Annotated in this window: 54 protein-coding genes and 3 pseudogenes (1 of these 57 cut by a window edge); 28 read left to right on the top strand and 29 right to left on the bottom strand. The window is 68.7% G+C overall.

The annotated features are described in order from the left end of the window. Positions 1-1,163, bottom strand: the 5' portion of a protein-coding gene (locus AB0I21_RS26645) for a beta-galactosidase (protein WP_360565105.1). Its footprint begins 793 nt before the window's first position; the window shows 1,163 of its 1,956 coding nt (coding positions 1-1,163); its start codon is at positions 1,161-1,163; its stop codon lies beyond the left edge, outside the window. 256 nt (positions 1,164-1,419) lie between these two features. Between AB0I21_RS26645 and AB0I21_RS26640 the strand changes: the two genes are divergently transcribed. Genes AB0I21_RS26640 through AB0I21_RS26625 form a run of 4 tightly spaced genes read left to right on the top strand, consistent with a single transcriptional unit; the run spans position 1,420 to position 5,572 of the window. Beyond that, complete coding sequence (locus AB0I21_RS26640) at positions 1,420-2,727, top strand: extracellular solute-binding protein (protein ID WP_360565103.1); 1,308 nt, start codon at positions 1,420-1,422, stop codon at positions 2,725-2,727. Next, positions 2,724-3,641 carry a sugar ABC transporter permease gene (locus AB0I21_RS26635; protein ID WP_360565101.1) on the top strand — a complete coding sequence of 306 codons (918 nt, stop codon included), beginning with the start codon at positions 2,724-2,726 and terminating at the stop codon, positions 3,639-3,641. The genes AB0I21_RS26640 and AB0I21_RS26635 overlap by 4 nt, the downstream gene beginning before the upstream one ends. After that, complete coding sequence (locus AB0I21_RS26630; RefSeq protein ID WP_360565099.1) at positions 3,638-4,534, top strand: carbohydrate ABC transporter permease; 897 nt, start codon at positions 3,638-3,640, stop codon at positions 4,532-4,534. The genes AB0I21_RS26635 and AB0I21_RS26630 overlap by 4 nt, the downstream gene beginning before the upstream one ends. A 9-nt stretch (positions 4,535-4,543) precedes the next feature. Continuing rightward, positions 4,544-5,572 (top strand): LacI family DNA-binding transcriptional regulator, encoded by a 1,029-nt coding sequence (locus AB0I21_RS26625; RefSeq protein ID WP_360565097.1) that lies wholly within the window; start codon positions 4,544-4,546, stop codon positions 5,570-5,572. Between the two features lie 360 nt (positions 5,573-5,932). Here the strand turns inward: AB0I21_RS26625 and AB0I21_RS26620 are convergent, their stop codons facing one another. The 4 genes from AB0I21_RS26620 to AB0I21_RS26605 form a co-directional block, all read right to left on the bottom strand. After that, a complete protein-coding gene (locus AB0I21_RS26620) occupies positions 5,933-7,939 on the bottom strand; it encodes a glycosyl hydrolase 53 family protein (protein ID WP_360565095.1) in 2,007 nt (668 codons plus the stop codon). A gap of 462 nt (positions 7,940-8,401) precedes the next feature. After that, entirely contained in the window at positions 8,402-9,517 is a 1,116-nt protein-coding gene (locus AB0I21_RS26615) for a glycosyl hydrolase 53 family protein (RefSeq protein WP_360565093.1), read from the bottom strand. Positions 9,518-9,903: 386 nt separating this feature from the next. Next, a complete protein-coding gene (locus AB0I21_RS26610; RefSeq protein WP_360565172.1) occupies positions 9,904-10,317 on the bottom strand; it encodes a zinc-binding dehydrogenase in 414 nt (137 codons plus the stop codon). A 315-nt stretch (positions 10,318-10,632) separates the two neighbouring features. Then, the gene (locus AB0I21_RS26605) at positions 10,633-11,328 is read right to left on the bottom strand and encodes a hypothetical protein (protein ID WP_360565091.1); all 696 of its coding nucleotides are present in this window, start codon (positions 11,326-11,328) and stop codon (positions 10,633-10,635) included. 295 nt (positions 11,329-11,623) lie between these two features. On the opposite strand from AB0I21_RS26605, the gene AB0I21_RS26600 reads away from it, so the two are divergent. The 3 genes from AB0I21_RS26600 (at position 11,624) to AB0I21_RS26590 (ending at position 14,565) form a co-directional block, all read left to right on the top strand. Next, positions 11,624-12,853, top strand: a complete 1,230-nt coding sequence (locus AB0I21_RS26600; RefSeq protein ID WP_360565089.1) for a histidine kinase — start codon at positions 11,624-11,626, stop codon at positions 12,851-12,853. Positions 12,854-12,905: 52 nt separating this feature from the next. Continuing rightward, on the top strand, positions 12,906-13,568 hold the full coding sequence (locus AB0I21_RS26595) for a response regulator transcription factor (protein WP_360565088.1): 663 nt from the start codon (positions 12,906-12,908) through the stop codon (positions 13,566-13,568). 358 nt (positions 13,569-13,926) lie between these two features. Next, on the top strand, positions 13,927-14,565 hold the full coding sequence (locus AB0I21_RS26590; RefSeq protein WP_360565086.1) for a hypothetical protein: 639 nt from the start codon (positions 13,927-13,929) through the stop codon (positions 14,563-14,565). A 347-nt stretch (positions 14,566-14,912) separates the two neighbouring features. Here AB0I21_RS26590 and AB0I21_RS26585 read toward each other — a convergent pair whose 3' ends face one another. The 4 genes and pseudogenes from AB0I21_RS26585 to AB0I21_RS26570 all read right to left on the bottom strand — a co-directional run. Beyond that, complete coding sequence (locus AB0I21_RS26585; RefSeq protein WP_360565084.1) at positions 14,913-15,566, bottom strand: tyrosine-type recombinase/integrase; 654 nt, start codon at positions 15,564-15,566, stop codon at positions 14,913-14,915. A 338-nt stretch (positions 15,567-15,904) separates the two neighbouring features. After that, a pseudogene (locus AB0I21_RS26580) lies at positions 15,905-16,378 on the bottom strand (cold shock domain-containing protein); the annotation flags it as partial. A 60-nt stretch (positions 16,379-16,438) separates the two neighbouring features. Further along, positions 16,439-16,630 (bottom strand): annotated as a pseudogene (locus AB0I21_RS26575) (cold shock domain-containing protein); the annotation flags it as partial. Positions 16,631-16,666: 36 nt separating this feature from the next. Further along, positions 16,667-16,864, bottom strand: a pseudogene (locus tag AB0I21_RS26570) (cold shock domain-containing protein); the annotation flags it as partial. 453 nt (positions 16,865-17,317) lie between these two features. Here AB0I21_RS26570 and AB0I21_RS26565 point away from each other — a divergent pair. Further along, on the top strand, positions 17,318-19,270 hold the full coding sequence (locus AB0I21_RS26565; RefSeq protein WP_360565082.1) for a WD40 repeat domain-containing protein: 1,953 nt from the start codon (positions 17,318-17,320) through the stop codon (positions 19,268-19,270). Between the two features lie 162 nt (positions 19,271-19,432). On the opposite strand, the gene AB0I21_RS26560 is transcribed toward AB0I21_RS26565, so the two are convergent. From AB0I21_RS26560 to AB0I21_RS26550, 3 genes are all read right to left on the bottom strand, one after another. Beyond that, a complete protein-coding gene (locus AB0I21_RS26560) occupies positions 19,433-19,699 on the bottom strand; it encodes a hypothetical protein (protein ID WP_360565080.1) in 267 nt (88 codons plus the stop codon). A gap of 233 nt (positions 19,700-19,932) precedes the next feature. Then, entirely contained in the window at positions 19,933-20,529 is a 597-nt protein-coding gene (locus AB0I21_RS26555) for a class I SAM-dependent methyltransferase (RefSeq protein ID WP_360565078.1), read from the bottom strand. 438 nt (positions 20,530-20,967) lie between these two features. Continuing rightward, complete coding sequence (locus AB0I21_RS26550) at positions 20,968-22,062, bottom strand: DUF6461 domain-containing protein (protein ID WP_360565076.1); 1,095 nt, start codon at positions 22,060-22,062, stop codon at positions 20,968-20,970. Positions 22,063-22,347: 285 nt separating this feature from the next. On the opposite strand from AB0I21_RS26550, the gene AB0I21_RS26545 reads away from it, so the two are divergent. From AB0I21_RS26545 to AB0I21_RS26535, 3 genes are all read left to right on the top strand, one after another. Further along, positions 22,348-22,698 (top strand): hypothetical protein, encoded by a 351-nt coding sequence (locus tag AB0I21_RS26545; protein WP_360565074.1) that lies wholly within the window; start codon positions 22,348-22,350, stop codon positions 22,696-22,698. 296 nt (positions 22,699-22,994) lie between these two features. Further along, entirely contained in the window at positions 22,995-23,531 is a 537-nt protein-coding gene (locus tag AB0I21_RS26540; RefSeq protein ID WP_360565073.1) for a hypothetical protein, read from the top strand. A gap of 321 nt (positions 23,532-23,852) precedes the next feature. Continuing rightward, complete coding sequence (locus AB0I21_RS26535) at positions 23,853-24,623, top strand: hypothetical protein (protein WP_360565071.1); 771 nt, start codon at positions 23,853-23,855, stop codon at positions 24,621-24,623. A 216-nt stretch (positions 24,624-24,839) separates the two neighbouring features. On the opposite strand, the gene AB0I21_RS26530 is transcribed toward AB0I21_RS26535, so the two are convergent. Beyond that, positions 24,840-26,159, bottom strand: coding sequence for an MFS transporter (locus tag AB0I21_RS26530; protein WP_360565069.1), 1,320 nt, complete (start codon positions 26,157-26,159; stop codon positions 24,840-24,842). Positions 26,160-26,196: 37 nt separating this feature from the next. On the opposite strand from AB0I21_RS26530, the gene AB0I21_RS26525 reads away from it, so the two are divergent. Beyond that, a complete protein-coding gene (locus AB0I21_RS26525; protein WP_360565067.1) occupies positions 26,197-26,763 on the top strand; it encodes a winged helix-turn-helix domain-containing protein in 567 nt (188 codons plus the stop codon). A gap of 257 nt (positions 26,764-27,020) precedes the next feature. Here the strand turns inward: AB0I21_RS26525 and AB0I21_RS26520 are convergent, their stop codons facing one another. Together AB0I21_RS26520 and AB0I21_RS26515 are read right to left on the bottom strand one after the other, a co-directional pair. Next, entirely contained in the window at positions 27,021-28,820 is a 1,800-nt protein-coding gene (locus tag AB0I21_RS26520) for a hypothetical protein (protein ID WP_360565066.1), read from the bottom strand. Positions 28,821-29,131: 311 nt separating this feature from the next. Next, a complete protein-coding gene (locus tag AB0I21_RS26515; protein ID WP_360565064.1) occupies positions 29,132-30,358 on the bottom strand; it encodes a serine hydrolase domain-containing protein in 1,227 nt (408 codons plus the stop codon). 142 nt (positions 30,359-30,500) lie between these two features. On the opposite strand from AB0I21_RS26515, the gene AB0I21_RS26510 reads away from it, so the two are divergent. From AB0I21_RS26510 to AB0I21_RS26500, 3 genes are all read left to right on the top strand, one after another. Next, positions 30,501-31,799, top strand: coding sequence for a histidine kinase (locus tag AB0I21_RS26510; protein WP_360565062.1), 1,299 nt, complete (start codon positions 30,501-30,503; stop codon positions 31,797-31,799). Then, the gene (locus tag AB0I21_RS26505; protein ID WP_360565060.1) at positions 31,796-32,461 is read left to right on the top strand and encodes a response regulator transcription factor; all 666 of its coding nucleotides are present in this window, start codon (positions 31,796-31,798) and stop codon (positions 32,459-32,461) included. The genes AB0I21_RS26510 and AB0I21_RS26505 overlap by 4 nt, the downstream gene beginning before the upstream one ends. A 400-nt stretch (positions 32,462-32,861) precedes the next feature. After that, complete coding sequence (locus AB0I21_RS26500; RefSeq protein ID WP_360565058.1) at positions 32,862-33,401, top strand: hypothetical protein; 540 nt, start codon at positions 32,862-32,864, stop codon at positions 33,399-33,401. A gap of 148 nt (positions 33,402-33,549) precedes the next feature. Here AB0I21_RS26500 and AB0I21_RS26495 read toward each other — a convergent pair whose 3' ends face one another. The 3 genes from AB0I21_RS26495 to AB0I21_RS26485 form a co-directional block, all read right to left on the bottom strand. Beyond that, a complete protein-coding gene (locus tag AB0I21_RS26495; RefSeq protein WP_360565057.1) occupies positions 33,550-34,356 on the bottom strand; it encodes a hypothetical protein in 807 nt (268 codons plus the stop codon). Further along, positions 34,357-34,797: a hypothetical protein gene (locus tag AB0I21_RS26490; RefSeq protein ID WP_360565055.1), complete on the bottom strand. Its 441-nt coding sequence runs from the start codon at positions 34,795-34,797 to the stop codon at positions 34,357-34,359. It abuts the gene before it with no gap. A 180-nt stretch (positions 34,798-34,977) separates the two neighbouring features. After that, positions 34,978-35,517 carry a hypothetical protein gene (locus AB0I21_RS26485; protein WP_360565053.1) on the bottom strand — a complete coding sequence of 180 codons (540 nt, stop codon included), beginning with the start codon at positions 35,515-35,517 and terminating at the stop codon, positions 34,978-34,980. Positions 35,518-35,892: 375 nt separating this feature from the next. Here AB0I21_RS26485 and AB0I21_RS26480 point away from each other — a divergent pair, with 375 nt between their 5' ends. After that, positions 35,893-36,363 carry a hypothetical protein gene (locus tag AB0I21_RS26480; RefSeq protein WP_360565052.1) on the top strand — a complete coding sequence of 157 codons (471 nt, stop codon included), beginning with the start codon at positions 35,893-35,895 and terminating at the stop codon, positions 36,361-36,363. Between the two features lie 231 nt (positions 36,364-36,594). Here the strand turns inward: AB0I21_RS26480 and AB0I21_RS26475 are convergent, their stop codons facing one another. After that, positions 36,595-37,398, bottom strand: a complete 804-nt coding sequence (locus tag AB0I21_RS26475; protein WP_360565050.1) for a hypothetical protein — start codon at positions 37,396-37,398, stop codon at positions 36,595-36,597. A 72-nt stretch (positions 37,399-37,470) separates the two neighbouring features. Further along, positions 37,471-38,355 carry a tyrosine-type recombinase/integrase gene (locus AB0I21_RS26470; RefSeq protein ID WP_360565048.1) on the bottom strand — a complete coding sequence of 295 codons (885 nt, stop codon included), beginning with the start codon at positions 38,353-38,355 and terminating at the stop codon, positions 37,471-37,473. 28 nt (positions 38,356-38,383) lie between these two features. On the opposite strand from AB0I21_RS26470, the gene AB0I21_RS26465 reads away from it, so the two are divergent. From AB0I21_RS26465 to AB0I21_RS26450, 4 genes are all read left to right on the top strand, one after another. After that, positions 38,384-38,875: a winged helix-turn-helix domain-containing protein gene (locus AB0I21_RS26465; protein ID WP_360565046.1), complete on the top strand. Its 492-nt coding sequence runs from the start codon at positions 38,384-38,386 to the stop codon at positions 38,873-38,875. Next, positions 38,854-39,468, top strand: a complete 615-nt coding sequence (locus AB0I21_RS26460; protein ID WP_360565045.1) for a transposase — start codon at positions 38,854-38,856, stop codon at positions 39,466-39,468. The genes AB0I21_RS26465 and AB0I21_RS26460 overlap by 22 nt, the downstream gene beginning before the upstream one ends. Before the next feature lie 43 nt (positions 39,469-39,511). Continuing rightward, positions 39,512-39,979: a hypothetical protein gene (locus AB0I21_RS26455; protein ID WP_360565043.1), complete on the top strand. Its 468-nt coding sequence runs from the start codon at positions 39,512-39,514 to the stop codon at positions 39,977-39,979. 524 nt (positions 39,980-40,503) lie between these two features. Then, positions 40,504-40,938, top strand: a complete 435-nt coding sequence (locus AB0I21_RS26450) for a DUF4259 domain-containing protein (protein ID WP_360565041.1) — start codon at positions 40,504-40,506, stop codon at positions 40,936-40,938. Between the two features lie 246 nt (positions 40,939-41,184). Here the strand turns inward: AB0I21_RS26450 and AB0I21_RS26445 are convergent, their stop codons facing one another. Beyond that, complete coding sequence (locus tag AB0I21_RS26445; RefSeq protein ID WP_360565039.1) at positions 41,185-41,889, bottom strand: transglutaminase domain-containing protein; 705 nt, start codon at positions 41,887-41,889, stop codon at positions 41,185-41,187. Between the two features lie 398 nt (positions 41,890-42,287). On the opposite strand from AB0I21_RS26445, the gene AB0I21_RS26440 reads away from it, so the two are divergent. Genes AB0I21_RS26440 through AB0I21_RS26430 form a run of 3 tightly spaced genes read left to right on the top strand, consistent with a single transcriptional unit; the run spans position 42,288 to position 44,081 of the window. Then, positions 42,288-42,533 carry a hypothetical protein gene (locus AB0I21_RS26440; RefSeq protein ID WP_360565037.1) on the top strand — a complete coding sequence of 82 codons (246 nt, stop codon included), beginning with the start codon at positions 42,288-42,290 and terminating at the stop codon, positions 42,531-42,533. A gap of 2 nt (positions 42,534-42,535) precedes the next feature. After that, positions 42,536-43,456 carry a hypothetical protein gene (locus tag AB0I21_RS26435; protein ID WP_360565035.1) on the top strand — a complete coding sequence of 307 codons (921 nt, stop codon included), beginning with the start codon at positions 42,536-42,538 and terminating at the stop codon, positions 43,454-43,456. 4 nt (positions 43,457-43,460) lie between these two features. After that, complete coding sequence (locus tag AB0I21_RS26430; RefSeq protein ID WP_360565033.1) at positions 43,461-44,081, top strand: hypothetical protein; 621 nt, start codon at positions 43,461-43,463, stop codon at positions 44,079-44,081. Positions 44,082-44,503: 422 nt separating this feature from the next. On the opposite strand, the gene AB0I21_RS26425 is transcribed toward AB0I21_RS26430, so the two are convergent. Then, positions 44,504-45,961, bottom strand: a complete 1,458-nt coding sequence (locus tag AB0I21_RS26425; RefSeq protein ID WP_360565031.1) for a VWA domain-containing protein — start codon at positions 45,959-45,961, stop codon at positions 44,504-44,506. Positions 45,962-46,473: 512 nt separating this feature from the next. Between AB0I21_RS26425 and AB0I21_RS26420 the strand changes: the two genes are divergently transcribed. Continuing rightward, positions 46,474-47,085, top strand: a complete 612-nt coding sequence (locus tag AB0I21_RS26420; RefSeq protein WP_360565029.1) for a hypothetical protein — start codon at positions 46,474-46,476, stop codon at positions 47,083-47,085. Positions 47,086-47,301: 216 nt separating this feature from the next. On the opposite strand, the gene AB0I21_RS26415 is transcribed toward AB0I21_RS26420, so the two are convergent. From AB0I21_RS26415 to AB0I21_RS26395, 5 genes are all read right to left on the bottom strand, one after another. Then, on the bottom strand, positions 47,302-47,610 hold the full coding sequence (locus AB0I21_RS26415; protein WP_360565028.1) for a hypothetical protein: 309 nt from the start codon (positions 47,608-47,610) through the stop codon (positions 47,302-47,304). Positions 47,611-47,843: 233 nt separating this feature from the next. Continuing rightward, complete coding sequence (locus tag AB0I21_RS26410; RefSeq protein ID WP_360565026.1) at positions 47,844-48,152, bottom strand: hypothetical protein; 309 nt, start codon at positions 48,150-48,152, stop codon at positions 47,844-47,846. A 203-nt stretch (positions 48,153-48,355) separates the two neighbouring features. Beyond that, positions 48,356-49,408: a hypothetical protein gene (locus AB0I21_RS26405; RefSeq protein WP_360565024.1), complete on the bottom strand. Its 1,053-nt coding sequence runs from the start codon at positions 49,406-49,408 to the stop codon at positions 48,356-48,358. Between the two features lie 361 nt (positions 49,409-49,769). Then, positions 49,770-49,970, bottom strand: coding sequence for a ClpX C4-type zinc finger protein (locus AB0I21_RS26400; protein ID WP_360565023.1), 201 nt, complete (start codon positions 49,968-49,970; stop codon positions 49,770-49,772). 425 nt (positions 49,971-50,395) lie between these two features. After that, on the bottom strand, positions 50,396-50,524 hold the full coding sequence (locus AB0I21_RS26395) for a hypothetical protein (RefSeq protein ID WP_360565021.1): 129 nt from the start codon (positions 50,522-50,524) through the stop codon (positions 50,396-50,398). 7 nt (positions 50,525-50,531) lie between these two features. Here AB0I21_RS26395 and AB0I21_RS26390 point away from each other — a divergent pair, with 7 nt between their 5' ends. Continuing rightward, positions 50,532-51,161 (top strand): hypothetical protein, encoded by a 630-nt coding sequence (locus AB0I21_RS26390; RefSeq protein WP_360565019.1) that lies wholly within the window; start codon positions 50,532-50,534, stop codon positions 51,159-51,161. A 230-nt stretch (positions 51,162-51,391) separates the two neighbouring features. On the opposite strand, the gene AB0I21_RS26385 is transcribed toward AB0I21_RS26390, so the two are convergent. Continuing rightward, positions 51,392-51,565 carry a hypothetical protein gene (locus tag AB0I21_RS26385; RefSeq protein WP_360565017.1) on the bottom strand — a complete coding sequence of 58 codons (174 nt, stop codon included), beginning with the start codon at positions 51,563-51,565 and terminating at the stop codon, positions 51,392-51,394. 93 nt (positions 51,566-51,658) lie between these two features. After that, positions 51,659-52,921, bottom strand: a complete 1,263-nt coding sequence (locus AB0I21_RS26380) for a hypothetical protein (RefSeq protein ID WP_360565015.1) — start codon at positions 52,919-52,921, stop codon at positions 51,659-51,661. Between the two features lie 205 nt (positions 52,922-53,126). Here AB0I21_RS26380 and AB0I21_RS26375 point away from each other — a divergent pair, with 205 nt between their 5' ends. From AB0I21_RS26375 to AB0I21_RS26365, 3 genes are all read left to right on the top strand, one after another. Beyond that, positions 53,127-53,747 carry a DUF6518 family protein gene (locus AB0I21_RS26375; RefSeq protein WP_360565013.1) on the top strand — a complete coding sequence of 207 codons (621 nt, stop codon included), beginning with the start codon at positions 53,127-53,129 and terminating at the stop codon, positions 53,745-53,747. A gap of 307 nt (positions 53,748-54,054) precedes the next feature. Further along, entirely contained in the window at positions 54,055-55,347 is a 1,293-nt protein-coding gene (locus tag AB0I21_RS26370) for an IS110 family transposase (protein WP_360565011.1), read from the top strand. Between the two features lie 377 nt (positions 55,348-55,724). Continuing rightward, positions 55,725-55,910 (top strand): hypothetical protein, encoded by a 186-nt coding sequence (locus AB0I21_RS26365; protein ID WP_360565009.1) that lies wholly within the window; start codon positions 55,725-55,727, stop codon positions 55,908-55,910. Positions 55,911-56,176 lie beyond the last annotated feature (266 nt).

Raw genomic sequence — 56,176 nt, 5'->3', positions numbered from 1 at the left:
CCGCCGAGCTCGGTGACCTCGCGCCAGATCCGGGTGCTGGTTCCGCCGTGCGGCAGCATCGCCGAGTGGAACTTCTCCGCCCCGAACCGCGAGGCCCGCCACTGGAAGAACAGCACCGCGTCGGCGCCGCGGGCCAGGTGGGCCAGGCTGTTGCGGGTCAGCTCGCCGCGCCGCTTGGCGATGTTGCGGGGCTGCCAGTTCACGGCGCTCGTGGAATGCTCCATCAGCATCCACGGCGCTCCGCCGGCGAGGCTGCGCGTCAGGTCCGCGCACATGGCCAGTTCGATGTGCGGATCGTCGCGTTCGGCCTGCAGGTAGTGGTCATTGGCGACCACGTCGACCTCGCCGGCCCACTTCCAGTAGTCGACCCACTTGCAGTTGGCGATCATGAAGTTGGTGGTGACCGGTACCTCGGGCGACAGGCCGCGCAGGATGTCGCGCTCCCGCCGGAAGTTCTCCAGATGGACGTCGGAGCAGAACCGGAAGAAGTCCAGCTGCTGCGCCGGGTTCACCGGTGTCGGCGCTGCGTGTGGCGGCTCGATCTCGGCCCAGTCGCTGTAGCGCTGGCTCCAGAACGTCGTGCCCCATGCGGCGTTGAGCGTCGGCAGGTCGCCGTGGCGGTCCTGCAGCCAGCCGCGGAACGCCTCGGCGCAGCCTGGGCAGTAGCAGTGCGGGTTCACGCCGGCGTACTCGTTGTGGACGTGCCACAGCGCGACCGCCGGATGCTCGCCGTAGCGGCGGCCCAGCTGCTCGGTGATCGTGGCGGCGGCCCGCGCGTACTCAGCCGAGCTGGGACAGAAGCTCTGCCGGCCGCCCTGTCCGAGGACGTGGCCTTCGCGGTCGATGAGCCGCGCGTCGGGATAGCGGTAGGTCAGCCACGGCGGTGGAGCCGCGGTCGGCGTGGCGAGGTCCGCGCGGATCCCGTTGGCATGTAGGAGCTCCAGAACCCTGTCGAGCCACTCGAAGGTGTACTGCCCCTCGGCGGGCTCGAGCATCGCCCAGCTGAAGATGCCGACGCTGACCAGGTTGACACCGGCTTGCCGCATCAGCCGGACGTCCTCGGCCCAGACCTCCTCAGGCCACTGCTCCGGGGCGTAGTCGCCGCCGTAGGCGATGGCATCGAGACCGCGGGGAAACCGCGGCGACGGTTGAAGCTGGTCCATCTTGCAACTCCTGGCTGTGAACGCTCCCGGTTCTATAGCGGCAGCATAGCGCAGGCATCACGCGCGAATTAACCTCCGCGCAATGTATTGACAGCACGTCTAGGACGGCCAAAACTGTGAGCGCTCCCGGTCGTTCACCCCGATCGCCGCAGCGATGGACGTCTGTCGGAGGGTGCCGGAGCGCCGTAGTCACGGCCGTTTCGTTTCTCCCGCTCGCCCTCGTCGCCGCGGTGACCTACGCACGTTGGAGACCAAGATGACCCCGAAACTCCGTACGCTGTTCGCGGTCGCAACCGCGAGTGCGCTGCTGCTGACCAGCGCCTGCGGATCCAGCGACGACGGCACACCCCAGAACACGGCCACCGGCAAGGTCGAGCTGACCTTCTGGTCGTGGGTGCCCGGCATCGACAAGGTCGTGGCCCAGTGGAACGCCGCCAATCCCGACATCCACGTCACCGTCAGCAAGCAGGCGCAAGGTGACGAGGAGGTCACGAAGGTCCTCACGGCCAACAAGGCCGGCAACCCGCCGGATCTCTTCCAGGCCGAGTACCAGGCGCTTCCCACGCTGGTCAGCAACGGCGCCGCGGCTGACCTCAGCAAGTACACCGCCGACGCGAAGGGCAAGTTCGCCCCCGGCGTGTGGAGCACGATCACGCTCGGCACCGACGCGGTCTACGCGATCCCGCAGGACTCGGGTCCGATGATGCTGTACTACCGCGCGGACGTCTTCGAGCAGCTCGGCCTCAAGGTGCCGACCACCTGGGACGAGTTCGGTGAGGTCGCCAAGCAGGTCCGGCAGAAGGACCCGAAGCGCTACCTGACCACCTTCTCCGCCGGCGACCCGGGCTGGTTCGCCGGACTCGCCCAGCAGGCCGGCGCCAAGTGGTTCGGCGTCAGCGGCGAGACCTGGTCCGTGCAGGTCAACGACACCGCGACCAAGAAACTCGCCGAGTACTGGGGCGGCCTGGTCGCCTCCGGCGCGATCGACAACAAGCCGATGTACACCCCCGAGTGGAACAAGGCCCTCAACGACGGCACCCTGATCGCCTGGCCCAGCGCCGTCTGGGGCCCCGGCGTGCTGTCCGGCAACGCCCCCGACACCGCCGGCAAGTGGAAGATCGCGGAGATGCCGCAGTGGACCGCCGGCGAGCACAAGACCGGCAGCTGGGGCGGCTCCTCGACGGCCGTCGCGGCGAAGTCCAAGAACATTGCGCAGGCCAGCAAGTTCGCCATCTGGCTCAACACCGACCCGACCGCGGTCGCCGGCCTGATCAAGGAGGGCGGCATCTACCCGGCCGCGACCGCCGCACAGTCCGGCGGGGAGCTGTCGAAGGCGCCGGCGTTCTTCAGCAACCAGCCCGATTTCTACAAGCTCGCCCAGCAGGTCGCCAACTCGGCGGCGGGCGTCACCTGGGGCCCGAACGTGAACGTCACCTACGCCACCTACAAGGACACCTTCGCCAAGGCCATCACGGCGAAGACCCCCTTCCCCGCGGCGGTCGACCAGATGCAGAAGGCCACCGTCGACGACCTGAAGAAGAACGGATTCAAGGTCTCCGAATGACACGCCGCTCCGCGCGTACAGCGCCCAGCCGGGTGCCGTACGCCTTCCTCACCCCGGCGATCGGCCTGTTCGCCCTGTTCATGGTCGCGCCGATCGGCTACACCGTTTACCTGTCGCTGCGCCGGGTGCAGGTCTCCGGGCTCGGGCTCGGTGCCCGGGCCCGGGCGGAGTCCTTCGCCGGATTTGCCAACTATCAGGCCGTCATCAACGACGGCGAGTTCTGGCAGAGCTGCGTGCGGGTCCTGCTCTACGGCCTGGTGCTCGTGCCCACCATGCTCGGGCTCGCGCTGCTCTTCGCGCTGCTGCTCGACCTCCCGCGGGCCCGGGCCCGCGCCTTCTCCCGGATCTCGATCTTCATGCCGTACGCGGTGCCGGCGGTGATCGCGAGCCTCATGTGGGGGTTCATGTACCTGCCGTCGGTCGGGCCGGGACAGTGGCTGCTGAAGGAACTGGGCCAGCAGCCGCTGGACCTGTTGAACCCGACGAGCATCTACTTCTCCGTTGCCAACATCGCCGTCTGGGGCGGCACCGGGTTCAACATGATCGTGCTGTACACGGCGCTGCGGACGGTGCCGAGCGAGCTCTACGAGTCGGCTCGGATCGATGGTGCCACCGAGTGGCAGATCGCGTGGCGGATCAAGATCCCGTTGCTGACGCCCGCGCTCATCATGACCTTCGTCTTCTCGCTGATCGCCACATTGCAGGTGTTCAGCGAGCCGACCACGCTGCGGCCGCTGACCAATGCCCTCTCGTCGAACTGGACCCCGCTGATGAAGATCTACCAGGACGCCTTCGCGAAGGACGACATCCATACGGCGGCCGCGGCCTCCATCGTCATCGCCGTGGTGACGCTCGTCTTCTCGTTCGGCTTCCTGCAGCTGGTCCAGCGTCGGGCCTTCGGGCAGGAACGATGAGCACGTCGACGATCTACGGGTCGCGCCTCGCGCACCAGGTGCCGGCGAATCGACCGCCGGCGCCACGACGCGCGGCGAAACTGCCGACGGTCGTGCTCCTGCTGGGCGCCGCCTACTGCCTCCTGCCGATCCTCTGGGTCATCACCGCCGCGTCGAAGACCAACGGGCAGTTGTTCTCCAGCTTCACGCTCGCCCCGGGCACCGCGCTCGTCGACAACGTCGTCGACCTGTCCGAGTACCAGGGCGGTGTGTACTGGCAGTGGATCCTCAACACCGCGCTGTACGCCGGCGTCGGTGCGGTGCTGTCGACGGTGGTCTCCGGCCTCACCGGCTACACCCTGGCCAAGTACCGCTTCCCGGGGCGTTCGGCGGTTTTCAACGTGCTGCTGGCGGGCGTGCTCGTGCCGACGGTCGTGCTGGCCATCCCGCAGTACCTGCTGCTGGCGAAGTTCCAGCTCACCGACACGTACTGGTCGGTGCTGCTGCCGAGCATCCTCAGCCCGTACGGCATCTACCTCGCCCGTATCTACGCCGCCGCCGCGATCCCGGACTCCCTCATCGAGGCGGCCCGCACGGACGGCGCCGGCGAGGTGCGCATCGTCACCAGTATCGCCACCCCGGCGATGGTTCCCGGCCTCGTCACCGTGTTCTTGTTCCAGTTCGTGGCGATTTGGAACAACTTCCTGCTGCCCTTCATCATGCTCACCTCCGACCGCAAGTTCCCGGTGACGGTCGGCCTGTACACTCTGCTCAACCAGGGCAACACGACCCCGGTGCTCTACACGCTCGTTATCACTGGGGCGCTGTTGTCGATTCTGCCGCTTGTCGTGCTGTTCCTGACCTTGCAGCGGTACTGGCGCGTCGACCTGCTGTCCGGCGCGGTCAAGGGATGATCTGCAGGCATGACAAAAGCACGTGAACCTCGGCGTCACCCCGCCCGCCGCCCCACGATCAACGATGTGGCGGCGGCGGCCGGGGTGTCCCGCGGCACCGTGTCCCGCGTGCTCAACGGCGGCCGCGACGTCAGCCCGGCCTCCCACGAAGCCGTCGAACGGGCCATGCGCAAGACGGGGTACGTGGTCAATCAGCACGCTCGCAGCCTGGTCACGCAACGCTCCGGGTCGGTGGCGTTCATCCTCTCCGAGCCGCAGGACCGCCTGTTCGAGGATCCGAACTTCAACGTCCTGCTGCACGGCTGCACGCAGGCCCTCGCCCAGCACGACATCACGCTGCTGTTGACGCTGGCCAGCAGCGTCGAGGACCGCAAACGCCTCGGCCGATATCTTGCGGGCGGTCATGTCGACGGGGCGCTGCTCGTGTCGACCCACAGTGGCAGCCCGCTGATCCCGGAGCTGCTCGGCCGTGGGCTGCCCGTCGTCGCCTGCGGCAAACCCCTCGGCTACGAGCGGCAGGCCGCGTACGTGGCCGCTGACGATCGCGACGGCGCCCACCAGATGGTCGGCTACCTGCGTTCGATCGGCCGCCGCAGGATCGCCACCATCAGCGGTCCGCTCGACACCCCCGGCGGCATCGAACGTCTCGCCGGCTACCGCGAGGCTGTCGGCGCCGACGGCGATCCGGCCCTCATCACCCACGGCGATTACACCCGCGCAGGCGGCGAACAGGCCATGCAGCGTCTGCTTGAGCAGGCGCCCGATCTCGACGCCGTCTTCGTCGCGTCCGACCTCATGGCCGCGGGCGCCCTCAACGCGCTGCAACGCGCCGGCAAGCGCGTCCCCGACGACATCGCCGTCGGCGGATTCGACGACAGCCAGGTGGCGACCGCCACCCAGCCGCCGCTGACCACCATCCGCCAGCCCTACCCCCGCATCAGCGCCGAGATGGTCCGTCTCCTCCTCGGCCTCATTGACGGGTACAGTCCGGCGGCGGTCATCGTCCCGACCGAGCTCGTCGTCCGCGAGTCCGCCTGAGCGGTGAGGAATCGGAGGTTCGCGTCGATGTCCGATCGGTCGAGGCGATGGCCGCCTCATACATCGGCATGGCGGCGCTGATGCTCATGTTCATGCCGCTGCGAGCCATCGTGTTCCAGACGTCCAGTTGCGCCCAGGTCATCGGCGACGTCCCGGCACCCTCACCGATGAACGGCACGGCGATCCACTGCGTTTCGGTGCCCATCAGATCCTCCGATCCCGCATCCGGTCGGGGTGGAACCGGGACCGGCCGTCGCGGCTGGTACGCGTCGACCGGTCTCGGGACCGGCGCGGCGCCGATTCGATCGATCGCCGCGCCTGCCTGTGCTTCGTGTGAGCGCGCCCGGTCTGGGTGTCGGGCTAGCGGTGCTTCGGGCCCGGCGGTGGCGCGTTGAGGACCACCGTGCCGGCGGGGGCGGCGGCGCCGGGGCCGCCCAGCGCGCTTACCGCCCGGACCGACACTGTGTACCGCACACCGTTGCGCAGGTTCTGCAGGTTCGCCGAGACCGTGCCGTCGCTCTGGCTTGAGATCGTCGGCGTCCGCCAGGTGGCGCCGTCGTCCACGCTCACCTGGTAGGCCAGCTGCGCGGGATCACCGGCTAGGGACGGTCGGAACGTGACCGTCAGGCTGCCGTCGCCGGCCTTCAGCCTGACTGGTGTCGGCGCCGGCGGTGGGACGACGCCGTAGGCCTTGATCGAGGAGTTCCACTGGATCACCGGCCAGGCCGACGTTGTCCAGTTGACCATCGACTGGAAGTGCGCGGGTTCCCAGACGAGTGCGCCGAGGCCGCGGTTGTCCGGCAGGTCGTTGACCATCTGGAAGACCCGGAGCAGGGCGTCCTGCTGGCCCTGGATGGAGACGGGGTACGGCGAGTTGGGGATCGGGTCGGAGAAGGCGGACGGGTGTGCGGTCTCCGCGACGTCGATCTTGTAGCCGGGGTGCTGCGCGGCGAGCTTCTGCAGCTCGGACTCGAAGACGTCCGGGGTGCCGTGCCACTCGGAGTAGTACGAGAAGCCCATGACGTCGATGTCCTGGCCCTTGGCCTTGAGGCGGCGCAGGAACTGGTTCCAGAACTCCTGGGTCCGCTCGAACTGGCCGTTGTCGATGATGGTGTGCGTCTCGACGCCGATCTGCACGCGGTGCGCGGCGGCGACCTCGTGCACGGCCCGGATGCCGGCGGCCTGGAGGGTGGTGAACCGGTCCCATGAGGCCTCGTAGGCGGCCCGCCGCGCGGGATCGGTGGCCTTCCAGTCGTCCCAGGCGATGCCGCCGCCGGGCTTGGCGGTGTACGCGGGGTCGTGGTTGAAGTAGCAGTCGTAGCACCAGTCGGCGGCGTCGGTGAACCACGGAGCTGGGCGCTCGGACCCCCACAGGAAGCCCTTGATCAGCTCGTTGCCGACGGCGACCTTGTCGGGCACGGTCCCCTGGGCCACGAGCCGCTCGACGTAGTCACGGGTGTAGTCGTGCACAGCCGTGACAAGCTGGTCGAAGGGCAGCGACGCCCAGGCGGACGGCTTGGCCTGCTTGCTCGGGTCGGCCCACGAGTCGGAGTAGTGCAGGTCGATGCCGAGCCCCATGCCCAGGCTCTTGACCTTCTTGGCGACCTCCAGCGTGCGGTCCGGTCCCTGGTACGCCGGGTTGAGGTAGCTGCCCGTCCGCTCGTCGCGCGGGGTGTTGAACACGCGCAGCCGCACGTAGCGCATGCCGGCATTGCGCGCGGACGTGAGCACGTCCGTCGCGGTGGCCGGGTCGTCGACGTAGTAGGTGAGGTGGTCCTGGTTGGTGTCCTGGTCGGCGTAGGAGATATCGGCGCCGACGACCAGATCCGGGCGAAGGTAGTTGTACACCTTGAGCTCGGCGACGCCGATCGCCGCGCCCGGGGACGCGCCAGAGATCCGCACCCGCACGAAGCGGATCCCGGGTTTGACGAACTGGTCCTCACCGGGTCCCGCCGCCGCGTTGCGCGAGCGGTCCGCGATCGTCGTCCACGCGGCGCCGTTGGCCGAGGCCTCGACCACATAGCGGTACGTCGCCGTTGCGGTCGGGAACACCACCCGCACCTTGCGCAGGTTGTCGTAGGCGCCGCCCAGATCCAGGCGCAGCCACTGCTCCCGCGGCCCGGTAGCCTTCCACGCCGTCGCCTCGTCGGCGTCCGCCGCGAGGGACGCCGATTTCTCCCCGGAGCTGGCCGAGTACTTGACCCACGACTTTCCGGCGATGTTGCTTTCGACGGGCGGAATCTGCGCCGTGCCGCTTGCCGCGGCCGACTGTGCCGAGGCTGACGCGACCGCCGTCGCGCCACCGCCAGCGGCGACGGCGAACGTGGCGCCGACGGCTATCATCCAGCGTTTTGATCGAGCATTCATCTGCTTGTCCTTCGGGAGCACAGGGCGCAGTCCAGCGACGTTTGATGACCGATCACGACCCGGGGGACGTGATCGCCGCAGTCGGGCGCCGCGAACCATCTGATGTGGTCGGGCCTGCTACGACGGGGACGAGCACCACGGCGACTAATGGGGTGTGGCGGAGTGAACCCCTTGCGTTTGGGCGAACGCGGGGGAACTCGTGGGAACGTGGCGGAACTCGGGCCATCATGCATGATGAAACGGGCCTCCGCCAGAGGTGAAGCGGGCATTCAAAGGCCCATCGAGCATGAACTCCGGCGGCATTCTGAAAGCTCGTGAGCGCTTATGTTGAGCCCTTGGGCCGGCTGAAAGCGTGCGTTGATTTGTTGAGAGCTACTGAGCGCTTTCCCGGTGACCGCGGCGACAAGGGGGCCGGGCCGCAGCGTTACCCGGCCCAGCCCCCGTATCAGCGGCGTTCCTCGATCATGCGTACCAGCGGATGCCCGGGTTGACGCGACCGGCCCAGTTGAACACGGCCATGTTGTCCCAGCCGTCCCCAGTGCCGTTCATGTTGTACGGGTCCCAGCCGTTGCCCTGCACGGCGGTCCAGGTGGGCTCCCAGTAGAAGACGCCGATGCCGCCCGCGTTGCGGGTGGTGTTCTGGATGTACTGGAACAGCGTCGCCTGGCTGCTCCAGCTGGCATCGAAGCCCTCACAGGTGCCGCTGGCGTTGCTGTTGCTCTGCGAGTCCGCGTTCGCCGTCGTGAACGGATAGGCGGTCTCGACCACTGCCACCGGCCGGGTGTACCGGGACCGGGCGGTCGACACGGCCGAGTACAGCTGGCTCAGGCTGCCGTGCCAGAAGCAGTAGTAGGACAGGCCCGTGATGTCCCACTTCACGCCCTGGTTCGAAATGCCGTCGTAGAACCACGTCAGATGCTCGACGCTGTCGGAGTTGGCGGTGTGGATGATCACCTGGGTGCCGGAGTTGCAGGCCTTCACTGCGTTGTAGCCGGACTTCAGCAGCAGGCCGAGGTTGTAGAAGTTGCTGTTGGAGACGTAGCCGTCGTTCCACAGCATGCCGACGTTGATCTCGTTGCCGATCTGGATGCTGTCCGGCGTCGTCCCCTGGGCCTTCAGTGTGTTGCAGATCCAGTAGGTGTAGTCGTAGACGTCCTTCTGCAGCTGCTGGATGCCGTGGCTGGACCACGCGGCCGGCTTCCACTGGTTGCCCGGGTCGGCCCAGGTGTCGGAGTAGTGCAGGTCGATCATGAGCTTCATTCCGCGGGACTTCACCTCCTTGGCGTAGGAGAAGACCTTGGTCGGGTTGTTGTAGCCGGAGGCCGGGTTGTTCCACACCCGCAGCCGTACATAGTTCATGCCGGCGCCCTTGAGGATGTCGAGCGCGTTCTTCTGGGAGCCGTTGGCGTCGTAGTACTTGACGCCGAGGTCGTTGCTGCGCTGCAGGCTCGACACATCCCCACCCAGCATGGACAGGCTGTTCGCGGCCTGGGCCGGCGGGGATGCGGCGAGGACGAGGGCCGGTACCGCCAGGAGGGCGGCGATCCCGGCGGTGACGAGTCGCTTCCGTGCTTTCATCGCGATCTCCCTGGGGGTGTTTCGCGGTCGACGGGGCGCGCACTGCCGGTGGGCGCCTCATCGACGGTGCGATGGGTGTTGCGGCCGCTGGCGGTGGCCGCTCGGGATGCCACGCCGACCGACGGGTGTGTCGATGTCGCGCAGCGATGCGGTTTGGGACGGGGCTGAGAGAGGCCCGGCCGTCACCGGCTTGTCGGGCCGGTGCGGCCGGAGTGCAGGTGTGGTGACCTAGCGGCAGGATCACCGTTACCGATCCCAGTGTTGTTTCGCTTGTTCATGGCTGTCAAGGGCCGTGCAAAAAGGGCACTAAACTGGGAGCGTTCACAGGGATGTACGCCGATTCTGTATGCAACGGAAAGCCATGGTCAACCGCGGCGGCGATCCCCTCAGCTCCTGACCGGATTTCGGACTGCAGACAGCGGAAGCCCACCAGCCGCCGTGCCGATGTCGTGCAAGGTCTCGCCCAGACATGAAGGCCAACCCGGCCACCGGCACGGTGATCTCCATGCTCTTCGTCGACTCCACCTTCGTCGGCATACGCCAGGACCGCGATCCTTCCCTCGGGTGTGGCCGGCCCCGACGTAGCGGAGGTCGTCGGCTGCTTCGTCAAGGGGGTGGGTGCGGTCGATGACCGGCGTGACCTGCCCGGCCGCGAGGAGGTCGGCCAGGGTGAGCAGGTCCTGGCGCTTCCCGACCGACAGGAAAGGCTTCTGCTGCTGACGGGTGAACCCGGACAGCACGCGCTGTGACGATCCGACCGAGGGCCCGAGCCAGCGGCCGCCGCGTCCGCTGTTGGGGATGAGGGTGCCGCCTGGGCGATCAACCTCGCGGTCGCCGAGCGGCAGACCCGCAAGCGGCCCCGCCGTGGTACCCCCGCGGCGCCGGTCCAGGTGCCACTGCCATGACCGGCCGGATCACGCCGGGCGATGGGGTCCCAGGCTACGAGCTCCCGCTGGAGAGACACCTCGACAACCATTGGTACGACTGGGATCCCGGCCTGACCATGCACCACGAGAACGACGGCACCACCACGCTACGCAGCCCAGGACTCGACCAGGCGGCCCTCCATGGAGTCCTCGCCCGCGTGCGCGACCTCGGCGCCGCCCTCATCTCGGTCACGACCGGACGAGGCGCACGCCGGTCGCGAGCAGCCAGACGAGCCAGGCGGCGAACCCTAGGAGCCCGACGAAGAGCAGCGGCGAGCCGTCGGCGATCGCGAGGTTGCCGAACCCCGCGGCGAGCAGCAGGCTCCCGCTCACCAGGCCCAGCAGGCGCTGCCAAGCCGGAGTCAGCCCGCTCGCGTGCGCGGCGAGGGCCGCGCCGATGAAGGTGGTGCCGAGCATCGGCAGCGCCAGCGCGAACGCCGCCGCGTGAACCTGCCAGACGAGCTCGAACTCGGGCGTCGGCTCGGCGAGCCCGCCGGCGGAAAGCGCGAGCCCGATCTGCAAGACGTTGACGAGCACGAAGATGGCCGACAGCGTCGCGCCAGCGGCCAAGGCGAGGCGCGACCAGTCGGCGCCCGCTCCGCCGCGCCGCTCCACGAGGCCGTGCAGGCCCGTCACGAACACGAGCAGCAGCGGCAGGTACAGGGCCACCAGACCGGACGCGATCGCGACCGAGTCGCGGTTGGCCGTGTAATAGGCCAGCACTTCCTCGATCGGAGCGTCGAAGGTCGGCGCGCCAGTTACCGCCAACACCGCGTTCTCTATCACCACCGACACCACGAACGCGATCGCCGCGGCGCCGACGAGCCGGCCTCGAACGAACCAACTGCGGGCTAGCGTGGTGGCGGTGTTCTGCGGTGATCTCATCTCCTACTCCTTCGTTTCAGTCGGATGACGGGTCGCCGAGCAGGTTCGGGGTGTTCGTTCGGATGTCGCTCATCGTTTCCCACTTCCTTTCCGCGCCATTCGTTGGCGCAGGAATGGTCGGAATGCCGTTTCGGAGGTTGTTGGGCCGTCCGTTCCGGTTATGTGGGACAAGATTGCTGGAGCGGCCGCATGCGCCGCTACGAGCCGAGGTCGATGGCGGCGGGCCGAAGGTCTACACCTCGGGTTCGACTTTGGTCGGATGCCGTGAGGCCGGACCCGGCCGTACCCTTCGATCATGATGGCCCCGGCGGACCCGCAGGATCGGAGCCCGCTACCGGCGGGCGTGATCAGCGATGCTGACCACGATCCGGTGCGCCCGGCCGAGCGCACGGTCCGCGGCCGGGTGGTCGACGCCGCGTGTTTCCTGCTGGCCGCTGGCGTGGTGGCGCTGACCCTGGCCGACAGCCGCGCGCAGCACATCGCGCCGGGCCCGCTCACCGTCGACCTCGTCCTCGGCGGCCTGTGCAGTCTGGGGGTGTGGCTGCGCCGGCGCTGGCCGGTCGGCCTCGCCGTGGCCGCGGGTCTGGTCAGCGTCTACGCGACGTCCGCCGGGGGTGCGGCGCTCATCGCGCTGTTCACCGTCGCGGTGCACCGGCGCTTCGCGGTGGTCGCCCCGATCGCGGCTGGGTGCGCGCTCGTACCGTTCCTGACGCTGCTGGTTCGGCCCGACGTCCCAGTCGGGTCCCCGCCGGAGATCGTGCTGGGCGTCGTCTTCGGCGTCGCGGTGCTCGCCTGGGGCATGTTTGTACGGGCTCGACGCCAGTCGCTGCGGGAGCGGGCTGGGCGGGTCGAGGCCGAACAGGAACTGCGCGTTGCCGAAGCCCGCCAGGGCGAACGCAACCGGATCGCCCGGGAGATGCACGACGTGCTCGCCCACCGCCTCTCCCTGCTGTGCCTGCACGCCGGGGCGCTGGAGCTACGCCCCGACGCCGCGCCCGAGGAGGTCGCCCGTGCCGCCGGGGTGGTCCGCGACAGCGCCTACCAGGCGCTGGAGGACCTTCGGGAGGTGATCGGCGTCCTCCGCACCGGTGTCGACCGGTCCGACGAGACGCCAGAACGGCCGCAGCCCACTCTGGCCGACCTCCCCGACCTCGTCGACCAATCGCGGCGCACCGGGATGCCGGTACGGCTCGACTGGCAGACCGACGCACGTTCGACCGTACCGGCTGGTGTGGGGCGCACCGCGTACCGGATCGTGCAGGAAGGGCTGACCAACGCCCGCAAGCACGCCCCCGACGACGAGGTGGCCGTCACCGTCCGGGCAACCCCGCGCGACGGCGTAACCGTCGAGATCCGCAACGCGTGCCCGATGGGCACCGGCGGTGGTACCGAAATTCCCGGCGCCGGCATCGGCCTCATCGGGCTCACCGAACGGGCCGCCCTCGCCGGCGGACGCCTCGAACACGGACCCACCCCGGCCGGTGAGTTCCGGCTCTGGGCCTGGCTACCGTGGCCTACCCTCTGATCGCGGCCAGGGTCGGTCCGTGGCCCCGGCTGGGCAGAGAGAAGGAGCCAACGTGAACGCAGCGGTGCGGGTCCTCGTCGTCGACGACGACCCACTCGTGCGGGCCGGCCTGGCGATGGTCATCGGCGGCTCACCCGACCTGACCGTGGTGGGCGAGGCCGGCGACGGAAGCGAAGTAGCCGCCGCCGTCGACGCCTACGCCCCGGACGTGGTGCTGATGGACATCCGCATGCCCACCCTCGACGGCCTCGCCGCCACCGAACAGCTGCGTGCCCGACCCGACCCACCCGAGGTCATCGTCCTGACCACCTTCGACGCCGACGAGCACGTCCTGCGCGCGCTGCGCGCCGGAGCCAGCGGCTTCCTGGTCAAACACACCCCACCCGCCGAGATCCTGCGCGCGATATCGCGGGTCGCAGCCGGCGAACCCATCCTGTCGCCGACCGTGACCCGACAGCTCATCGCCCACCTCAGCGACACCGGCGCCGCCGCCCGGCAACGGCACGCCACCACCGCGCTGGATCAGCTCAGCGAACGCGAACGCGAGGTCGCCATCGCCGTCGGGCGAGGCAAGTCCAACGCCGAGATCGCGGGCGAGCTGTTCATGAGCGTGGCCACCGTGAAAGCCCACATTTCCCGCATACTCGCCAAACTCGATCTCAACAACCGTACCCAGGTCGCCCTACTCGCCCACGACGCCGGCCTCACCGACTGACACCGGAAGCCTTCTGGCCCCCGCCCGCACCCGGCGTGGGCGGGCGAGCCGACCCGTTGGCCGGCGAGCCGGCCAACCCCTGACCGCCAGACAGCTCAGGCGGCAGCCATCGACCACTTGCTATCGCCCAACTTCCGTACATCGGCAGGACAGCGCGTCTTGATCTCGACGAGGCGGTTACCGTCTGCGGCGGGCAACGGCTGGGCGGCACGCGCCGTCAGCGGCATGTGCGTGCACGTGATCAATCAGCGAACCTGGCCGCCATTGGTTCACGTTTCTGCAATGAACGTGACGGTACGGCAGTCCGCACCGCTGTCGTGGGTGCCCGGCCGTGGCGTGCATTCTGTAGCCTCAATGCATGACTTCGGGGGAACGGTTCGTTGCAGATGCGGTGCCGGGCCGCCGCCGGGCCGGTCGCGGGTTCGTCGCCGTCGCGCTCGCCGTCGCAGTCACCGCCGCGGTGAGCGGTGATCGGGCAGCTTATCCGGCCCTCGATCCGTTCGCCATCGCCGCCGCGACCTCCTTTTACACGAAGGAACCACCCGCTGGCGACGTCATCGTGCTCGCCGACCCGTCGGCCCAGCCCCATGTGCCGCAACGGCTGCGGGTCACGTTCGTGGTCTGGTACTCGAAGAACGGGGGGCTCTGCGGGGCGTACGAAGACGTCACCCAGCGCTCGAGCTTCTGTACCGAGGCCCCCTTCATCGATAGGGGCGCTCGCGGGCAGCTGGATCATGTGATGTCCGCCGGCGGCGGGAACTTCTTCTGGTGCTTCGGCAGCGTCCCGCCGGAGGCGACCTCGGTCACCGCCGTCAGCGGGACCGGCCGCCCTGTGACGACGAGGGTGAGGACGGCAGACCTCGGCGCCGGCGCCCCGTTCCACTTCTACGCCGTGACGGTGTACACGGGCGACCAGCGCCTGGGTGTGCTCCGCTTCGAAGGCAAGGACGTCTCCGGCCGGGTGGTCGTCACCAGCAGCATCGACAAGTACGCCTGACACGAGGACCAGGCTTTCGGCCGGTACGCGGTGCAGGTCCCCCGGTCCGGCGGGCCTACGAGCAGGACCCGCAGAAGGTCGCCGAGTGGCCGGAGGTCACCTCTGGGCCGTTGCCACGCGGGCCAGACAGGAGAAGGCGGTGATCCTGTGGCTGGATCAGACCGGGTTGCGTTCCGACGCCGCGGTCGGCACGAGCTGGACGCCGGCAGGGCAGACCCCGGTGGCGGCCTGAGATGCTGGTCGATAAGAACCGATTCGTACAGGCTAGCGCAACGCCCGAACGGCCACCACGCCCGGGACCAAGCCAAGATCGCATGCGCACACATCGGCATGGTCGCGATCCAAGGTCAGGTTCCGGAGGCCATGAAGGCCGCGAGGATGTAGTTGGGATGCCGGTCGAGGTTGTTGCGGGCCCGGTCGTAGCGCATCGTCGTTCGCGGGTCGGCGTGGCGGGCGGCGATCTGCACGTCGCGGAGGCTGACGCCGGCATCCAGCATGGTCGTGACGAACGTATGACGCAGCATGTGGGGATGCATCCGAGGCATCCGCACGCCAGCCGCGAAGGCCAGATGTCGCAGCCGGCGGGAGGCGGCGTGGCGGTCCATTCGTCCGCCGAGGGAGTTGCGCAGGATCGGACCGTCGGTGCGGTCGTCGGCGGCACGTTCGATCGCCCTGGCTACTGCTGGCGGCAACGGGATCAGAACGACCTTGCCGCCTTTGCCCCGCACGCGCAGGACGCGGTGGCCGTGCTCTTCGCCGAGGTCGGTGATGTTCGACCCGCACGCTTCGAAGATCCGCAGTCCGAGCAGGCCGAGAAGGGCGACGAGAGCGAAGTCGTTCGGGTTGTTCGACAGCCGGGCGGTGGTGATCAGCGCTTCGAACTGCAGGTGGCCGAGGCCGAGGGTCGGAGACTCGGCTGGGACGGTGGGACGGCGGACGTAGTCGGCGGGTGAGTGCGGCAGGATGCGGTCGATGACGCAGACTCGGTAGAACCCGACCACGATCGACAGCCGTCGTGAGACGGTGGACGGCTGGTAGTGACGGACGTCCTGCAGCCAGCGCACGTACCGCTCTATGTCGACTCGGACCGCTGTGAGCGGGTCGAGCTCGTGATCGGTGCACCAGCGTAGGAAGACGTGCAGGTCGGACTCGCTGTGCTGACGGGTCAGGCCGCGGTAGCGACCGAGATAGGCCGCTACCGCGGCTCGCAGGACAAGCTCACCCGACGGCTCGAGACGGGCGCTGGGAACACGAAATTCAGCCATGTATCACGGTGCGTCACCAGCGGTGATGAACGCCAGCACTCACGCCGCGGCAGATGAGCATGTGTTCAGAGGTGTCAGAGGCGCTCCACGCGGTCGGCCTGCAGGCCCCGGTCGCTCTGACGCACCGTGTACCGGACCTGGTCGCCCTGCTGCAGCGGTTCCGACCCGGCGACCACGGATACGTGGACGAACAGGTCGTCGCCTCCGGCGTCCGGTGTGATGAACCCGAACCCGCGGTCGCCGTCGTAACGTGCGACGACGCCGTGGCCCGCGCGTGCGGGCACGTCCCGTGACGGCGGCTTACTCCTGGCGGGTGGCGGCCCGGCCGGTGCCGGGCGTCGCGGTGGCGGCGCGGGCTCGGCCCCTCGGACCAGCTGCACGTCGCGGGCCTGCGGGCCCTTGTCGCTGCTGACCACCTCGTACGCCACGCGGTCACCCTCTGTCAGCCAGGTGAGGCCCTCGGCCAGGGACCGGGCGTGGACGAAGACGTCCCCGGCGCCGGAGTCCGGGGCGATGAAGCCGAAGCCCTTGTCCTCGTCGTACCAGGAGACGGTTCCGTCCGCCCCGTCGGCACCGCCTGCCGTGGCGGACAGGCCGGCCCCAGGACCGAGCGGGATCACGTGCGCGGCCTGCGGGCCGCGCTCGCCCTCGACGACGACGAAGGCCACCCGCTGCCCGTCGCTGACCACGCCGCCGGTCACGATGGCCGAGCTGTGCACGAAGATGTCGGGGCCGCCGCCGTCTGGCGATGCGAACCCGTACCCCTTGGTCGGCTCGTACCAGTTGACCGTGCCGAGCAGGCCCACGGCACCGCCAGCGGCCTGCTCGGCGGTGCCGCGCACGCGCAGCGCCTGGGGACCGCGGTCGTTCTTGCCGGCCTCAAACTCGACGGCCTGGCCCTCACGGAGCACCTTCGAGCCGCCGTCCCCGACGATCTCGGAGGCGTGCACGAACACGTCTGGTGATCCGTCGTCAGGCGCGAGGAAGCCGAACCCCCGTTCGGCGTCGAACCAGCGGACGATCCCGTGCGGCATAGGAAAGCTCCAGGTCGTTAGAGGGGCATTGCTCCCAGTCTCGCTGACGTCGTCGTGCCCGGGACCACCGGGACCGGCCACGGTCAGTCGGTTGCAGGAGGTCGTAGGCGGCCAGGACGCGGGCGGCGGTCGCGAACGACCCCTCAAGCCCAGGAAGAGGACCGTCGAACAGCATGCTTTCCGACCTCCCTCCAGCGTCTTGTCCTAACCGGCGGTCCTCACCCGGCCAAGAGAAACGTCCGCTCATCGGCACGAGTGCCCGCCGACGACGCCGAGCCGTTGCCACGGAGCGTGACAATCTGCAGGTCGGTCCCCGCGCACCAACTGCGGCAGATGTGCGCACCAGACAGGCATGCTGGTTCCTTGTTCGAGAGCGACGGGTGAGCGCCCAGCGTGGATCAGGGGCGCCAGCCGGCAGGTTCGCCACTTGCGGGCGCTTCCTAGCATGCTGCCGTGATCGCAGCCCAGACGGCGTTCGCCGATACCACCGCTTGGCGGGTGCGGTGGACGAACGAGCCCACCCGGCACATGGAACTCGGCGTACCGGCGGGTGCGCCTGTCCACCACCGGCACCAGGCTCCGACCTGGGTGGTGGCGACCGCGACGCTCGAGGACCGGCCGGTGGCGATCTCCGGCAGCGCGGACCGGACGGTGCGCATCTGGGACCTGCTCGGCGGCAAGCAGATCGGCGATCCGCTGACCGGACACGGCGACGTGGTGGCGGCAGTGGATGTCACGACCGTCGAAGGACGTCCGGTGGCGGTCACCGGTAGCTGGGACGGGACGGTGCGCATCTGGGACCTGTTCAGCGGCGAGCAGGTCGGTGATCCGCTGACCGGCCACCTGGGCGGCGTGACAGGGTTGGCCACCACGATGATCGACGGTCGACCGGTGGCCGTCACCACCGGATTCGACCGGACGGTCCGGGTCTGGGACCTCGTCGAGCGACGCCAGGTCGGCGAGTCGATGACCGGCCACGCCGACGGCCTCCCCAGTCTGGCGGTCGCGGTGGTCGACGACCGGCCTGTCGCGGTCACTGGCGGCGCGGACCGCACCGTGCGGATCTGGGACCTGGCCGACGGGCAACAGATCGGTGACCCGTTGACCGGGAACACCGGCATCGTGTTTCCGGTGGCGATCACCGCTGTCGACGGTCGGCCGGTCGCGGTCACCGGCAGCAGTGACGAAACGGTGCGGACGTGGGACCTCATCAATCGGTGTCAGATCGGCGAACCGATGACCGGCCACGAAGGCGTCGTGAGCACACTGGCCACCACGACCGTCGGCGGTCGGCCGGTGTTGATCGCCGGTGGTCAGGACGACCTGCTGCGGATGTGGGACCTGGCCACGCGGGAGCCACTCGGTGCCCTGTTGGCCGGCCACACCGGCTGGATCCTCTCGGTGGCCACCACGACCATCGACGGCCGGTCGGTGGCGGTCAGCGGCAGCGACGATGGCACGCTGCGGATGTGGGACCTCGCCCAATACGTCGAGACACCCACGCCCGCCGCTCGACGCCCGGTGCGTGCGGTCACCACCGCGATCGTCGACGGCCGGCACGTGGTGGTCACCGGCAACGGCGACGACGGCATCCAGCTCTGGGACACCGCGAGCGGTGCGCCAGCCGGCGCGATCGACACCGGCGACGACCCGGTGGACGTGCTCGCGACCGCTGACCTCGACGGCCGTGCCGTGGCGGTGACGGCCGGTGCCGACCACACGATCCGGACCTGGGACCTGGCGCTGGGCGCACCGCTCGGCGCACCGTTGGCCGGCCATACCGGCCCGGTCTCGGGGATCGCTGTCGCCGCCGTGGACGGAGCACCGGTCGTGGTCACCGCGAGCCACGACAAGTCCGTGCGGGTCTGGAACCTCACCGACGGTACGGAGATCGGCCCGCCGCGCGTCAAGGATCGGCGATGGGTCCGGGCCGTCGCCACGACGGGTGTTGACGGCCGGCCGACCGCCGTCATCGGCAACCGCAACGGCACGCTCAGCCTGCGTCCCCTCGCCACCAACCGGGAAATCGCCCCTGTCGCCAGCGGGGCCGGCGGCAAGCCGATCCTCCACGTCGCCACGGCGGCCGCCGGTGGCCGGTCCTTCGCGATCACCAGCAGCGAGCAGCACACTACCGTCAGGTGCTGGGATCTCGGAGGTCAGGACGTCACCCGCAGCCTCACCGCCGGCTACGTCACCGCGCTCGCCGCGACCAGCATCGACGACCGAGCCGTCGCGGTCACGGCCGCCCGGCAAGCGGTGCAGGTCTGGGACCTCGCCACCTGCGAGCAGATCGGCCCGGCCATGAACTTCCCGCAGACCGTCACCGCCGTCGCCATCGACCCCCAGGGGTTGCTCATTGTCTGCTTCGCCGGCAACACAGCCGTGCTGACGCCGGTGCCCGGCTGACGGCGTCAAGATCCGTCCAACGGCTCAGATCGAAGCGCTTCCGCACGGCCGCCTGGCGGTATCCATACGCCGCCGACGCCATTGCCCGCGCCAGCAGGATCCCGCTCACGGGCGAGTCAGGCGGCATTGGGGCCGAGTCATGCCAGGTCTTCGAAAGGTTCTTCACCGGGACGCCAGCACATCCAACGCCCGTCCGTGAAACCGCCCCAGAAGCGCGATCCCCGGTCGGGCCACCTCATCGACCTCCGGATGCAAACAGATCGTCCCTTCGTCGAACTCGATCCGAAGGCCACGGACCTCACGGAAAGCCACCAACTCGGCGAGCGGCCGGTCCCGTAGCAACGCTACGAGCGCATCCGGCACCCCGTCGACATCGTCCACCCGCGCACGCGCAGCCTCGACGGCCTCCCAGAACCGATCCCTGTCCACGCCGGCATTCTGCCTTCGCGGTACGACGTGCACACAGTCGGCCGGACTGCTTCCCTCTCGTCGTACGCTCTCACCAGCTGCTGTCAGCGAAGGTCACCCGTGCGCTCATGGCAGTTCAGTGAATGCCAGGTCGTTCATCGGTTCTGCGCACCACATACGGAGAGTCACGCCAGCCGGCCAGCGATGTACTCCCTCGGCGGCATGAGCGGATGCCGCGGGCGGCTCAGCCAGCGTCATCGGGGTCGGCTCAACAGCAGGTACCGCTCGTCGGTGATGTCCTTGCCCCAGAGGCCGGCCGCATTCAGCGGGAGCAGTTCGACCTGACGGTCATGGCGTTGCATGAGCGAGGTGCACTGTGCTGCGGTCAGGCCGGCGCCGGTTGCCCAGTGCCCTTCGATCATGACAAGCCTGCCGTCCGGGCGGAGCAGATCGATCCATCGGACAACCGTCGCCTGCGGCTCGGTCATCGCCCAGAGCACATGCCGCACGAGTACCACGTCGAACGAACCGGCTGCGAACGGCGGCCAACTTGCGTCGCCGCGAACCAGGCTCAGGGCCACACCTCGCTCCGCGGCTTTGCGTCGCGCGACGTCGAGCATTGCCGAGGATGCGTCGAGGCCGTGAACGCGGTGGCCGGTCTCGGCCAGCAGCACCGCCAGACTGCCCGTGCCGCAGCCGATGTCCACCACCGATGCGGACGGGACGGGAAGGACCGAGTTCAACAGCGAAGCCCAGGCAGTACGGACGGCAGGATCGCGAAGACCGTGATCCGGTTGCTCATCAAAGGTGGCCGCATGCGCGTCCCAGATCGCGCTTCCGCCATCGTTCATCACCCGACTCTGCCATACGGGCCACGACCGCAGCGGCCATCAGCCACGACAATCCCACGACCACCTGCCGCGCACGATCGGCGGCAAAAGCGGATACCAGCGGTGTCGTTCGGTGGTTCCGTGCCTGCCTTGCCTGTATCTACCAGAGGAGCGTCGGCAGCGCCCTCAATTCGGCACGAGTGCGCGCCCGTCCGCGCATCGGGTAGGCCAGATCCAGGCACGGAGTGTCGCCATCGCCGGCGAACCACTGCGCTCCCACGGCGGACAACCGTCGGGACACCGTCAACGGTCGATGCTGACACTCGCACATCGGCATGGAGGCGCGCGTCAGCGTTGTCAACGGTGCCCGATCATCCTGCACGGACGTCATGAGCATCATTGATGGCGACGCGATCTCCACCTTCGGACGTGACTGTTTCGGTCATGCGGATCCGGCGGTCAGGGTCGAAGTCGGCCGATCGCCGCCGCGTGTGCGGCTGGGTCGGCCAAAGGCCCGGACCCGTTGCCGAGAGAGTAGAGCGCTGCACGCACGGCGAGATCTTCGTCCGGATACAGCGTCGCGCGCAATGCAAACGCGAACCAGCCGAGCCGGTAGCCGTGCCGACGGTCGGCGTCGCTCATCCGGTGGCGTGCCGGCCCGTTGAGCGATTCGCCGGCTGTAGCGGCCGCTCGCAACCAGCCGCGGACCGCGCGGCCCAGCGGTGCCGTGACCGGCACCCCGGGGAACCTTTCAGCTTCAGCGTCGGCGAGCGCCTCGGCGAGGCCGGGTGTGTCGGCAACACCGAGGATGCCAGCGATGCGTCGGATCTCGGCGACCGCCGTAGCGCGTTTCGCCGCCGGGGAGGCGCCGTCGACGGCTGCGATGAGGGCTTCCCGCTCCGGACGGGGCACGGTCGAATCCGCGGCCAGTACGCCACCGCCATGCGGCCGTGCGCTGGTGAACCACGGATCGAACTGTGCCGACAGCATCGGACCCGACATCTTCTGCACCGACGGCATGACACCGGTGATCGAGGCCGCCAGCAGGACCGCCCGCGCAACAGCGTCCCGAGGCCCCCAGCCGTCGTTGTCCGCAGCGACCGGGTCCAGGCCGACCGCGTGGAGTTCGCCGCACAGGAGTTGCGGGTCCGCGCCCCACACACGGTCCATCCATCCAGGAAGAAACGCGGTCATCTCGGTGCCGTCGACGGCGTACACGAACCGCGATTCGGCATACTCGTGCCGCAGGACGCCGACGGCTGCTGTGCCTCGGGACACCTCCGCCAGCACCGGCCCCACGCCTTGGAAACCGGTCGGTTCCAAAACCACCGTCCAGTCACCGAACACGACGGCGCCAGCTATGCGGGGGTACCCGAGATCGAAGGAAGTCTGCCGTTCGTGCATCTGCTCCCGGCTCAGGTCAGCGAACGTGTCCGGATAGGCGCCGAACCGTCGCAGCGCCTCGCTCGCGCCAACTCCGCGGGCGAACGTAAGGCAGAAGATTTCCCCTAGTGCGTCGCATAGCGCAACGGACTGACCCAAATCCTGCCCCATCAACACAGAATATCCGGCCCGACGAAGCAACCTGCGACGGACGGCCACCGGCAGCAGTCGCGACGTGCTGTTCCGTACTGACTTCCGGCCAAGTCGCGCAACATTTCTGTTGCTGTGGCGGGGTTCCGGACGAGGCGCAGGTAGTCGGCGGGCGACCGATCATGTGCTGGTAGTGCCGACTCAAGGTCCACACCTCACCTTCAACACCCCCATGTCGTCGCCACCCTGCCGCCCCACGCACCGCAGGAGGTCACCCTCAACCGCGTCGGGCGGTACGCGATCTTCGTGCCAGGCTGGGCCGACACGAGACGCACGATAGTGCCGCACTGCACGGTCACCACCAGCGCCGGCGTACCGCTGCCGCTGAATCCGCCACCCCGCGCGAACCTGCGGCTTGACTACGACACCAGCTTCCTGGAATGGTCCGCCAGCTTTACCGCCTCCGCCCCAGGGCGGTACACCGTGCTGTGCAACGGGGTGGCGGAAACCGGCTACTTCCAGATCACGGATGAACCTACCTCGCCCCGCCGGTGGAACGTCATTGGTCAGCGCATCGCCGTCATCTGCGGGCTGATCGCTGGATCGACGATCATCGCGGTGAACCTGCTCCGTCGCCGGCGTCGACGCGCTCCCTGATCTCCGAGAGGGTCGGGTCGGTCAACCGGACGTGCGGGCCGCCGCCATCCACGCGCCGGGAGGGCAAGATCAGATGCACTGTATTCGGCACGAGCGCGCGCATGCCCCGCAGAGCCTGCCGCCGGGACGGCGTACGCAGCGTGACGGTCACCGTCGAGCCGCAGCGCCAGACCAGCGGCAGATCCGCGCATGTGATCATGGCCGTACACGTGTGGTGATGTCGCCTGTCCGAGCATGGGAGCGCCTTTGAACCGCCGGATGCTCGACCTCGACGGTCACACGGCATGATTTCGACTGTGAGTGATGAGCCCAAGCGGCGGTTTCTTGTTGTACATGACTACGGCATGGGTGGGTTGTGGTGGTGGATCCACGCCCGTTCTGTACGGCAGATCGTGGAGACGTTCGCCGAGGTGGAGGTGGTTGAGGATCCGCAGATCGTGGCGCGGTTCGCCAACGAGGACCTGACCGAGGTGGATGTGGACATCGATGCTGCTGCCATGCCGCCCGGCCTGGACGACCTGCGAGAACAGCGTGACGCCCAGCGGAGCCAGCACGGGTTTGGTGCCCTCGCCGGACAAGGGATCGTGTATCTGCGGCGCCCCCCGGAAGAAGGCGACGGCACAGAGCTGTCCGCCTGCTTCGTGGAGCTCGGACCGGACGGGCGGCGCCTACGCCAGGTCGAGATGTACCGCGACGCGACAGCGATCAAGACCGGACCCGACGACTGGCCGCTCAACCCACCCATCGATCTCTACGATCCAGAGCTGGCGGGGTGGCAGGTTACCCCGGATCAGTTCGAGCAGGCATGGTGCCAGGCAAGGAGCGAGAGCTGACACCCCAGCCGTCTCGCATGATCGGGTGCGCGCTCATCGGCACGAGCGAGCATGGTGGCCGCGGTCCGATGCCGACTCCGCGGCCACGAAGCGTGACGACCTTCGTGTCGGCAACGGCGCGCGACCGGCGGCATGACAGTGCACGGAATCTTGTAGTGGCTGCTCGCCTTGGGCGGAACGTTGTCAGGTTCGGCTTGGGTAGCGATGTGGCCCGGGCTGCCGCGCCGATCGCGGCACGAGCGCACGCCTGTGCGCTGCCACTACACGAGGTCAAACGTGGCGGCTCACTCATCTCGTGTCGTGTTTACAGTACTTGTAGCCGTGATCGATTGGCCGGAGCTGCTGGACCCGGGTGTCGAGGTCGCGGAGTTGCTGGATCGGGCGGAGCGGGTGCCGAGCACCGAGGTGTGGGAGCGACTCGACAAGCTGCTCATCGTCGAGGCGGAGTGCTGGTACTCGGCCGGCTTCGCCGCCCTGCCGCGGCTGAGCGCGTTGGCGCAGTCTGGCGCAGCGGAACACCGCACACACGCGATCGATCTCGCTGCAATGATCGTGATGACGCTCCACCGGCACCACCGGGACGACGATCTCGTGCGGGCGGACCCGGCAGCCCTCGCCGCCCTGCACCAGTTGGCCGCGTGCCGACTGCCGAGCATGTTCGGCGGTCAACTGCTGCGAGCGTTCCAGGCCACATGCGCGTTCGCTGGCTACACATTCTGGGCGACGATCAGCCTTGATTACACCGACGAGCACTACAAGATTCATTGCCCGCAGTGCGCGACGCCGCTCATGATCGTAATTGGCGGCTACGGCCACTACGTCGCGATCCGCGACGACGGAGAGGGCGACCTCCTGCGTCAGCCATTGCGGCCGGCGCCACCTGCGAGCCTGCACGAATTCCGTCGATGGATGTACGACACCGCCATCGCCTGCCGCAACCCGATCCTGGCGGACGGATTGACGTACTTATTCGGCGATGCGATCTGCAGCAGCTGTCATTGCGTCTTCAACGTCGCCGACTGGTACGAGACTCAGAACAGCCCGACTCAACCCATCGACGCCGTCATACCTCGCGTGGACCGCTCGACCTGAACCGCGCCGCCAGTTCGGCACGTGGTACGTACCCAACCCACCGATCCGCCCAGTCGCTACCGTTACGAAGCGTGATAGTCCATCAGCGAGTCACCACACGGACGGCGGCAGACATCCGGATGGTCCGGCCGGTTGCAGCGGCGTGAGATCGCCGTGCTGGTGGCGTTGGATGGAGGGGCTGTCGCGTTGATCGTGTGCTGGTTTGAAGTCTGGGCTTCAGGTCTGGCCCGGGTGGTCTGGTTCGGGAAGGTCGGCGTCGCGGTCGGCTGCGTTCATGCGGTTGTCGGTGACGATCGTCATGCCGGCCAGTAGCGCCATTGTTAGGACCGCCATGATGGCGAAGACGGGTCGCAAGCCTAGGGGGTAGGCGAGCAGGCCGCCGGTGGCCGCGCCCAGTGGCATGCTGCCCCAGGCAACGAGGCGGTAGCCGCTGGTGACGCGCCCGAGCAAGCGGTCGGGTGTGATGTGTTGCCGGAGGGACACCGTGATGATGTTCCAGACGATGTTCGTGGCGCCGCCGAGGAAGAACGTCGCACCGACGAGATACAGGTTCGCGGTGACGGCGAGAACGGCGAACGGCAGGGCGCGAGTCACGATGGTCAGGCTGAGTGAGCGGGCCCTGCCGAGCGTGCGGTGGATCCACTCGGCCACGAAGGAGCCGGCCAGGCTGCCGGCCGCGAAGATGGCCATCAGTAGACCGAAGGCTTGCGTGGACAGCTTCATGTCGGACTCGGGTCCGACCGCGTAGAGGACGAGAATGGCCATCACGGCGTTGCCGGTGAAGTTGGAAACACCGACCATGACGGCCAACGTCCGCAGCAACCGGTGCTGCCACAGGAAGCGCAGCCCTTCTGCGATGTCGGCACGCAAGGTGGTTCGCCGGTTCCGTTCCGCGCGGTAGGAGCCGCGCATCAGGAGCAGTGCCGCCACGGCCCCGGCCCACAGTGCTGCTGGTGTCCCGAACGCTACGGTCGCGCCTGCGGCGACCACGACGCCGGCCAGGGCTGGACCGACGAACTCGTTGGCCGTCAACTCAACCGCGTACAGGCGTCCGTTGGCTCGCGGCAACTGGTCACGCGCTACGACCTGCGGCAGGATCGACTGAGCCGACGTGTCGTAGATTGTCTCGGCGACGCCGATGCACACAGCGACCGCGTACAGCAGCCAGATGCTCTCAGCGCCGAGCGTGGCTCCGGCCATGAGGACGGCCAGCAGACCGGCGCGTACCACGTTGGCACCGACCATCGCATGGCGGCGGTCGAGCCGGTCGGCGAACGCGCCAGCCGGTAACGCGAACAGCAGCCACGGCAGCGTCACGGCGATCGTCAGGCCCGCGATCAGTATGGGAGACCGGGTGAACTCGATGGCCACCAAGGGGAGCGCGACCTTGAAGGCTCCATCGCTGAGGTTGGACAGCCCGGACGAGAACACGAGCCGCCAGTAGTCCGGTCCGAGAGGCCATCCACGGTGCGGGAGAGCACGGGCCGCGTCGCTCACCACCAATGGAGAATCCCACATCGGTGGAGAAAACTCCATCGATTGTCCGCATGGATCGGTGGGGTACTCTCCTGCCATGGCGGACCGGACCGCGGAACGACAGCCTCCGCAGCAGCCTCCCCGCGCCCGCGAGGCACGTCGCGAGGCGACGGTCCGTGAGGCCAAAGCCATGGCACATCCGCTACGGCTGCGCATCCTACGGCTGTGCCTGCACCAAGAGCTGACCAACAAGCAGCTCGCCGAACGACTCAACCGCGATCCCGGAACCGTGCTCTACCACGTCCGCCAGTTGACCGACGCCGGACTGCTGGAGCAGGGAGCCGTACGAACCGGTGAAAGCGGCGCACTGGAAAAGCCCTACCGGTCGACCGGCCTGTCCTGGTGGCTGTCCAACCCGAGGCCCGAGCAGCCGCTCGCGCCGATCGAGGCATTCCACGAGGAACTCAGCAAGGCCGGCCCAGACTCCGTACGGACCCACGCCCGGTTCGCGCTGCACCTGTCCGCGGACGACATCGCAGCAATCGACCGCCGTATCTGCGGGATCATCGACGAGTACCTCCAGACCGACGACCAGCGCCGAGACCAACCCCTCCACGGCGGCATCTTCGTCCTCCACCGACTCGCCGACCAGCCACCTCACTGAGCAAGCAACCCGCAGCAATCGCACCCAACGGTCGACCCGCACCCCTCGCATGTCAACGGCCGCTGATCGACACGTCCCGATATACGACGCTCCCGTCATAATCACGTGGACTGTCATCGGCACGAGCGGAAGCCGGCCCGACTGATCGGCTTGACAGCGAGTGACGAGCACTATGCGGCATGTGCGGAAACGTGATCGAGGCGCTCAGTGCGGATGTGTATGCCTGGGTGGTGAGGGGATCCTCGTCGTGGGGGGATTCATCCGGCGATGCGTTCACGGGCGGTGATGGTCGCGGCGAGGAGCCTCTCGTCCGTGCGCATCTCGGTGTCATCGTCACTGATATTGGGCCCAGCTCGGCGCGGCGAGGTGATGAACCGATCCAGCCGGTCCAGGACCGGCCGCGCGTGCGATCCCATCGCGGTGAACACCAGGAGTGCCTTGGGCCCGTGCACGTCGTCGGGCAGGTACTGCGGCAGGACCGCGAGCAGTTCGTCGGTGGCCGCGGGACCTTCCTGCAGCCACAGCGCAGCGGCCGATTCCACCTGCGCGCATCCGGGAGTCTTGAACAGGCTTCGCAGTTGCCGGTGCTGGCGGGCGGTGAGCCCGCCGTGCTCGGCGAGCCAGGTCAGCAGCTGCGCTGCGAGGCGGTCACGGCGGAGTTGTTCCGGGTGTCCCGCGAGGTACCGTTCGGCCACGGCACGATCCGACGTGATCTTGAGCAGGGCGGACGTGGCGCCTTGCGTCGGGTACTGCCGCAGGTGCGGGACCGCGGCCGCGGCGGCGGGACCGATCGTGCCCAGGACGTGGAACGCCCAGTCCGGTGTGTCGTTCTCGGCCCCTTCTAGCCTGGCGATGAGTTCCGGCACGGCCGCGGCCGCGCTCGGCCCGAACGCGGCCAGCACCCGCATCGGCAGCTCGGGCGCGCACGAGTCCGGAACTGCGGCCAGCATCCGGCGGCCGGCGGCAACCGGTGCCTGCGAGTCGGCGCCGGCCCGGGCAACTGCCCGGAACGCCTCCGCCAGCCGAGGCTCGGCACTGCCGGCAAGCATCAGCCGTACCAGGTGCGGCACCGCGCGGTGGTCGCCGACGCAGCCCAGGGCGGTGGCGGCCGCCGCGCCGACCTCGGGATCGTCAAGCACCGCCGCGAGGCTGTCGGCGCCGAGCCGGGACGCGGTCAGCGATGACGCCAGCGCGCGCAGGGCCGCCGACCGTCCCTCGGACGGGTGTTCCTCAACGATGCCGGTCAGCATCGGCGTCAACCGGACCGGCGCGGCGCGCCACGTCCGCATCGCCGCAACCGCCATCCGTATGCCGTCGAGCCTGAGCTGCGGACGTTCGCACGGTTCCGTCAGCCGGTGTGCCCAGGCACAGCAGTCCTGCTCCCGGTCCAGGCCGGTCAGCGCCCGGGCCCACACCTCGCCCGGCGTCTGCGGACACGACAACCCGGGCTCTGCCAACGCATCTGCGGCGGCTTCCACATCGGCCCGGATCGCGGCGTCCAGCGCCGGCCAGGCCGCCGGGTCGTCGCTGCGGTACGCCGCGACACCGGCGAGCAGCCGCACGGCCGGCTCGGAGTCAGACCGCAGCCGATACAGGGTCGCCCGACAGCCCGCGACCGCGTGATACCCCGCAACGTCGCGCCGGGACATGGCCTGCATGAGAGCGATCCGGACGACCGGATCGCACGAGGCGGCCAGCACCGCCACCACTCGATCAGGCTCGCCGGTGCGCACCAGCAACGCCGCCGCGGCACACCGCACTTGCAGATCGGCGTCGCGCAACGCCGCCTCGGCGCCGTCCGCCACCGCAGGCCAGCCGCCCGGATACAAGGAACACAGCTCGTCCAGCAACGTGAACACCGCCCGGCGCACCGGGACACGATCATCGCTCGCCACGGCCACCAGCCGATGCGTCGCCAGCCCGTCCCGCTCGGCCTTGATCGTGTCGAAGAGCCATGACCGTGCATGATCACCCGGGACCAGCAGATCGCCCGAGACGACACCCGCTTCCAGCCACGCCCAACTGCCCAGCGACGCCGCCGGCACCAGGCGGCTCACGCTGCGCGGCGCACAGCGCCCTTCCCGTAGGTCATGCACCGATACTGACGCATGAGCATCCCCACCCGCAACCACATCGGCCATCACCTCTCGGCGCGATCGGAAGCTTTGACCTGGTCAGGCTGCTCACCGCCGGTGACGAGCTCTGGCCTGCGTCGCACACCAACGGCGGCAGATGTGTGTGTTGCTCCGGGCCGGAGGCCCTCCGTCTGCGGGCCAACGGGGTGCTCGTCGGCTGGCATAGAACTTCCGCTGTGGCCCCGGTTCTGCGCCGGGGCCACAACTCTTGCTGGCCAGGCTAGAGAAGTCACCTAGTGACAGGGATGGGGCCGGTGTTCTCCGGCCCCGGTGATCAGCAGTCGAGCCTGGGTGTCGATGGGTGTGGTGCTGCCGGCCTCGTAGTTGCAGAGGTTCACGTAGACGTACCCGCTGGCGGGGTACCACTCCAGGGCGGTCGAGATGCCCGTGGTGGTGCCGCCCTTGTGGCCGAGGCCCCAGTGGTCGTTGACCAGAACCGCGCTGAGGCCGTAGCACTCGAACAGGGACTGCGCGGGTAGGCCGGGCTTGGGCGGCAGCGGCGGCGCCGGGAACTTGGGGGCGGTCGCCAGCCAGGTGTGCGCGGTGTCGAGCAACTTGCCGCCGGTCAGCGCGGTGACGAACGCGGTCAGGTCGGCGGTTGTGGAGAAGGCGCCGCTGGCCCCGTGGCCGATGTACGTGTCGAGCAGGTGGTTGTCGACGCGCGCGCCGCCGGATGGCGGCGGGGCGTACGGGTGGGCGATGCGGCGGTTGGTGTCCCACTGATCGCGGTTGTAGAAGTCGGAGCTGATCATCCCGGCCGGCCGGAAGATGTGCTGGCGGACGTAGTCGTAGAAGCTCTGGCCGGAGACGGCGGCGACGATGTAGGCCAGGGTGATGTAGCCGTTGTTGCTGTATGTGTAGCCGGTGCCGGGCGGGAACAGCAACGGTGCCGCCTGGACGAGCTTCAGCAGCTCGCGGGTCACCTCTGCCTCGCTGGTCCAGGACCTGAGTACGTCGCCGCTGTCGCGTGCCACGTCTGCCATGCCCGAGGTGTGCGTCAGCAGTTGATGCACGGTCACCGTGTCGCCGATTGCCGCAGGGAAGCCGGTCAGGTAGGCGCTCAGCTTCTCGTGGTAGGCGACCTTGCCCTGCTGTACGAGCTGGCCGATCGCGATACCGGTGAAGATCTTGGTGATCGAGCCGAGCGTGAAGATGGTGTCCGGCCGGTTGGGGATGGACCGCTCCTTGTCGGCCATGCCGTACGTGCGCGACAGCACCGGGCGACCGTTGTGCAGCAACAGCAACGTGCCGGAGTACCGGTCGGTGGCGGCGGACTGGGCGATGAGCTGATCCAGCGCTCCGCCGGGCCGCAGGTCCGCCGGGACGGGATCGGACCCGCGGTGGTCGGACTCGGCACCGGCGTGGGCGGAGGCGGGCACCGCCAGCAGCCCGCCGGTGGCCAGCGGCACTGCTCCGAGCAGGCCCAGCACGGAGCGTCGAGAGGGTCGCAGTGTGGTCATGCCAGCAGCCTCCGGTCCCGGGCGCGCTACCCGCATCCGGCCGGAGTCGTCATCGCGTTCTGCCGCGCGAGGGATGTGCGCCATGCCCGGGTCCGTCGTACGACAGACGCGCCGGCCCGGCGGCGGACCGTAGGCTTGCCCGGTGGCAGGACAGGTCCTCACCGCGGCACGCCGGTTTGCCGGTCGGGCGGCGCTACGCGACGCCTCGTTCGCGGCCGGCCTGCTCGCCGCGGTCGCGCTGCTGGGCCCCCCGTACCAGCGCGCCGTGGTGCTCTGGTGGATCGCGACCGGCGTCGCCGTGATCGCGGTGGGGCTGCGCAACCGCTGGCCGCTCGCGATGCTGGTGGTCAGTACGGTATGCGTCGCGGCGCACGTGGCGCAGGGCTCGCTCATCGGCGGGTCCGACGCCGCCGTGCTGATCCTCGTGTACACGGTCGCCGCCCGCCGATCGCCGGCGACGTCCCTGGCCACGCTCGCCGGCGTCCTGCTGGTCCTGCTCTGCTGGAACGGGTACTTCGCCCTGCGCGGACGGTCGGCACCAGGCATTCCATTGATGGCCTTCCAGGTCAACAACGTCGAACAGGGCGCGGGCCCGGCGTTCGAACGGACCGAGTTGATCACCGGCGACAACGCCGGTGGGGCGGCCCGGTGGAGTGGCCCGGCCGTGCTGGGCGGCGCGCTGGTCGCGGCGTGGGCGATCGGCTCCGGCAGCCGCAGCCGCCGCGCCTACCTCGACCAGCTCGCCGCCCGGGCACGGGACCTGCAGCGCGAACAGGACCAGCGGGCCGCCCTCGCCATGGCCGCCGAGCGCGACCGGATCAGCCGGGAGCTGCACGACGTCGTCGCGCACGGCCTGTCCCTCATCGTGATCCAGGCGCAGGGCGGCGCGGCGGCCCTGGACGACCAGCCGGCCGAGACCCGGGCCGCGCTCGATGCGATCGTGCGCACCGGCCGCGCGTCCCTCACCGACATGCGCCGGGTCCTCGACGCACTGGGCGAGGGCGAGGACGCGTGGCACCCGCCACCCGGACTGGCGCAGCTGCCCACCCTGGTCGACCAGGTACGCCGCGCCGGCACCGGGGTACGGCTGCGCATCGATGGCGTGGCCGCGCCGCTGCCCGCGCCGCTGGACCTGTCGGCGTACCGCGTCGTGCAGGAAGCGCTGACCAACGTGATGAAGCACGCCGGCGCGGGTTCGTCCGCCGACGTCGTCCTGTGCTACCGGGAGACCGAGCTCGACATCGAGATCCGCAACGGTGCCGTCGGAGGCGGGGCCGATGGCGGCGGCAAAGGAGGTGGCGCGGTGGTGGCCGACGGCAACGGCCTGTCCGGCATGCGGGAACGGGTCCGCCTCTTGGGGGGACGGTTCACCGCCGGCCCCCGGCCTGACGGCGGGTTCCAGGTGCGGGCCAACCTGCCGATCGGAAACAGGCAAGCATGATCCGAGTGCTGCTCGCCGACGACCAGGCACTGGTCCGTACCGGATTCCGGCTGATCCTGACGCAGGCGCCCGACATGGCGGTGGTCGGCGAGGCCGCCGACGGGGAGCAGGCCGCCGCCATGGCGCTCGAGCTGCGGCCGGACGTCGTGCTGATGGACGTCCGGATGCCATCCGTCGACGGGGTCGAGGCCACCCGCCTGATCCGGGCCGGCGGGGCGGGCCCGACCCGGGTCCTGATCCTGACCACCTTCGACCTCGACGAGTACGTCTACGCCGCGCTGCGGGCCGGCGCCGGCGGCTTCCTCCTCAAGGACACCCTCGCCGCCGACCTGCTCTCCGCGATCCGCGTCGTGGCCGCCGGCGACGCGGTAGTGGCGCCCAGCGCGACCCGCCGGCTGCTCGAACGATACGTACCGGCGGGAGCACCGCGGGCCGCCGTCACCGACCCCGGTGTGCTGACCGAGCGGGAACGCGAGGTGCTCACGCACATCGCCCGAGGCCTGTCCAACGCCGAGATCGCCGACCGGCTCCACCTGTCCGAGGGCACCGTGAAGACCCATGTCAGTCGCGTGCTGGCCAAGCTCAACCTGCGCGACCGGGTCCAGGCCGTGGTGTACGCGTACGAATCCGGCGTCGTCCGCGCGGGAGCCGCCGACCATTGAGTCAAATCGGCCGGGCACTCGGGCTGGAGCCGACCCCCGAGCAAATACGCAGCGGCCAGCGGTCCTGGAGCGCACGTTCGACCAGCTCGCCGAGGCGATCCGCGCCGAATAGCCGTCCAGCCCAGGCCCGTGGGCTCCAGCCGGATGGACTTTCACAACGCACGCGCGCGAGCAGCAAGCGGCAGCCACGCGCAAGATCAGGTGCACTGTATTCGGCAGGACAGGAAGCCTCGGCCTCCCAGGAACTGGTCACGGCCGGTGACGAGCTCGGGCCGCCCATCGCGCACCATCGGCGACAGATCAGTAAGCTGATCTTGGGCTCATGCAGTTGCAGCGGACCTCATGACCAAGGCTTGAAACCGCCTGGACCCGCACCACGGCCACGGGTCATGATCTGGCGGTGGCTGACATGCTGCAGCCGGTTTGGTTTCCGAACGAGACTGGCCGCAACGATCAAGAGAAGGCGTTCCTGGACCAGCTCCGCCTGCAGGCCGCCAGTTGGCGCATCGAGGAGCTTTCGCCGCAAGACACGTCATCACAGCGGTGGCTCACACCGCTGTACATCGACGTGGAGGTACCACGCGTTACGATTCCCCGGAGCACGCTCCAAGTCGCCTACTGGACCAGCGGCTCGTTCGGCTCCGCTCTGCACGGCGTCTGGGGTGACGACTACCTCATGGATGACCATGACGGCAACGACCCGGAGGATCTCACCGTCGTAGGCGTGCACGCCACCCCGAAACAGTACGCGACGTGGACTGCTGACTGGCTGCTACGCCAGCTGCACCGGCCCGTCATCCGCGAGGAATGGCTGCGCCACGACCGCGTCGTGGCCACAACATGGCGCCTGGATGACACCGGCCACATCCTCGGCAAAACCGGACTCACCCCGCGTCGCCTGCTACGCCGCAAGCCCGACCGAGTCGTCAACGTCCGATAAACCCAACCGATCCGTGCACGTGGCGCTGCATGATCGAGGTCCTTGACTCGTGCGCGCGCGATACGCGGCATGAGCGCGCAGCTGATCAAGCGCTCGGCTCGTCGGGCGCCACGACGCCAGTGTTTCGACGCCGCCGCTTCGATTGTGGCTACGGTTGCGGGTACGTCTTCAGCAGCCGGGCCGCCTCGGCGCGCAGCTCCGCGCGGGTGAGACCGCCACCGAACATGGAGTCGGCGACCAGGTCCAGGAACCGGATGAACTCGTCGGCGCCCGCCGGTGGGCGGCCGTCCAGCGGCTCGAGGTCGCCGGACCTGCGGAGGTTCCATTCCTGGATCACCCGTACGCTGGCGTTGTCGGCGCGCCGCCAGCACTCCGACCAGTCGAGGTCGTTGAGCTCGACGGCCGGGTACACCGTGTCCATCGGCACGAGTCCGAGTGCCGGCACCAGTGCGTCCACGACCGACTCGTCGGTTTGGGTGCCGATCGCCTCGGCGATCCGTGGCGCGCTGGTGTCGAGGCCGGCATCGGCGGCCCAGCCGGCCAGGCGGTCCGCCAGGCCGGCCAGGTCGTTCGCCGGCACGTCGACGCCGGCGGGCAGCGGCACCGTGGAGTCGTCGTGGTGATCGAAGATGCAGCCCTTGTCGTTGTCCTCGGCGTCGGCGAAGTGCGCCAGCCACAGCCGGCCGTCAGGGGTCGCGCCACCGTACTGCAGGCAGTAGCTCTCCTTGATCTCCACAGCCAGCACCGGCGCGCCGGTGGCGACCGCCAGCGGCACGGGCCCGCCGTGGATGGCCGGCCACTCGTGGTGCATCGGCGTCATGAGGCCGGCCAGCTGCCACCCATCCTGGTACCGGTCGATAAGCATGCACCGGCTGCCGAACGCCGACCGCATGCCGGGCACGTGCGGCAGCAGCGTCGCCGACCGGGCCAGCACATAGGTTCCGTAGAAGCCCACTCAGCGCCCCGGAGCCTGGCTGACGCGGGTCGTGAAAAGCTCGGTCCGGTCGCGGCGCAGCTCATCGGCGATGCCCTGGACGGCGGCCCGCGGGTGGATCGTGCACCCCTCGCCGGTCACCGTCTCGTCGATCGCGCCGAGTGCGGTCGTCACCGACCCGGGGCTGACCATGCCGGTGATCCGGTCGTGGACGTGCCCGACGAACCCGGGCGGTATCTGACCCCAGCGCCAGTTCTCCACGTCGACATTGTCCGGGGTCGCCCGCAGCACGAACCGGAGCACGGCTTGAAACGGCGGCGGCACGTCCCGGGCCAGCCGGGCCTCGGCCTCCTCGGCGGCGTTGCCGCGCCACGGGCCTGGGCGCTCCCCCCACTGCAAGGCACGCGCCACTGCCAGCTTCGCGGCGATCCGCTCCGGCCGGACATGATCGACTTCAGACACCGGCCCAGCTTTGGGGCGTGCTGCGCGCTGCTCAATGGGCCAACGCATCGGCAGTTCAGCGCGCCGGACGCCGCGTGACCTCATCACGCGGCGTAACGGACGCGGTCGAACCCGCGCTCACCCTCGGCGGCATGAGGGTGCATCTGATCGAGTGATCCTGACGACTGCCGGGCGCCCCCGTCATTCCCTCGGGTGGTGCCCGAAGGTGGCCATCTGCGCGCCAGTCGCCTTCTCGTACTGCAGCACGTCGCTGAGGCCCACCCGTCGCCCGTCGGCCAGGCTCCGACACGACGGCCACATGATCGATCGCAGTCCCGGATGCTCGACAGCGCGGAGCGATGCACTCGACTCCAGTTCCACCCCTTTCTCGTCGCACCAGGCAACGACAGCGGCCCAGAACCGGTCCACCGATTCCCAGCCCTCCACCGTCCGAGGTCCTCGCAACGGCAACAGCTCCTCGGTGGTGAGCAGGCCCTCCGTTCCGTGCGACGCCGCGTTCTGAAGATCCTCCAGGAAATCCAGCGCGACACGCGACGCGTCGCCCTGCTCAACGAGCAAGTCCTCGACCACGGCAAGGGTCGCCGCGACCCGCCCGCTCCTGCGACGTACCACCTCCATGACGACATCCCGCACGGGGATCTCACCGCCGGCGGTGGGCAGCCCGGCGGCGGCCATGAGCCGATTGACGGGAGTCGGCGGTCGCCGCTTGAAGAGTCCCACTGCACCACCTCGATCATGGCGGCGTCCGAGCGACCGCCCTACGGTCGCATGATCATGACAGCAGAGTCCGTCCGTGCCAATCAGCTTCCTTCTCCTTGGCAACGCCTGTCGGCCGTAGGCACGGACCACCACTCGAGCGGATTGCGGCATGTCCGCGCATCCGATCATGGTGTTGGTGCTCGGGGCATGCCGGCCGTCCTGTGGAAGACGGGGTGGCGGAGGGGCTTGGCTGCGCGGCGCGTGACCCGCGAGCGGGGTCAGGTCTGGATTCGCACGCCGGGTGCCGCAGTGCGCCGCTGCGGCGCGGGCGACCGCGCTGCACCCGGCCCCGGAAGCGGGGGCGGGGCAGTGTTCACGCGCCGGTACCCTCGCCGGATGACCTCCAACGACGATCCGACCGACAGGCGCGCCCGATTCCACCAGCTCAGCGCCGCCGTGCGGGAGAGCGGGCCCGATGACGACCCGGCGCTGCTCGCAGCTCTGCTCGCCGATCCTGACCGGCTCATGGCGGAGTCGGTGCTGATGTCTCTTGTGGACGCCCGGGCCGAAGGGCTGGCTTCGGCGGCGTCGTTCGCCGCGTGGGCGGAGCCGGTGGTGGACGCGGTGGGCGCCGACGGGTTCATCGCGCGGCGGGTGCAGGAGTGGGCCTTGTTCAAGGCGCTGCAGTCCGGCGAGCCGGTGGATCGCGAGGCGTTGGCGGCCGCGTCAAACTGGCTCCAGCGCAAAGTGGTCGAGGAGGCCGACTCAGCCGCGGTACTGGCGGTGCTGGGCGAGGCCGGCCGCACGAAGCGGGTCCGCAACCTCGCGAAGACCCGCGCCGGGCGTCTGCGATCCCCGGGCCGGTGACCGGCAGTCTCCGCCGCACCCGGCCCAGAGCGCCCGCCACCGAACTGCACCGGCGCCCTCCGGACCCTGGGCCGAGCGTCGTTGACCACGCCCTGTTGACGGTGTTGGCGGCGCCGCCGCGGCGGGACCCTTGATCGACCGCGCACCAGCCACTCTCCACGATGGCACTCCTCGTGGCGATGTACCACAAGCTACGCACTGACGGCGGCATGTGCGGACGTTGCTTTCGGTTCAGGGCAAGGAGTTGGGCAGGTCGGCGAGGGCAGTGAGGTCGTCGCCGGGCTCGACAGGCCATGCGTCCAGGCCGGGTGCGGTGAGCATGGCACTGATGAGGTCCGCGGATCCGCCGACGAGGGTGGAATCGAAGTCGATCTCTGTGCTGACGCACCAAGAGTGGTTAGCTGGCCAAAGCAGACTGGGTGATTGCGGCTCGAACCCGCTGGGAGACCCATGCCAGCCCATGTCCAGTGCCGCCTGCAGCGGTCCGCGGAAGAGCAGGTAGTTGCGGTGGGGCAGGCGCAGACGCGGCATCGCCCACACCTCACCGGACACTCCAGGCTCCGGTGCAGGTGCTGGCTGGGTATGGCCGTCGTCACTGCTGGAGAGGACCTTCACTCCGGCACCGTCGACCCAGCCCCAGCCTTCCCACAGCGCGTGGAAGCAGTCTTGCCCGCCGTTGACGGGAGCCAGGACGTCGATCAGCGCACTGAGCGCGGACGGGGCGAGTCTGCCCACCTGCACGTCGCCGTCGGTCCAGAGGCCGGACGGGGCTGTCGCGACTGCGGCCTCGGCGGTAGGGGTGGCGATGGCAGCCCATTGCATGAGGGCGTGCGGGATGCGTCCGGTGAGCTGGCAGACCTGCGCCCACGTCAGCGGTGTTCGGCCGTCGTAGAGCTCGACCGGGTGCAGGACGCGGGCATAGGCCGCGAAGCCGTGCGGCACCACCGAGCCGACCGTCCCATACGGTCCGCGCAGCCGCTCGGCGATCCAGTCGCCCGCGGACACGTCCGCGATGGGTTCGAGACCACCCTTCATACTCACCCCTTCAGCATGCTCGCGAGAACATTGCGCAACGCCCCCTATTCGGCATGGTCGCGAGCCGCGGTGTCAGGTGCCGGAGGCCATGTAGGTGGCGAGGATGTAGTTGGGGTGGCGGTCGAGGTTGTTGCGTGCCCGGTGGTAGCGCATCGTCGTGCGGGGGTCGGCGTGGCGGGCGGCGATCTGCACGTCGCGGAGGCTGACGCCGGCGTCGAGCATGGTGGTGACGAACGTGTGTCGCAGCATGTGCGGGTGCATTCTGGGCAGCCGCACGCTGGCGGCCGCGGCGAGGTGCCTGAGCCGCAGGGGCGCGGCGTGGCGATCCATCCGCCCGCCGAGCATGTTCCGCAGGATCGGTCCGTCGACCCGGTCGCCGATGGCGCGTTCGATCGCCCGGGCGACCGCTGGTGGCAGCGGGATCGGGACGACGTTGCCGCCTTTGCCGCGCACGCGCAGGACGCGGTGGCCGTGCTCCTCGCCGAGGTCGGTGATGTTCGACCCGCAGGCTTCGAAGATCCGTAGCCCGAGCAGGCCCGGCAAGGCGATCGAGGCGAAGTCGTTCGGGTTGGCCGACAGTCTCGCGGTGGTGATCAGCGTCTCGAACTGCGGATGCCCGAGCCCCAGGGTCGGTGACTCGGCCGGGACGGTCGGCCGGCGGACGTAGTCGGCGGGCGAATGCGGCAGGATGCCGTCGATCACGCATACCCGATAGAAGCCGGTCACGATCGACAGTCGGCGGGATACCGTGGACGGCTGGTAGTGGCGGACCTCCTGCAGCCAGCGGACGTACCGTTCGATGTCGACCCGGGCCGCGGCGAGCGGATCGAGGTCGTGATCGGTGCACCAGCGCAGGAAGACCCGCAGGTCCGACTCGCTGTGCAGCCGGGTCTGACCGCGATACAGATCTTGAAAGTCTGGGTTGATCGATGCGTTGTCGGCGTGTCGACGTGACATTGTTCGATGGGTTTTGTAGGCCGGAGGTATGAGATACCCGGATGGTGGTGGTCTGTCCGCGCAGCAGCGGGCGAGGCGGGAGCAGGTGCGGTTGCAGGCGGCGGGTTGGTTCGCCGAGGGTGTACCGGTGCGGGAGGTCGCGCGCCGGTTGCGGGTGTCACAGACGGCGGTGTTCGGCTGGCGGCAACAGTGGCAGCGGGGTGGTGAGCCGGCGCTCGCCTCGAAAGGGCCTGGCGGCAACCGGTGCCGGCTGGACGGTCCGCGGTTGCGGCGGCTCGCCGACGCCTTGGACGAGGGTCCGGCGGTGCACGGGTTCGGCGCTGATCAGCGGTGGACCCTGTCGCGGGTGTCGGACCTGATCGCGCGGATGTTCCGCACCCGGTACACGCTGCGCGGCACCGCGTACCTGTTGCACCGTATGGGGTTCAGCGTGCAGGTACCGAAGCACCGGCCGGTCGAGCGGGACGAGGACGCGGTCGTGACCTGGCGGCGGGAGGTGTGGCCGGCGGGAAAATGGTAGCGGCGCAGCGCGACGCGTGGCTCGTCTTCGAGGACGAGGCGGGTCAGACGCTGCGCCCACCGAAGGCCCGCACCTGGGGCCGCCGCGGCCACACCCCCGTGGTTCCGGTGTCCGGCAAGGGATCCGGCCGGATCTCGATCGCCGGCCTCGTCTGTGTCAAACCCGGGCAGCGGTCCCGGTTCATCTACCGCACGATTGTCCACCGTGGACGCAAAGGCGAGCGGCGCAGCTTCTCCGAGACCGACTACATCCGCCTGCTCGACGCCGCGCACCAGCAGCTCGGCGGTCCGATCGTGCTGTGCTGGGACAACCTCAACACCCATGTCAGCGCCGCGATGCGGCAGCTCATCGCCGCCCGGGACTGGCTGCACGTCATCCGGCTGCCCGCCTACGCACCGGACCTCAACCCGACCGAGGGGGTTTGGTCGCATCTCAAGCGCAGCATCGGCAACCTCGCCGTCCAAGGCGTCGATCACCTTCAGGCGACAGTCAAGCACCGACTCAAGCGGATTCAATACCGGCCCGATCTCATCGACGGCTTCCTGGCGCACACCGGCCTGATGCTCGAATCGGACTCAGCTCGCCGGCGGTAGCCCCAGTCTGGACACCGGCGGATCTGCGCGAGAATGGCAGCTCATGAGTGACTTCTACGCCTCGGCGATCCCGACCAACGCCACCTGGCAACCGACTCCCGAGGCGGCGAACGAGGCCGAAGCATACGTCTGGCGAGTGTTCCCGGACCCCGACGGCGTACAACAGGAAGTCACCGTGGAGTTCTACGACCGGATCACCGCGGTCGACGCCGGCGAGAACCTTGAGCGGATCACCTGCCCCCGCTGCGGGAGCGACATCCCCGTCGACTGGTACTCCGACCTGTTGGAAGAGACCGAGGGCGAGTTCGACAACCTGAACGTGACCGTGCCCTGCTGCAGCGCCCCGGTACCGCTCGACACCCTGGGGTTCGACTGGCCGTGCGGCTTTGCCCGTTTCGAGATCGCTGTCGCCAACCCGGCTCGCGCCGAGTGCCAGTTCAACCCAGACGAACTTACCCAGCTTGCGATCATCCTCGGCCATCCGGTCCGCCAGATCCTTACCCACATCTAGGCACACACCGCAACCGGCCAAGTCTCTCGGCCTGGCCTCGCATGAAACTGTAATACAGTGCCAACCACCGAAAATACGACACCAACGCCGAAAGCCCACCACGAACCCGCCATACGCTGAGTATCCCATTGCGAGTCGCGCGTTCATCAGCACGACCGGGCGCCGAACCTGTGACCTGGCCGCGGCCTCGCGCATCTGATTGACGGTCCCGGCAGGCAATCGCCTCGCCGCTGCAATTCCAGCCCCTGGCTGGCTCGGCAGTGCCCTGACAGAAGCTCGGCTCAAGACATCGTCCGCGTACAAGATCGCATACCCGCTCATCGGCCACGAGTGTGCGCAGCTGCACGGTTCGACGCGCACGGGCGCTCACCACGAAGCGTGATGACCTTCAAGCCCGCCGCCGCGCAACATCTGCGGCATGAGCGCGCACGTGATCGAGGCCGTCCGGCCATCAGGAGGCCTGCATCGTCGTGCATGGCAGGCGTGATGACGAGCTTGCCCACCGGATCGGTGATGATCGTGGCGTGGGAACTTGGGACATGGGTCCGCTGGACAATGACACCGCTGCCGACTGGTGCCGTGAGCTGCACGATGCTCCGGCGGGCCGACGGGTAGCGATGGTTCGCCAGGCGTTGACCGTCGTGGTCGGTCACGATGCCGGAACGTACCTGGACAGCGACTTCGCTGTTGAGGCGATCGCGGCGGCGGCTGTCATCGCTACGCAGCTGCCCGGCGGCCCGCGCCTTGACTCCCCGTACGTGCCGGACTTCATCAAAGCCGGCGGCAGCGTCGACGTGCCGGACGGGCTGCCGTCGTTGGCGTTACGGGCGTTGGACCGTATCGATGGCGCCAACTCGGAGCTGCCGGGACTCTGGGAGGACGGCTACGCGGCGGTACTCGAGCGACGTCGACCGATCCGCGCCGCCCTCGAACGAGCGGCTGGCGCGTCACCTGGCTGAACCCACGACGCATGCGGCCGTTGGCCTGCTGCCCGCGAGACGCTCGACCAGCGGAATGAGCGGAAGTGTGATCTTGAGAGAGGTTAGGCCCCTGGATCTGGATGGCTGGGATAGCCGAGGGCGGGAGCGCCGGAAGTTGTGATCATCAGTCGTCCCGTGCCCGGGGCACCCGTCGGTCGGCGATGTCGTGTTGGTGCAAACCAATACCGGAGATCGGGAAATGCAGCTCGGTCTCACCTGTTGAAATCAGTTTGGTTGATTGTGCCTCGCTGTCCAGCGGTTCAGGATCGGTGCGGTGAGGGTCCGAGCTCCCCAGCACATGGTCTGGCCGTGTGTGGCGAATAGTTGATCTCGGGAGTCAAAGTGGCCGAGGTCGGCAAGGACTGCCGCGGACAGGTCGCATGCCGAGCAGGCGCCCGGTGTGCTGCTGACGCCGTCCCAGTCCACAGCCGTGCGTGCCACCGCGTCAAAAAGTGTCTCACCGCCGCTGTTGGTGAAGGCGTCACCGCTGGCACTGAGTTGCTCGACGGAGCCGAACAGCTCGGTCGTGGAGACCCATCGGCCGTCGAGATAGAACTCGGGCCAGGCCAGCAGTACCTCACTGGGGACGAGATGGCGGAACCGTGTGAAACGCGGGTACCAGAAACGCCCGTCTATCAGCAGTGCCCGGCAGCGGGTGGCGACGCCAATCGCCCGGGCAACCGCTTCCAGCACCGCGAGTCGTTGGCTGCAGGACCCACGGCCACGAGTCAATGTTTCTGAAACCGGCTGTTGATCATCGACGGCGTAGACGGGTCGAACCCGGGCCGCGATGAGACCGTGCGCACGACGTAGCCGAGTCAACGGATCGATGGCGGTTTCGAGGTCGGCCATCAGCTCGAGTACCGGGACGCTGGCCAAGTCGAGGATCGGCGTCGCCGCGGTACTGCCGGTGCTGGCGGTAGCGGACACGGTCCGAGCCTGCCACCAGGGGGTAAGCATTCGGCTAGTCACAAGATCACGACAACCGGACGACGAGCTGACTCCAATTGCCGCCATGTCGCACGGTTTGGATCGAGCCCTACCATGATGAAGCTCCTTTTTTGAACCTGTTCAAAAAAGGAGCGTACCATCGGAACGCCGGGTTGCGGGGGGCGGCTACCCCAGAAGATCCAGTGTGCGCTCACCGGCAGTTCAGCGCGCCGGTCGCCGCGTGACCTCATCACGCGGCGTGACGGACACGGTTGAACTCGCGCTCACCCTCGGCGGCAGAAGAGGATGCCGTGTGCCGAGTCGTATCCCTCGCTCTGGTCGCGCATCTGGGCCCGGAATTGTCACCGGTGGTCGGGCGGGCAGAGGACACTATCGCGATGATCGGCGATTGGGTTCAGTGGCAGGTGTCAGCGTTCCTTGCCCTGCAAGGCCATGGTGTCGGCTCGTGGCAGGGCATCGAGATGGCCGTTCGCGGCGATGACAACGACTTTGAGTTCGGCGGCTCGGACATACCGTGTCTGCAACTGCTCAGCCTGCGTATGACGCTCGGCGACGACTCATCAGTCGTCGTCACCGCGTACCAGGACGACGATGCGGCTGAGATCGCGGTAGTGGAGGGGTGACGATGGCTGACACGCTGGTGATGGACGTTCAACTGGACGTCGACGCGTCCGCCGGTGCGTTCGCCGAGTTGACCTGTCGGTGGATCGACGAGATGTCTGCCGCCATCCGTCCGCAGGTTCGTGCCGCGCTTGCCGGTCAGCCGGCGAAGTTGGCGGCGTCGGGTGAGCCGGGCACGCCGTTCGGTGTGCTCGGCGTGACCCGTGGCTACCGGGAGACGACCCGCAACTGCAGTACGGCCGGTCTGCAGTGGCTGTGGGCAGAGTTGGGCAAGGGGCAGCCGTCGCGGGCTGACCTGTGGTGCGGTGTGCATGACGAGCACGGCGCCCGCCGCTGGCAGACTCTGGTGCTGGACGTGACCCACGACGCGGTCAAGTCGCCGGGGTGGCTGGCCCTGTCCGGCAATCCGCTGGTGTCGTCGTTCCTCGACCCAATGACCGGTCTCGACGAGCAGCGGCTGTGGCTGGAGGCATTGTTCACCTTCGCCGACCGCGTCAATCCCGGGTTCGGTCACATCAGCCTGTACTACGACGGGGGAACCACGGCGTTGGAGCGGGCGGTGCCGACCACGATGCCGTTCGCCGCCCGGTATCGCGAGTATGCCCTCAACGAGTGCCGTCGGTATCTGCGCGGGTATTCGTGGGTGACGATCGTGCCGGAGGAGTTGCTGCCCCGGGTCGGTGGTGTGTCGCGGTTGCGGGACAGTGGTGCGTTCACGCAGGTGCGGCCGCTGGCCGGCGGTGGCGTGTGGCTGCAGGCGACCGACGACTACCGCGAGTTCGACGACGTAGCCCTCGGCCGAGTGTTCGAGGCGGTGGCCCCGGCGCTGCGTCCCGGGCTGCCCCGCGACCTGGGGCGGCCTATGCACGGCGAGAACCCGTTGCGTGTCGTCCTGCGCGACGCTGCCGAACTTGGGGCGGAGTGACACGGTGGGCACGAGCTACGAGACGATCCTTGTGGCGGCAGACCTCGATGCCGTCGTGCGGGCCGTGACCGCGACTGGTGCTGAGGCGGTCGTCGTGCCCGTCGCCGACCGGCGGGTGGCGGTCGTGCCCCGTGAGGGCGACTACGACGTCGCCGACGTGCGGCCGGTCGCGGCGGCGGTGAGCGGGCAACTGCGCTGTCCGGTCCTGGTGTCGGAGGTGTCGGACTCGGACCTGGTGGTGTGCCTGGTCTACCGTGACGGCCACCGCGTCCACCGGTACGTGTCGAAGGTGCAGATGGCGGTCGAGTGGTTCGAGGACGATGACGGCCGGTTCCGGGCCGAACTGGACGGGGAGGTACTGCCGGACGGGGCGCCGGTTCCGCAAGGGCCGGCCGGTGCCGACCCGGCCGCGTTCGCCGTGTTCGCCGCCGATGTCGCGGACCCGGACCGAATCGGGGTGGCGCTGCGCGGGGAAGCCGACCCCGAGGACCTGGTGTTTGCCGAGCGGCACCACGAGTCGATCATGCGAAGCCTCGGCCTGCCGACGGCGGCGCTGACCGTCGGCTACCGGCATTTGGCGGTGGACCGGTTCCCTGGCGCAATGCGCATCACCGGCCGTAGCTGATCTGCGGGCGGTGGTGGGGTGAACGCCACACCTTCGCGGGTCTCGTTACTGTAGGAGTCCACGCGCCGACCATGACCTCGATCCACTCGCCGCGGTCCGGGTGGAATCGGGGACCCGCCGCTGACGGCTGGGACGATGGTGGCAGCCATAAATCACCGTGCGTCACCCGGGGTAATGAACGCTAGTGCGCGTGTGGCTGCAGATCCGCACACCAAGATCGTGGTCAGGAGATCGCCGCCGCTGTGGCCACGGTTGTCGTCACGGTGCCGCCGGCCCGCGCGGCGGTCTCCGGCGCGGTGAGCGGGAGAGCGCGGCTGGGGGCCGATGGCTCCGTAGCGGCGTCACGCACGGGCTGGAGGGCGTCGCGACGCTCGATGAGGCGGCTGGGATCGCCTGGTCGAACCCGCCGTGGCACTCGGCGCTCAGGCCGGCGGCAGCAGACCCGCCTGGCGGGCCCGGTGCAGCCAGCCCGGATACTCGGCCATCATCAGTTCGAACAGTTTCTCATCCGCGATTGCCGTCGGGCTGCTCACCGAGAAGAAGTCGGCGTTGTCGAGGTACCTACCGTCGAGGTCGTCCAGCCTGTCCAGGAATGCGACCCGTCCGCCCACCGCCATGAACTGCCAGAAGATCGGCTCGTACGAGCTGGACCGGAGCTGTTCGACGGCGACGTCCTGGTCGTCCGGCTCGCCGTCGGTGACGAACATGACGTACACCGGCGTCGGGGCGGCGATCGGCACGCGCCGGTACGCGTCGCTGCCGAAGTACTTCCGGCGCACGAGTTTCATCGCGGCGCCGTACCGGGTGCTCCACGCCAGCTTTTTCGGGTTCACTGCGCGCGCCACGTACTCCTGCGCGTTGACGAGGGCAAGCGGCCCCTTGTCGGACGCTCTACTGCCGAACACGAACACGTCCACCCGCTCGTCGTCATCGAAGCGCATGCCCAGCGCGAGCACCCGTTCGGCGAGCGCCTGTACCTTGTTGCTGCTGTAGTGCGCCTGCATGGAGTTGGAGATGTCCAGACAAAGCGCGACGCGGGCGGTGTGTGTGTCGAGGCCACGCTTGGCGAGGCTGACGGCGGCTTGTTTGGTGAGCGAGAAAAGGTACGGGGACGTGGCGGCAACCCGCCTCTCCATGCCCATGATCCGCTCACGCTTGCGGAGATCGACGGGCGTCGACGCTGGCCCGGCCGGGGGCGGTGGCCAGGCCGGTGCCGGAGCCGCTGGCGCGGGCAGAACCGGCGGCCCAGACGAGACCGGCGGCCCGAACGGAACCGGCGGCCCAGACGGAACCGGCGGCCCGAACGGGACCGGCGGCCCGAACGGGACCGGCGGCCCGGGCGGGACCGCGCGTGCCGGCCCCTCCTCCTCAACCACCGTCACGCCGAAGTCCTGCGCGAATCCCGCTAGCCCCGACGCGTACCCCTGCCCTACCGCACGCAGCTTCCACTCGGTGCCGCGTCGGTACACCTCCGCGAACAGGAACGCCGTCTCGCTCGCCGCGTCGCCGACCTGGAACCGCGCGATCTCGGCCCCGCTCACCGCGTCCAGCACCGCGAGGTGCAGCCCCGGCACCGACCCGAACGTGCCACCGTCGGTCGAGCCGCCGATCACCACCCGGTCCACGGCCGGCGGCAGGCCGGCCGGGTCGATCGCGAGCGTCTCACCACCCGCCGCCTTGCCTTCGTGGCGCACCGCGCCGCTCGGATGCGCGGGCTGGTTGTAGAAGACCATGTCCGCGTCGCCACCCACCTTGCCGCCGGCACCGAGCACCAGGACACAACCGTCCACCTCGGGCACACCCGCACCCGGACGCCAGCCGATCACGACGCGCATACGCGCAACCGGCAGCGTCATGTTCTGCCCCTTGGCCAGCAGCATGACGCAAACATAACGTCGGGCAACAACTGGCACGATCAGCTGCACGGTCGTCACCAGATGAGTGCGTCGTGGTCGACCACGGTGAGGGTGCGATGCGAGCACCGACAACGGGCCAGCCGTCACCGCACGAGGCCCGCTCGGAACCACCAACCTGCAACCGCTCTGGCGGCTCGAACACGAGGTCAACCCACGCATCAGCCCAGCTCAACCCAGGCAACGGCACGGTCAAGCCGTGCAGGTTTGTCTCTAGCCGGGGGCCCGTCACAGAACCGCAAACGCGCAGCGCAACCGGTCGATCGCTGATCGTAGAAGCCAGTTTCGCGTTCAAGTAGACGATTGAGGATGCCCCGGCTCAGCGGCCGGGGCCTCCTCGCGTTGGCTCGATGTACGGGAGCCCAACGCGCCCGCATCGCGGCATAGCGCGCAGCTGATCAAGGTTGATCCACGGCGGCTGGCTGCGGCACCTGGTCAAAGGGCAGTGAACGGTCGATGCGCCCGCTATCGTCTCGGTCATGTTGCGTCGGATCATTGCCGTGGCTTCGTGTGGTGTCGTCCTCGCTGGCTGCAATGGACCGACCGGAGCTGGCACCGCAGAGCCCAAGGCATCGCCGGCGGAACGCTCGATTCAGGCCCGCTGGTGGGAGTGGGCCGCCACCGAACCCGTCGACACGAATCCGGTTGCCGACCGCGCCGGCACGCACTGCGCACGCAACCAGCCCGGTGATGTGTGGTTCCTTGCCGGTACGTTCGGCGGTCAGGTACAGCGGCGTTGCGCTGTACCGCTCGGCGTGCGACTTGTCGCGCCCGCGATCAACCTGGTCAGTGGCGACGAAGACGACTGCCGCAGCTTCATGGCCGGCGTCACCGGCTCGATCCAGTTCGACGGCGCGGAGGTACCTCTCGAGCGCATCGAGCGCGAAGCCATCACGTTCATGGCCGGGCCGGGCAACCCGGTAACCGACACCTCGGGCAAGACCCGAGGCGATGCATGCGGGCTCTGGGCCCGGATCGATCCACCCGCTGCCGGCGAACACAAGGTCCGCGTCCACGGGAAGTCGGGCACCTTCGAGGTGAATGCGCATTACACGTTGGTGGTGACGGCAACGAGCCAGTCCGCGGCATAGGCGCAGGCGCTGCCCGGTGCTGTGGTTGGCGGTCCGGGTCAGGGTGTACTGGGACTGGTCCGGGTCTAGCAGCCCGGTCACACACGAAGCGCCTGGCATACGAGTCGTGGACCAGGGCAGCGGCGTACAGGGGGCGCCAGTCGCCAGCGAGGCGCCGCACGCGGTCGGCGGCAGATGAGGATGTCGGTGCCGGCCCGCGGTTGATGACGTCGTCGATCAAGTGTTACAGCCCTCGATGCACTGCCATCCGTCGGATAGGTTGCCGGATCGGAGGATCGACGCGGCTGCTCCACGAGGCGTGACCAGGGCTGTGTGACCGGTGGGGATCTCGTCGACCGCTCTGCCGTACCAGCTGATTTCGGTCAGCTCAAGGTCGATCGGATCCGGCGAGTCGCTGACCCGGCAGAACCGCGCACTGCGAAAAACCGGCCCGCGGAGGTTACGCACGGTCGCAGTCGCCTCGGCCCGGTTGAAGGCCCGAAGTTCACAGATCTGCAGCTCCACTCCGTTTGAGATGTCTTCCACCCGTCGATGATCCCTGACCTGCCCGTTGAACCGCGTGGGCAAACGCGACTCGGTCGATGCTCGCGTGGCTAACTGCTGCTCATCGGCACGATAAGAAGCGTCGGCGTCGCCGAGGACTGCCGCTCGGTTCGACGACCACGGTGCCGGCGCCGCGCGCAACCAGCGGCATGAGAGTGCATGTGATCAACCTGTCAGGCCTTTAATGCCAAGCAGACCAGCCGGGCTGAGCTGGCCTACTGGCGTACGACGTTTGCCCGATCTAGTCGCCATTGCGCGGCTTCTCGATGCTGCGGGCCGAACAGCGGCCGCCAGTACGGGTCGGTGATCGCATACTCGATAGTCAGCTCTGGGCGCCCGGCACGAACAAGGCGTTCGAACCCTGTCTGGATGTCACCGCTCACGACAAGCCTGCGGGCGGCCTCTACCGCGCCGTAGTTCTTGATCATCGTTTGCCATGCGGTCGGGTGGTAGGGCGGCGACAGCTTGCTGCAGGCGTCGATTGCTTCCCAACAGGCCGTCTCGAACTCGTCCTCCAGAGACATGCGGCGAGTCTCGCGGTACCTGCTGGTGTGGACAATCGGCGAGTCGGCCAGAACACGCCACACCCGACGCGTAGCAGGGCTTCGGCCGCCCGAGCATGCGATCAAGCGGCAGATGAGTATGCGCTTCCGGAGCTCGCCGGTTCGGTGGAGGACGTCAAACCGTTGCAGCATCCGCTGCCTGCCACGCCTGAGCGCAGCCACATTTACGGAACGGTGTAGCCGCCCGCCGGCGCCGGATCGTCCGCAGGCCGTGGATTGGCTGCCGTCCAGGATTGCTGACCCTGATGCGGGCGGCGGCTGGCCGGTCGCAGGAACCGCTCGTTGCGCGGGTCGGCCAGTCCGGCGAACCCGCTGAGGGTGGCCGTGATGCCGGCTACGGTGGTTACGAGCATCAGCGTGCCGATCAGCTTGAGGTCGCTGTCGAGGAAGGAGCTGTGGCGCACGCCGGTGGCGGTGGTACGGGTGGCCCAGTACAGGGACAACACCTGCAGGAGCAGCAGTAGCACCCCGGCGATCCGGGCAATATGCGCCCCATTCGGCCAGCCGCGCCCGGCGACCCACGCCGCGAAGCACGCGCCGGCGGCCGTGACAGCCATCGCGCCGACGCCGGCCAGAAAGATGAGGCCTGCAGCGCTGGCGAAGTCCGCCAGACCGCCGCTGCCCAGGCCGCCGCTCGACAGGCCGCCGCTGATGGTGAAGACGGCCCCGGCAAGACCGAGCACGCCGCCCACCGCGAACCGTGACACCGCCGCCCGCAACGGTGCCGGCGGTCCAGCCCGGCCCGCCTGCTCGATGCCGGACTGGTCGGTGCCGGTCGCCGCGAACGCCCGGCGGGCGGCCGGGACGCCGAGGCTGACCACCGCCCCGGCCAGGCCGATCATGGCCGCCAGCACGCCGAGCGCGCCGACCCATGCCGGTAGGCCGATCCGCACGACGAAGTCCCAACTGCCCAGCAGGCGCCCGCGATTGGCGTACTGCACCAGGGTCACGCCAGACCCGACGCCGCACAGCCATACCAGCGCGGTGCGCCCGGCGTCCCGGCCCGCCAGCACCAGCCCCGCGCACACCAGCACCCCCGCCACCAGCAGGGTCGCCGGCAGCATGGCTTCGAGCACGGCGGCGGTGAGCAGGTCATCGAGCATGTCGGCGGGGAGGGGATCGCCGACGTACGGGGCTGACAGGATCACGTAGGTGTCCCGGACTCCGATGTAGGTGCCGTAGAGCAGGACCGCCAGGCCGAGGACGGCGAGGCCCACCGAGGTCAGCCCGAAGGCGACCGCGGTGCGCGATGTTCGGGACATCCGCGCACAGTACAACCCGCGAAGGTGCGGCCACCGCCTGCGGTGATCAGCGCGGTGCAGACGTCGGACGGTGACGGGCAGCTGGCTCCGCCAACACCGCGCCCACGATGCGGCCCTCACGAAGGCCCGACCTCAGCCAACTGACGTGAACAAGATCCGCCGATGTACTGGAAAAAGGTCCATACCGTCATCATTTCTGATGAATGCACGCAGCCCGCGGATCCTTGGCCGCATGCCGAGCACGGACCGTAGCGAAGGTTGAGAACCACGGCGCTCTTGCTCGGCGGCATGAGCGGACGGTGCGACATCGAATTTGCTAGCTCTTCAACGGCCAGCGCTGAGACCAGCCGCCGTGCGGTGGTGTCAGCCCGACCTCCTCGTCGAAGATCTCAGCGCACTTCGCGACGCACACCTGGCAGATGATCGGCCCGGCCTCGGTGGATACGACCCGGACATGCCGGTTGTGGCGGCCGCACAGAGAACAGGTGACGTCGCTGAACTGGGACGGATCATCCACCCGACGAGAGTATCGGCTCCATGCAGCGAGCACTGTCCGCGGCTATGAGCGGATACAACCGACGCGTCGTGTCGCGCGTCTCGGCGAGCGCGTCCCTGACCGTGACCTGGGCGCGGTCGCAGACAAACCGCGCAACCGCGTTCGGACTGCGGCTGCTGCCCGGCACGTAGACGCCGAGGAGCATCAAGCTGCGCAGCCGTGCTACGACGGAACGAAGCACACCGATCCGGACAGAGCGGAGGTCATGCCCCCATTGGGCAAATGTGTCCTGAAGGGTGGTCCCCGCAGCGGTCGTGAAGTCCGCTGGAGCTGGAACCCGCACCTGCGGCGGGTGCCGAGCCGAAGCGTCGCACATGCTGGCCAGCGCCGGCCGCATCCCCGTACCCTGCCGGGATGTTCTCCGTGATCTTCGACGGCATCGGGCGTCATCCGCGTTCGGTGACCGGAGGTCTGGTCCTGATCGCGGTGGGATCCGTCGGGGTGCAGCAGCTGGCGGCGCCGGACAGCGACACCAGGTACGCGATTCCGGCGGTGCTGTCGTTGCTCGTGCTCACGTTCAGCGTGCTGGCGACCGTCGCGATGGTCCGGCCCCGGCCGGCGGCGTTCGTCGTCGATGCCCGGTCGGCAGCGTTTCGTACCGTTCCGCAGCCCCGTCAGGTTTTCGCCGCTGCCAGCATCGCGTTGATCAGCACGGCCCAGGTCACCGCCCGGATGGGCGCGCATGGCCGGGAGGACGATCCCGGCTGGGACCCGATGTCCAGGACGTTGGACGTGCTCGCTGTCGTGCTGGTCGTGCTGGCGGCGCTGCTCGTTGCGGCGGCATGGCGCGGCAGCGGTGTGTGGCTTGACCGGGACGGGCTCACGGAACGCAACCCGCTCGGCTCCGTCACCGTGCCGTGGGACGCCCTGTCGCCAAGTTCACTGCCGCCGACCACACCGTCCGCCATGTCAGTGCGGCTCGAGTACACCAAGCCCGAACTGGTCCGCCGCCGTGGACTGGCCACCAGCCGGCGGATCAGCACGGACACCGTCAACGCGCTGTTCCTCGTGCACACCCTCCACTACTACCTCACGCATCCTGAACAACGGCAGGCCATCGGCACCGAATCCGGGTACGCCGACCTGCTGCGGCTGCTGTACGGCGCGACACCGCGTCAGCCGGTCAACGGGCACACCCGGCGAACCCCATGAACACGTCACCGCCTGGACGTTGTTCGACAACGACCGATGACTGCCGTGCCGTCATCGGTCCACCACGACCGCGCGGCGTGGAGGACGGTCGAACCGTCAAGACCCGACTCGCGATACTTCGAAGCGGGCCGGATTCATGGCTTCGTTCGTGAGTTTGGGCGCCACCGTGGGCAGCAGCTGCTGGGTGCGGTGGTGGCGGCGTTCGGGGTGGCGCTGGTGCCGTTCACCGGTTACATGAGTTGTGCCTGTGCGACCGCCGGAGCCGCCTCGTCCGGGACGTCAACCAGCACACCGTCGCTGGTGCTCCGGGCGTGGTAGACGGCGAAGCGCCACTCGCCCTTCGGGTTGTACAGCACCAGCGCACGAGCGGTGGACTTCCATGCAGGCCGTTCCGACTCGGACACGTTCATGACGATGCCAGAGACGACCTGCACACGCCACCAGCACCCCGGCTCGCGAGAGGATCGTGGCTAGATCCGGATAGCGGTTCTTGCGTGTCACCCGGCTCGGTGCACGAACGCTGGAGCGTCGGGATCGAACTGGTCGGGCGAGGTGCGCTGGTGTGCGGCTGGCTGGTGAAGGCACCGGCTGAGCCAGTGTTGAACCCAGTGATCTGTCTCGACTCGCTGCATCCGACGCAGGCGTGAGTGCAGCCGCGCGAGGTCGTACCGGCGGACCGCGGCGACGCCATGTGACCGCAGCAACGGGTCGGGATCGTCCAGCAGCCTGCCGGCTTCATCCTCAAGTACGTGCTGCGGGACGCCCTTCGCCGTGATCTCCCAGGCCAGGTGGTACGCCGCGCAACGGCGCTGTTCGACATCGGGACTGGACAATTCCGGTGCGACATCAGCGAAGGTCAGTTTGCGGAGTTCGGCAAGGGCTCGCAGGTCCGATCGTGGTCGTGATCTGGCGTACCGCGCGACCGCGTCGGCCGCCGCCTCCGCGTTGTCCAGCCGGCGGTAGCGGTCGCGGGTCGGCCACCGCAGCAGAGACAACAACTGTGCCCGAACGCCGGCGTCCTCGTCGCTGCTCACGGCGTCGGCCACGGCTGTCCAGCCCCGGTCGCTGACCGCCGCCAACTGCAGCAGCGACTCGCCGGCGCGGGCACGCCGCTGCGGTGATGCATCGCCGGCGAGTACCGCGACCAGAGCCGGTTCATCGAGCGGAAGCCGTTCCCCGAACCAGCCGACGTCGTACCCCGCAACGGCTTCGTACAGCCAACGCTCGTACCAGGCGAGGAAGCCGGCGTCCTCGGCCACGTATGGGCCGACCGGTCCGTCGATGTCAAGGTTGAACAGCCGTCCTCTGGCCGGCCCGGTCACGACCAACCGTGTGCACAGCGAGCATCCGTGCCACGCGATCCGCAGCGTGCCCCGCAGGAATACCCGATCCGGGCCGGGCGGATCTTCGTACCGCTGCTCCCAGTCGCCGAAGTACCGCGGTCCGGGAAGATACGGACTGGGCAGGGCCAGGTGCCCCGGCTGGCACCCCTCGTCATCACAGGAGTCCAGTAGCCGCAGCATGCCACCGCCAGGCCCCGCTCCGCCGTCGCCCAACTCCGTGACGAACAACCGGTACGCTGCGGGAAGCGCGACCTCGTGACGCTCCTCCCAATCGACCACAGCCGCCTCAGCAGCAGGCGCACCGAGGTCGAACCTGTGCCCGTCCACACCGAAGGCGTCCGGCAACGTCGGCAAGGCGCGCGCCGCCGCCAGCTTAGCGGCGATTCGCTCCAGCCGGACATGATCAGTATCAGACACCGGCCCAGCTTAAGACGCACTGGACCCCGCTCACCGGACGCGCTCATCGGCACGGGCGAGCACTGCGCTCGTGGTCCGACACGCCCGCTTGCTGTCACGAAGCGTGACGGTCTGGATGTCGGCGGCCGCGCGTAACCTGCGGCATGTGCGAGTGTGCCGTCTTCCACGCGCACTGCCGGGCAACGGTATGCCAGCATCCACTCCCATGGCGTTCAGAAGTAGCTTCCTGTTGGCGGCCCTCGGCGGCGTGGCCTTGGGCTCAGTGTCGCTGCTGCTGAACGGTGTCCTGCCCGGCGACTCCAGCCGCCTGGTCAACTCCGGCGCGATCTGGGTCGTCGGTGCGTTCGCCGCCGGTGCCGTGCTGCGCGACGGCGGTTGGCGGACCTGGCTCGCTGGTACAGCGGTCCTCGTCGGCGCGGTCGCCGGCTTCTACGGCTCGCTGGTGGTGTTCGAGCACCGCGCCGTGAGTCCGGCCGTTGTCACCGGACCGGCCGGGTGGGCGCTGGTCGGCTTGGCCGCGGGACCACTGTTCGCCACAGCGGGGGCATGGTGGCGTGACGAACGGCGCGCCCGGCGGGTGGCCGCACTGTGCCTGTTGGGCGGCGTCTTCGTCGCGGAGGGGGCGTACCTGCTGGCCAGCCACCGGCCGCTGGGCGAAGCCTTGCTGGTCTCGGTGGCCGGCGCGCTCGTCCCGCCCGTCCTGGGCCGCGGCGCCCGCGATCGGCTGTACGGTCTCATAGGTCTGGTACCGGCTGCCGTCGCCGGATTCGGTGGATATCTCGTCCTCGACGCCGTGCTGGACGTCGCGTTCACCCGCGCCGGCTGAGTGTTACCCGCCGCGCTGGATGCGGACGAGGAGCGGTCCAGTTGGGATCGTCATCGCCACGTCCCTGAACGGCCAGGACTCAGATCCCTGTGCGGCGAAGCCATGATCTCGTTCACTGTCATCGGCACGAGTGCGCACGGGCCCGAGAGTCACGCTGGCCCCAGCGGGGTACGGAGCGTCACGATCACTGATGAGCCGCAGCGCGCGATCGGCATAGAAAGACGTTCTGCGTGTCGATGCAGGATGTAGGAACGTCCTCCTGATGCGCTTGTCGGGCTTGGTGTCCCATCGCAGGAGGAGGACGTTCATGGGTAACGGTAGCGGCGTGTCCCGGGGTGATCGCAACCGCAACGGGCGCCTTACCCGGCTGCGGTTGCTGGTGCCGGTCTCGAACGCGATCGTCGGTATCGATCTGGCGGATGAGAAGCAGATGGTCGTGGTCACCGACCATGACTCGAAAGTGTTGGCACGTAAGACATTCAGATGCCATGCGTGGGATCTCGGGGTGGCGTTGGACTGGGCGGGTAATCAGGCTTCGTCGAAGGGCTTCGCGGGGGTGACGGTGGCGTGCGAGCCGACCGGTCACCGTTGGCGGGTGCTGGGTCAGTTGGCCGCCGAGCGTGGGATGCCGTTCGTGTGTGTCCAGCCGATGTTGACGTCATGGGCGCGGCGCAGCGAGGATCTGACCTTCGACAAGACCGATGAGAAAGACGCTGTGATCATCGCCCGGCTGGCAGCACAGTTGCGCTGCTACATTCCCGAACCGATAGATGAGACGTGGGGCCGGCTACGGCATCTGGGCGCACGTCGGGTGCAGCTGCTGGTGGAATCGGGCAGCCAGGTCCAGCAGATGCGAGCGCTGCTGGAGTGTGTCTGGCCCGCTGCGTTGTCGACCGCACGGCAACCGTTTCGTTCCTTGACCTGGACCGCGGCGATGAGCGTGGTGGTGCAGCGTGACGGCGGGGACCTGGCCCGGACCCGCCGGCTGGGCCTGGAACGGCTGGAATCGGCGGTGCGCCGGGAGATCGTCCGACGGGGTAGGCAGAAACCCTGCATGCGTATCGTCCGTGCGCTGTTCGCGGCGCTGAGCGACCCGGCCGGTGTCATCACCCACCGCCGGGGCGCCTTGGAACGGGTCGCGCTGCTGCTGGGCGACTGGCTTGAGACCCACCGCCGGCTGACCGACACCGAGACCCGGATGACAACGGTGCTGGACGACCTCCAACTGACCGACCTCGTCACCTCGATCACCGGCCTGTCCGCGATCGGCGCGGCGGCGATCCTGGCCGAGACCGGCGACCCGAACAGGTTCGCGTCCGCCCGGGCGTTGGTCAAACACGCCGGTCTGGCACCACGGGAGAAACTCTCCGGCACTTTCGTCGGCCGCACGAAACTGACCGGGCAGGGCCGCCCCGGACTGAGGTTGGCTGCATGGCGGGCGGTCTGGGGCGCGCAACGCGCCAACCCCGTCTACGCCGCCAGATTCACCCACCTGACCACCAGAGAGCAGAACAAATTCACCGCCACCCAAGCCCAAACGGTGATCGCCGCGGCGATCCTGCGGCAGTTGCACGCCGTCATCACCACCGGCCGCCGCTGAGACCCGGTCATCGCCACTCACGGCTCCCAACGTCGCACGGTGATACCTATCGCCGCCTAACCTGAACAGACGGCCCGTCAAGCTGGGTCGGGGCGAGCCCCACGCGGCATTGAGGAACCACGGCTACCTCGACGCACATCATGGGCAGCCCCGCCCGTCGTCTCTTCAACCCGATCACACGCTGCCGGGACCAACCCCATTAGCTATGCAGGGACAGACGACGGACGAGGCACCGACCAAGCCTTGACACAAAACGCCTTACGCTGATGTGCGCGCAAGCGATCAAGTCCAGGCGGATCTCCTCAGTCACCGCCGCCCGACTGGCGAGAGGGGAGGCAGCGACGGAGTCATGGCTGATCGAGCTCTACTCTGTACGGATGGAACGCGGCGAAGATGATCAGGTACAGCGCTTGACCAGCGATCCGACCAAGGTCACCTTGGAACAGTGGTTGGCCTCTCGTGGTACCCGCACGGGAACATTTACGATCAACGGTGTCACCTACACCGATTTCAATGAGGTGGAGTGGCGGCGAGCCAACAACATCTGGCGGCGACCGCAGTAAGCGTGCGGGTTGGTCTGTGGCCTCAGCAGCACGCCGAGTGGTAACCGCACAACGTCGAGTCCCAGCCTCAGTCGTCCGTAAGGCACCGGCGTGCGTCAGCCACGGCGGACGGCGCCGCCTGGGACGCTACGAGACGTGACGATCTTCGGTTGACCTGCCCACGCCCGGGTCGCGGCAGATGAGGATGTTCAGTCTGGGTAGCCGCCGAGCGGGTCGATGGTCATCGTCTTGTGCTGGGGATGGGGCGACAGCCAGCCGGTCGATTG

It is taken from the genome of Dactylosporangium sp. NPDC050588 (genome assembly GCF_040654975.1).
GTDB classification, from domain to species: Bacteria; Actinomycetota; Actinomycetes; order Mycobacteriales; family Micromonosporaceae; genus Dactylosporangium; species Dactylosporangium maewongense.
The sequence above is the reverse complement of the archived record's forward strand: the minus strand, read 5'-3'. Positions and strand labels throughout refer to the sequence as shown.

Excerpts from the sequence above, each read along its gene's own strand:
- AB0I21_RS26640 (WP_360565103.1), top strand. The coding sequence starts at position 1,420 with ATGACCCCGAAACTCCGTACGCTGTTCGCGGTCGCAACCGCGAGTGCG.
- AB0I21_RS26635 (WP_360565101.1), top strand. The coding sequence starts at position 2,724 with ATGACACGCCGCTCCGCGCGTACAGCGCCCAGCCGGGTGCCGTACGCC.
- AB0I21_RS26630 (WP_360565099.1), top strand. The coding sequence starts at position 3,638 with ATGAGCACGTCGACGATCTACGGGTCGCGCCTCGCGCACCAGGTGCCG.
- AB0I21_RS26625 (WP_360565097.1), top strand. The coding sequence starts at position 4,544 with ATGACAAAAGCACGTGAACCTCGGCGTCACCCCGCCCGCCGCCCCACG.
- AB0I21_RS26620 (WP_360565095.1), bottom strand. The coding sequence starts at position 7,939 with ATGAATGCTCGATCAAAACGCTGGATGATAGCCGTCGGCGCCACGTTC.
- AB0I21_RS26615 (WP_360565093.1), bottom strand. The coding sequence starts at position 9,517 with ATGAAAGCACGGAAGCGACTCGTCACCGCCGGGATCGCCGCCCTCCTG.
- AB0I21_RS26605 (WP_360565091.1), bottom strand. The coding sequence starts at position 11,328 with ATGAGATCACCGCAGAACACCGCCACCACGCTAGCCCGCAGTTGGTTC.
- AB0I21_RS26600 (WP_360565089.1), top strand. The coding sequence starts at position 11,624 with ATGATGGCCCCGGCGGACCCGCAGGATCGGAGCCCGCTACCGGCGGGC.
- AB0I21_RS26590 (WP_360565086.1), top strand. The coding sequence starts at position 13,927 with ATGACTTCGGGGGAACGGTTCGTTGCAGATGCGGTGCCGGGCCGCCGC.
- AB0I21_RS26555 (WP_360565078.1), bottom strand. The coding sequence starts at position 20,529 with ATGAACGATGGCGGAAGCGCGATCTGGGACGCGCATGCGGCCACCTTT.
- AB0I21_RS26550 (WP_360565076.1), bottom strand. The coding sequence starts at position 22,062 with ATGGGGCAGGATTTGGGTCAGTCCGTTGCGCTATGCGACGCACTAGGG.
- AB0I21_RS26530 (WP_360565069.1), bottom strand. The coding sequence starts at position 26,159 with ATGGAGTTTTCTCCACCGATGTGGGATTCTCCATTGGTGGTGAGCGAC.
- AB0I21_RS26525 (WP_360565067.1), top strand. The coding sequence starts at position 26,197 with ATGGCGGACCGGACCGCGGAACGACAGCCTCCGCAGCAGCCTCCCCGC.
- AB0I21_RS26515 (WP_360565064.1), bottom strand. The coding sequence starts at position 30,358 with ATGACCACACTGCGACCCTCTCGACGCTCCGTGCTGGGCCTGCTCGGA.
- AB0I21_RS26505 (WP_360565060.1), top strand. The coding sequence starts at position 31,796 with ATGATCCGAGTGCTGCTCGCCGACGACCAGGCACTGGTCCGTACCGGA.
- AB0I21_RS26480 (WP_360565052.1), top strand. The coding sequence starts at position 35,893 with ATGACCTCCAACGACGATCCGACCGACAGGCGCGCCCGATTCCACCAG.
- AB0I21_RS26475 (WP_360565050.1), bottom strand. The coding sequence starts at position 37,398 with ATGAAGGGTGGTCTCGAACCCATCGCGGACGTGTCCGCGGGCGACTGG.
- AB0I21_RS26470 (WP_360565048.1), bottom strand. The coding sequence starts at position 38,355 with ATGTCACGTCGACACGCCGACAACGCATCGATCAACCCAGACTTTCAA.
- AB0I21_RS26465 (WP_360565046.1), top strand. The coding sequence starts at position 38,384 with ATGAGATACCCGGATGGTGGTGGTCTGTCCGCGCAGCAGCGGGCGAGG.
- AB0I21_RS26455 (WP_360565043.1), top strand. The coding sequence starts at position 39,512 with ATGAGTGACTTCTACGCCTCGGCGATCCCGACCAACGCCACCTGGCAA.
- AB0I21_RS26440 (WP_360565037.1), top strand. The coding sequence starts at position 42,288 with ATGATCGGCGATTGGGTTCAGTGGCAGGTGTCAGCGTTCCTTGCCCTG.
- AB0I21_RS26435 (WP_360565035.1), top strand. The coding sequence starts at position 42,536 with ATGGCTGACACGCTGGTGATGGACGTTCAACTGGACGTCGACGCGTCC.
- AB0I21_RS26425 (WP_360565031.1), bottom strand. The coding sequence starts at position 45,961 with ATGCTGCTGGCCAAGGGGCAGAACATGACGCTGCCGGTTGCGCGTATG.
- AB0I21_RS26420 (WP_360565029.1), top strand. The coding sequence starts at position 46,474 with ATGTTGCGTCGGATCATTGCCGTGGCTTCGTGTGGTGTCGTCCTCGCT.
- AB0I21_RS26410 (WP_360565026.1), bottom strand. The coding sequence starts at position 48,152 with ATGTCTCTGGAGGACGAGTTCGAGACGGCCTGTTGGGAAGCAATCGAC.
- AB0I21_RS26375 (WP_360565013.1), top strand. The coding sequence starts at position 53,127 with ATGGCGTTCAGAAGTAGCTTCCTGTTGGCGGCCCTCGGCGGCGTGGCC.
- AB0I21_RS26370 (WP_360565011.1), top strand. The coding sequence starts at position 54,055 with ATGGGTAACGGTAGCGGCGTGTCCCGGGGTGATCGCAACCGCAACGGG.
- AB0I21_RS26365 (WP_360565009.1), top strand. The coding sequence starts at position 55,725 with ATGGAACGCGGCGAAGATGATCAGGTACAGCGCTTGACCAGCGATCCG.